This window comes from Streptomyces sp. NPDC001348, assembly GCF_053597535.1.
Genome location: NZ_JBSFIK010000020.1, coordinates 32,255 through 87,906 on the forward strand (window position 1 = coordinate 32,255; position 55,652 = coordinate 87,906).

52 protein-coding genes (1 of these 52 cut by a window edge) are annotated in these 55,652 nt (G+C 71.4%); 29 read left to right on the forward strand and 23 right to left on the reverse strand.

What is annotated here, in order from left to right; all coding sequences use genetic code 11:
* Nucleotides 1–107: 107 nt before the first annotated feature.
* Together ACWC21_RS21555 and ACWC21_RS21560 are read right to left on the reverse strand one after the other, a co-directional pair.
* On the reverse strand, nucleotides 108–2,192 hold the full coding sequence (locus ACWC21_RS21555; RefSeq protein WP_450884144.1) for a thioredoxin domain-containing protein: 2,085 nt from the start codon (nucleotides 2,190–2,192) through the stop codon (nucleotides 108–110).
* Nucleotides 2,173–2,751, reverse strand: a complete 579-nt coding sequence (locus ACWC21_RS21560; protein ID WP_450884146.1) for an ArsR/SmtB family transcription factor — start codon at nucleotides 2,749–2,751, stop codon at nucleotides 2,173–2,175. Before ACWC21_RS21560 ends, ACWC21_RS21555 begins: the two co-directional genes overlap by 20 nt.
* 109 nt (nucleotides 2,752–2,860) lie before the next feature.
* On the opposite strand from ACWC21_RS21560, the gene ACWC21_RS21565 reads away from it, so the two are divergent.
* Both ACWC21_RS21565 and ACWC21_RS21570 read left to right on the forward strand, forming a co-directional pair.
* Nucleotides 2,861–3,253, forward strand: a complete 393-nt coding sequence (locus tag ACWC21_RS21565; protein ID WP_450884148.1) for a hypothetical protein — start codon at nucleotides 2,861–2,863, stop codon at nucleotides 3,251–3,253.
* Between the two features lie 91 nt (nucleotides 3,254–3,344).
* On the forward strand, nucleotides 3,345–6,542 hold the full coding sequence (locus ACWC21_RS21570; RefSeq protein ID WP_450884150.1) for a tetratricopeptide repeat protein: 3,198 nt from the start codon (nucleotides 3,345–3,347) through the stop codon (nucleotides 6,540–6,542).
* 7 nt (nucleotides 6,543–6,549) lie between these two features.
* On the opposite strand, the gene ACWC21_RS21575 is transcribed toward ACWC21_RS21570, so the two are convergent.
* Entirely contained in the window at nucleotides 6,550–6,804 is a 255-nt protein-coding gene (locus ACWC21_RS21575; RefSeq protein WP_450884152.1) for a hypothetical protein, read from the reverse strand.
* Entirely contained in the window at nucleotides 6,797–7,678 is an 882-nt protein-coding gene (gene mca / locus ACWC21_RS21580) for a mycothiol conjugate amidase Mca (protein WP_450884154.1), read from the reverse strand. Before mca ends, ACWC21_RS21575 begins: the two co-directional genes overlap by 8 nt.
* Nucleotides 7,679–7,835: 157 nt before the next feature.
* Between mca and ACWC21_RS21585 the strand changes: the two genes are divergently transcribed.
* The gene (locus tag ACWC21_RS21585) at nucleotides 7,836–8,234 is read left to right on the forward strand and encodes a DUF4307 domain-containing protein (RefSeq protein ID WP_450884156.1); all 399 of its coding nucleotides are present in this window, start codon (nucleotides 7,836–7,838) and stop codon (nucleotides 8,232–8,234) included.
* Between the two features lie 169 nt (nucleotides 8,235–8,403).
* Entirely contained in the window at nucleotides 8,404–8,904 is a 501-nt protein-coding gene (gene greA, locus ACWC21_RS21590; protein WP_450884158.1) for a transcription elongation factor GreA, read from the forward strand.
* A 75-nt stretch (nucleotides 8,905–8,979) separates the two neighbouring features.
* On the opposite strand, the gene ACWC21_RS21595 is transcribed toward greA, so the two are convergent.
* The 3 genes from ACWC21_RS21595 to ilvA form a co-directional block, all read right to left on the reverse strand.
* A complete protein-coding gene (locus ACWC21_RS21595) occupies nucleotides 8,980–9,837 on the reverse strand; it encodes an ABC transporter permease (protein WP_450884159.1) in 858 nt (285 codons plus the stop codon).
* Nucleotides 9,834–10,835, reverse strand: coding sequence for an ATP-binding cassette domain-containing protein (locus ACWC21_RS21600; RefSeq protein ID WP_450884161.1), 1,002 nt, complete (start codon nucleotides 10,833–10,835; stop codon nucleotides 9,834–9,836). The genes ACWC21_RS21595 and ACWC21_RS21600 overlap by 4 nt, the downstream gene beginning before the upstream one ends.
* A gap of 203 nt (nucleotides 10,836–11,038) precedes the next feature.
* A complete protein-coding gene (gene ilvA, locus ACWC21_RS21605) occupies nucleotides 11,039–12,268 on the reverse strand; it encodes a threonine ammonia-lyase (protein WP_450884163.1) in 1,230 nt (409 codons plus the stop codon).
* 164 nt (nucleotides 12,269–12,432) lie between these two features.
* Between ilvA and ACWC21_RS21610 the strand changes: the two genes are divergently transcribed.
* From ACWC21_RS21610 to ACWC21_RS21620, 3 genes are all read left to right on the forward strand, one after another.
* Entirely contained in the window at nucleotides 12,433–12,939 is a 507-nt protein-coding gene (locus ACWC21_RS21610) for a MarR family winged helix-turn-helix transcriptional regulator (protein WP_450884341.1), read from the forward strand.
* A 161-nt stretch (nucleotides 12,940–13,100) separates the two neighbouring features.
* Complete coding sequence (locus tag ACWC21_RS21615; protein ID WP_450884165.1) at nucleotides 13,101–13,604, forward strand: sigma factor-like helix-turn-helix DNA-binding protein; 504 nt, start codon at nucleotides 13,101–13,103, stop codon at nucleotides 13,602–13,604.
* A gap of 34 nt (nucleotides 13,605–13,638) precedes the next feature.
* Nucleotides 13,639–13,887: a hypothetical protein gene (locus ACWC21_RS21620; protein WP_450884167.1), complete on the forward strand. Its 249-nt coding sequence runs from the start codon at nucleotides 13,639–13,641 to the stop codon at nucleotides 13,885–13,887.
* A 52-nt stretch (nucleotides 13,888–13,939) separates the two neighbouring features.
* Here ACWC21_RS21620 and ACWC21_RS21625 read toward each other — a convergent pair whose 3' ends face one another.
* Nucleotides 13,940–15,094 carry a cystathionine gamma-synthase gene (locus ACWC21_RS21625; protein WP_450884169.1) on the reverse strand — a complete coding sequence of 385 codons (1,155 nt, stop codon included), beginning with the start codon at nucleotides 15,092–15,094 and terminating at the stop codon, nucleotides 13,940–13,942.
* Between the two features lie 131 nt (nucleotides 15,095–15,225).
* Here ACWC21_RS21625 and ACWC21_RS21630 point away from each other — a divergent pair, with 131 nt between their 5' ends.
* From ACWC21_RS21630 to ACWC21_RS21665, 8 genes are all read left to right on the forward strand, one after another.
* A complete protein-coding gene (locus tag ACWC21_RS21630; RefSeq protein WP_450884171.1) occupies nucleotides 15,226–16,344 on the forward strand; it encodes a hypothetical protein in 1,119 nt (372 codons plus the stop codon).
* Nucleotides 16,345–16,447: 103 nt separating this feature from the next.
* Entirely contained in the window at nucleotides 16,448–17,125 is a 678-nt protein-coding gene (gene msrA, locus ACWC21_RS21635) for a peptide-methionine (S)-S-oxide reductase MsrA (RefSeq protein ID WP_450884173.1), read from the forward strand.
* A gap of 280 nt (nucleotides 17,126–17,405) precedes the next feature.
* Nucleotides 17,406–17,594 carry a hypothetical protein gene (locus ACWC21_RS21640; protein WP_450884175.1) on the forward strand — a complete coding sequence of 63 codons (189 nt, stop codon included), beginning with the start codon at nucleotides 17,406–17,408 and terminating at the stop codon, nucleotides 17,592–17,594.
* Nucleotides 17,595–17,668: 74 nt separating this feature from the next.
* Entirely contained in the window at nucleotides 17,669–18,295 is a 627-nt protein-coding gene (locus ACWC21_RS21645) for a cytochrome b N-terminal domain-containing protein (protein WP_450884177.1), read from the forward strand.
* Nucleotides 18,295–19,269, forward strand: a complete 975-nt coding sequence (locus ACWC21_RS21650) for a hypothetical protein (RefSeq protein WP_450884179.1) — start codon at nucleotides 18,295–18,297, stop codon at nucleotides 19,267–19,269. Before ACWC21_RS21645 ends, ACWC21_RS21650 begins: the two co-directional genes overlap by 1 nt.
* A gap of 54 nt (nucleotides 19,270–19,323) precedes the next feature.
* On the forward strand, nucleotides 19,324–20,430 hold the full coding sequence (locus ACWC21_RS21655) for a serine hydrolase domain-containing protein (RefSeq protein WP_450884180.1): 1,107 nt from the start codon (nucleotides 19,324–19,326) through the stop codon (nucleotides 20,428–20,430).
* Nucleotides 20,431–20,637: 207 nt separating this feature from the next.
* On the forward strand, nucleotides 20,638–22,173 hold the full coding sequence (locus ACWC21_RS21660; protein WP_450884182.1) for an MFS transporter: 1,536 nt from the start codon (nucleotides 20,638–20,640) through the stop codon (nucleotides 22,171–22,173).
* Between the two features lie 220 nt (nucleotides 22,174–22,393).
* Complete coding sequence (locus ACWC21_RS21665; protein WP_450884183.1) at nucleotides 22,394–23,674, forward strand: ATP-binding protein; 1,281 nt, start codon at nucleotides 22,394–22,396, stop codon at nucleotides 23,672–23,674.
* A gap of 61 nt (nucleotides 23,675–23,735) precedes the next feature.
* On the opposite strand, the gene ACWC21_RS21670 is transcribed toward ACWC21_RS21665, so the two are convergent.
* Nucleotides 23,736–25,256 (reverse strand): lysyl oxidase family protein, encoded by a 1,521-nt coding sequence (locus tag ACWC21_RS21670; RefSeq protein ID WP_450884184.1) that lies wholly within the window; start codon nucleotides 25,254–25,256, stop codon nucleotides 23,736–23,738.
* 207 nt (nucleotides 25,257–25,463) lie between these two features.
* Between ACWC21_RS21670 and ACWC21_RS21675 the strand changes: the two genes are divergently transcribed.
* On the forward strand, nucleotides 25,464–26,198 hold the full coding sequence (locus ACWC21_RS21675; protein ID WP_450884186.1) for a Type 1 glutamine amidotransferase-like domain-containing protein: 735 nt from the start codon (nucleotides 25,464–25,466) through the stop codon (nucleotides 26,196–26,198).
* Nucleotides 26,199–26,360: 162 nt separating this feature from the next.
* On the opposite strand, the gene ACWC21_RS21680 is transcribed toward ACWC21_RS21675, so the two are convergent.
* Nucleotides 26,361–27,404 (reverse strand): NAD(P)-dependent alcohol dehydrogenase, encoded by a 1,044-nt coding sequence (locus ACWC21_RS21680; RefSeq protein WP_450884188.1) that lies wholly within the window; start codon nucleotides 27,402–27,404, stop codon nucleotides 26,361–26,363.
* Nucleotides 27,405–27,521: 117 nt separating this feature from the next.
* Between ACWC21_RS21680 and ACWC21_RS21685 the strand changes: the two genes are divergently transcribed.
* Nucleotides 27,522–28,415, forward strand: a complete 894-nt coding sequence (locus tag ACWC21_RS21685) for a helix-turn-helix transcriptional regulator (protein ID WP_450884189.1) — start codon at nucleotides 27,522–27,524, stop codon at nucleotides 28,413–28,415.
* Between the two features lie 86 nt (nucleotides 28,416–28,501).
* Here ACWC21_RS21685 and ACWC21_RS21690 read toward each other — a convergent pair whose 3' ends face one another.
* From ACWC21_RS21690 to ACWC21_RS21710, 5 genes are all read right to left on the reverse strand, one after another.
* Nucleotides 28,502–31,744, reverse strand: coding sequence for a S8 family peptidase (locus ACWC21_RS21690; protein WP_450884343.1), 3,243 nt, complete (start codon nucleotides 31,742–31,744; stop codon nucleotides 28,502–28,504).
* Nucleotides 31,745–32,052: 308 nt separating this feature from the next.
* Nucleotides 32,053–32,736 (reverse strand): ABC transporter ATP-binding protein, encoded by a 684-nt coding sequence (locus tag ACWC21_RS21695; protein WP_450884191.1) that lies wholly within the window; start codon nucleotides 32,734–32,736, stop codon nucleotides 32,053–32,055.
* 38 nt (nucleotides 32,737–32,774) lie between these two features.
* Nucleotides 32,775–34,256, reverse strand: coding sequence for an ABC transporter permease (locus ACWC21_RS21700; protein ID WP_450884193.1), 1,482 nt, complete (start codon nucleotides 34,254–34,256; stop codon nucleotides 32,775–32,777).
* Nucleotides 34,257–34,423: 167 nt separating this feature from the next.
* Nucleotides 34,424–35,674 carry a L,D-transpeptidase gene (locus ACWC21_RS21705; protein ID WP_450884195.1) on the reverse strand — a complete coding sequence of 417 codons (1,251 nt, stop codon included), beginning with the start codon at nucleotides 35,672–35,674 and terminating at the stop codon, nucleotides 34,424–34,426.
* Between the two features lie 235 nt (nucleotides 35,675–35,909).
* Nucleotides 35,910–36,251, reverse strand: coding sequence for a hypothetical protein (locus ACWC21_RS21710; RefSeq protein WP_450884197.1), 342 nt, complete (start codon nucleotides 36,249–36,251; stop codon nucleotides 35,910–35,912).
* Nucleotides 36,252–36,360: 109 nt separating this feature from the next.
* Here ACWC21_RS21710 and ACWC21_RS21715 point away from each other — a divergent pair, with 109 nt between their 5' ends.
* Complete coding sequence (locus ACWC21_RS21715) at nucleotides 36,361–36,681, forward strand: hypothetical protein (RefSeq protein ID WP_450884198.1); 321 nt, start codon at nucleotides 36,361–36,363, stop codon at nucleotides 36,679–36,681.
* 41 nt (nucleotides 36,682–36,722) lie between these two features.
* Complete coding sequence (locus tag ACWC21_RS21720; protein WP_450884200.1) at nucleotides 36,723–37,526, forward strand: hypothetical protein; 804 nt, start codon at nucleotides 36,723–36,725, stop codon at nucleotides 37,524–37,526.
* Nucleotides 37,527–37,571: 45 nt separating this feature from the next.
* Here the strand turns inward: ACWC21_RS21720 and hutH are convergent, their stop codons facing one another.
* The 3 genes from hutH to ACWC21_RS21735 all read right to left on the reverse strand — a co-directional run bounded on the left by hutH (nucleotide 37,572) and on the right by ACWC21_RS21735 (nucleotide 41,224).
* Nucleotides 37,572–39,110, reverse strand: a complete 1,539-nt coding sequence (gene hutH, locus ACWC21_RS21725) for a histidine ammonia-lyase (protein ID WP_450884345.1) — start codon at nucleotides 39,108–39,110, stop codon at nucleotides 37,572–37,574.
* 88 nt (nucleotides 39,111–39,198) lie between these two features.
* The gene (locus ACWC21_RS21730; RefSeq protein WP_450884202.1) at nucleotides 39,199–40,341 is read right to left on the reverse strand and encodes a diguanylate cyclase domain-containing protein; all 1,143 of its coding nucleotides are present in this window, start codon (nucleotides 40,339–40,341) and stop codon (nucleotides 39,199–39,201) included.
* 88 nt (nucleotides 40,342–40,429) lie between these two features.
* Nucleotides 40,430–41,224 carry an enoyl-CoA hydratase/isomerase family protein gene (locus ACWC21_RS21735; RefSeq protein WP_450884204.1) on the reverse strand — a complete coding sequence of 265 codons (795 nt, stop codon included), beginning with the start codon at nucleotides 41,222–41,224 and terminating at the stop codon, nucleotides 40,430–40,432.
* Between the two features lie 187 nt (nucleotides 41,225–41,411).
* Here ACWC21_RS21735 and ACWC21_RS21740 point away from each other — a divergent pair, with 187 nt between their 5' ends.
* Nucleotides 41,412–42,008 (forward strand): hypothetical protein, encoded by a 597-nt coding sequence (locus ACWC21_RS21740; RefSeq protein ID WP_450884206.1) that lies wholly within the window; start codon nucleotides 41,412–41,414, stop codon nucleotides 42,006–42,008.
* Between the two features lie 245 nt (nucleotides 42,009–42,253).
* Here the strand turns inward: ACWC21_RS21740 and ACWC21_RS21745 are convergent, their stop codons facing one another.
* Together ACWC21_RS21745 and ACWC21_RS21750 are read right to left on the reverse strand one after the other, a co-directional pair.
* Nucleotides 42,254–43,381 (reverse strand): adenylate/guanylate cyclase domain-containing protein, encoded by a 1,128-nt coding sequence (locus ACWC21_RS21745; RefSeq protein ID WP_450884208.1) that lies wholly within the window; start codon nucleotides 43,379–43,381, stop codon nucleotides 42,254–42,256.
* Nucleotides 43,382–43,621: 240 nt separating this feature from the next.
* Nucleotides 43,622–44,479 carry a biotin--[acetyl-CoA-carboxylase] ligase gene (locus ACWC21_RS21750; RefSeq protein WP_450884210.1) on the reverse strand — a complete coding sequence of 286 codons (858 nt, stop codon included), beginning with the start codon at nucleotides 44,477–44,479 and terminating at the stop codon, nucleotides 43,622–43,624.
* 110 nt (nucleotides 44,480–44,589) lie between these two features.
* Between ACWC21_RS21750 and ACWC21_RS21755 the strand changes: the two genes are divergently transcribed.
* The 4 genes from ACWC21_RS21755 to ACWC21_RS21770 all read left to right on the forward strand — a co-directional run bounded on the left by ACWC21_RS21755 (nucleotide 44,590) and on the right by ACWC21_RS21770 (nucleotide 47,363).
* Complete coding sequence (locus ACWC21_RS21755) at nucleotides 44,590–46,200, forward strand: acyl-CoA carboxylase subunit beta (protein ID WP_450884212.1); 1,611 nt, start codon at nucleotides 44,590–44,592, stop codon at nucleotides 46,198–46,200.
* 9 nt (nucleotides 46,201–46,209) lie between these two features.
* Entirely contained in the window at nucleotides 46,210–46,419 is a 210-nt protein-coding gene (locus ACWC21_RS21760) for an acyl-CoA carboxylase epsilon subunit (RefSeq protein WP_450884214.1), read from the forward strand.
* Between the two features lie 165 nt (nucleotides 46,420–46,584).
* Nucleotides 46,585–46,713, forward strand: a complete 129-nt coding sequence (gene mmpB, locus ACWC21_RS21765; RefSeq protein ID WP_450884216.1) for a morphogenic membrane protein MmpB — start codon at nucleotides 46,585–46,587, stop codon at nucleotides 46,711–46,713.
* 32 nt (nucleotides 46,714–46,745) lie between these two features.
* Nucleotides 46,746–47,363 (forward strand): Maf family protein, encoded by a 618-nt coding sequence (locus ACWC21_RS21770; RefSeq protein ID WP_450884218.1) that lies wholly within the window; start codon nucleotides 46,746–46,748, stop codon nucleotides 47,361–47,363.
* Here the strand turns inward: ACWC21_RS21770 and ACWC21_RS21775 are convergent.
* The gene (locus ACWC21_RS21775; protein ID WP_450884220.1) at nucleotides 47,335–47,850 is read right to left on the reverse strand and encodes a hypothetical protein; all 516 of its coding nucleotides are present in this window, start codon (nucleotides 47,848–47,850) and stop codon (nucleotides 47,335–47,337) included. The two genes, ACWC21_RS21770 and ACWC21_RS21775, sit on opposite strands and share 29 nt — an antisense overlap.
* Nucleotides 47,851–48,224: 374 nt before the next feature.
* Between ACWC21_RS21775 and ACWC21_RS21780 the strand changes: the two genes are divergently transcribed.
* On the forward strand, nucleotides 48,225–49,997 hold the full coding sequence (locus ACWC21_RS21780) for an acetyl/propionyl/methylcrotonyl-CoA carboxylase subunit alpha (RefSeq protein WP_450884222.1): 1,773 nt from the start codon (nucleotides 48,225–48,227) through the stop codon (nucleotides 49,995–49,997).
* A gap of 212 nt (nucleotides 49,998–50,209) precedes the next feature.
* Complete coding sequence (locus ACWC21_RS21785) at nucleotides 50,210–50,785, forward strand: TetR/AcrR family transcriptional regulator (protein WP_450884347.1); 576 nt, start codon at nucleotides 50,210–50,212, stop codon at nucleotides 50,783–50,785.
* Between the two features lie 683 nt (nucleotides 50,786–51,468).
* On the opposite strand, the gene ACWC21_RS21790 is transcribed toward ACWC21_RS21785, so the two are convergent.
* Nucleotides 51,469–52,425 (reverse strand): DeoR/GlpR family DNA-binding transcription regulator, encoded by a 957-nt coding sequence (locus ACWC21_RS21790; protein ID WP_450884224.1) that lies wholly within the window; start codon nucleotides 52,423–52,425, stop codon nucleotides 51,469–51,471.
* A gap of 166 nt (nucleotides 52,426–52,591) precedes the next feature.
* Nucleotides 52,592–54,040, reverse strand: a complete 1,449-nt coding sequence (locus ACWC21_RS21795) for an NAD(P)H-quinone dehydrogenase (RefSeq protein ID WP_450884226.1) — start codon at nucleotides 54,038–54,040, stop codon at nucleotides 52,592–52,594.
* A 141-nt stretch (nucleotides 54,041–54,181) separates the two neighbouring features.
* Between ACWC21_RS21795 and ACWC21_RS21800 the strand changes: the two genes are divergently transcribed.
* The 3 genes from ACWC21_RS21800 to ACWC21_RS21810 all read left to right on the forward strand — a co-directional run.
* Complete coding sequence (locus ACWC21_RS21800; protein WP_450884228.1) at nucleotides 54,182–54,622, forward strand: gamma-glutamylcyclotransferase; 441 nt, start codon at nucleotides 54,182–54,184, stop codon at nucleotides 54,620–54,622.
* A 51-nt stretch (nucleotides 54,623–54,673) separates the two neighbouring features.
* Nucleotides 54,674–54,958 carry a type II toxin-antitoxin system RelE family toxin gene (locus tag ACWC21_RS21805; protein WP_450884230.1) on the forward strand — a complete coding sequence of 95 codons (285 nt, stop codon included), beginning with the start codon at nucleotides 54,674–54,676 and terminating at the stop codon, nucleotides 54,956–54,958.
* A gap of 126 nt (nucleotides 54,959–55,084) precedes the next feature.
* On the forward strand, nucleotides 55,085–55,652 hold the 5' portion of the coding sequence (locus tag ACWC21_RS21810; RefSeq protein ID WP_450884232.1) for a purine-nucleoside phosphorylase. It continues 257 nt past the right edge of the window; 568 of the gene's 825 nt are visible here — the first part of the coding sequence; the start codon lies at nucleotides 55,085–55,087; the stop codon falls past the right edge of the window.

A 55,652-nucleotide genomic window follows, 5' to 3' on the forward strand; every position in this document is an offset into this window, starting at 1 on the left:
GGGCGTCACACGTGAAGTCCCGGCAGACGTACGCGGCCGGTTCACCACCCACCAGGGGCCGGTCGGCGAGCAGCGGGAACTCGTCGCTCCCCGGGGTGGCGGGCGGCTCAGCCGCTCAGCGCGGCGCGCAACCGCTCCAGGTCGGTCGTCGGGGCGTCACACGTGAAGTCCCGGCAGACGTACGCGGCCGGTTCACCACCCACCAGGGGCCGGTCGGCGAGCAGCGGGAACTCGTCGCTCCCCGGGGTTCCGACGGCGACCACCGCACCCGGAGCGGTGCCGAGCAGTGCCGTACGGTGCAAGGACCTCGTGGCCTCCTCGTCGAGGGCGGGACCGACGACGGCGACCTCACGGGGCCCGTCCAGCAGGGCCTCCGCGACGGCCAGCCCCCACCCGACGAACCGCGGGACGCGCGGGCCGAGCGCCTTGACGACGCCCAGCGCCTTCTCCGCGGCGGCGCGGTGGCTCTCCGAACCCGTGTGGGCGGCATAGCCGAGCAGGGCGCCCGCGGCGGCGGTCCAGCCGGACGGGGTCGCGTTGTCCGTGGGGTCCTGCGGGCGGCGGATCAGCCGCTCGGCGTCGGCGGCGGTGTCGAAGAGCGCTCCGGTCTCCGGGTCGGTGAAACGGGTGAGCACCTGGTCGAGGAGCAGCCCCGCGAGCTCCAGCCACGCCCCTTCGCCGGTCACGGACGCCAGCGCCAGGAAGCCCTCGGCGACGTCGGCGTAGTCCTCCAGCACGCCCGCGTTGGCCCCCGCCCTGCCGTCGCGGCTGGTGCGGACCAGGTGGGCGTGCTCGTCCAGGTGCAGCCGTACCAGGAGATCGGCGGCGCCGACCGCGGCCTCGACCAGGTCGGGGCGGTCGAAGTAGGCGCCGGTCTCGGCGAGGGCGGCGACGGCGAGACCGTTCCACGCCGCGACCACCTTGTCGTCGCGGCCGGGGGCGGGCCGCTCGCCGCGCACCCGCAGCAGGCGCTCCCGCACGGACCCGATGCGCTCGGCGTCGAACACGCCTTCCTGCTGCGGAAGCTGGAGCACCGACTGCCCGTGCTCGAAGGTTCCCTCCTGGGTCACGCCGAAGTACCGGGCGGCGAACTCGGCGTCCTCCTGGCCGAGCGCGTCGGTCAGCTGCCGCGGTGTCCAGACGTAGTAGGCGCCCTCGACGTGCCGGCCGGTCCCGCCCTCCCGTCGCCCGCCACCGCCCTTCTGAGGACGCGCTTCGCGCGGCACCTCCTCTTCGCTGTCGGCGTCCAGCGCGGAGGCGAACCCGCCCTCCGTGGTGCGCAGTTCGCGGACCATGAAGTCGGCGGTCTCCAGGGCGACCCGGCGCGCGAGTTCCGAGCCGGTGGCCCGCCACAGGTGGGCGTACACCCGGCACAGAAGAGCATTGTCGTAGAGCATCTTCTCGAAGTGGGGCACGACCCAGTCACGGTCGACGGAGTAGCGGGCGAACCCGCCGCCGAGCTGGTCGTAGATCCCGCCGCGCGCCATGCGCTCACAGGTGTCCCGCGCCATCTGCAGCGCGCCCTCCGCGCCCGTGCGGGCGTGATGACGCAGCAGGAACTCGAGCACCATGGACGGCGGGAACTTGGGCGCCCCGCCGAACCCGCCGCGCTGCGCGTCGTACTCCCGGGTGAGGCCGAGCAGGGCCTGGGCGAGCTCCTGCTCGCCGGGCAGCTGGGCGGTCTGGTAGCCGATCTCCCGCTGCGAGAGGTCCCGCACGATCTTCCCGGCGACCTCGGTCACCTCGTCGCGCCGGTCGCTCCAGGCGTGCCGGACACCCTCCAGGACCTGCCTGAAGGACGGCATGCCGTGCCGGGGGGCGGGCGGGAAGTAGGTGCCGAAGTAGAAGGGCTCGGCCTCCGGGGTGAGGAACACCGTCATGGGCCAGCCGCCCTGCCCGGTGGCCGCCTGAACGGCCTCCATGTAGACGGCGTCGACGTCGGGGCGTTCCTCGCGGTCGACCTTGATGCTGACGAAGTTGTCGTTCATGTAGGCCGCGGTGGTCTCGTCCTCGAAGGACTCGTGAGCCATGACGTGGCACCAGTGGCAGCTGCTGTAGCCGACGCTGAGGAGGACGGGTTTCCCGGTTCTGCGGGCCTCCTCGAACGCCTCCTCCGACCAGGGCCACCAGTCGACCGGGTTCTCGGCGTGCTGCAGCAGGTACGGGGACGTCTCATGGGCCAGTCGGTTCACCGTTCCACTCTCCCACGCCGTCCGGCACGGCGTAGAAACGGAAGCTCACCGGGCGCGCCCCCTCGGGGGCTTCCTCACGGGTGTGGCCGTAGCGGGACAGGAGTTCCTGGTAGTCGCGCGTGAAGGCGAGCACCTCCTCCCTGGTCATCCAGGACCCGCTCCGCTGGACCTGGGCCCAGCCCTCCGGGCCCCGGTACTCCCGGTGGGCGCGGCGGTACAGCTCGGTGTCGACCTCGATCTTCAACATGGCCAGGTGTTCGGCCGCAGCCAGCTCCTCCGGGGCCATCGCGGCCGGGTCGGGGGTGGTGTGGCTGAAGGGGAGCGCCCGCCACCAGCGTTCGCGGCCGCCGGACTTCTCCGGGATCTCCTCGATGAGCCGCTGCTCGGCGAGTTTGCGCAGGTGATAGCTGGTGGTGCCGGAGCTCTCGCCGAGTTCGCGGGCGAGCACGGTGGAGTTGGCCTCGCCGTGCCGGCCGAGGTACTCGAGGATCCGGCGGCGCAGGGGGTTGCCGAGGGACTTGTAGAGAGCGGTGCGCTCAAGGCTGGTCATCTCGGTCATGCCGTCACGGTATCCCTGAGACGTCCCTGATTTCTGCAGAATTTTCTCTGCAGAATTTTCTCTGCGGTCTATCCTGGGCACACGTAGTGGCAGAAGGGGAGGCCCTGTGATGACGATGACCGTGACGAGGAAGTGGGCGCTGGTACTGCTGGGGGCGGCGGCCGTGCTGCTCGTGCCCTGGATGGTGGTGCTGGCCCTGACGCTCCCGGCCAGCACCCGCGTGCACAACTGGTCGTTGGCCTGGATCGGCCTCGACGTGCTGATGGCGGCGGGCTGTGCCACCACGGCCTTACTGGGACTGCGCGGCGATCCCCGGGCCCGGCTGACCGCTTCGGCGACCGCGTCCGTCGCCGTGCTGGACGCCTGGTTCGACATAACCACCTCGCGGGTCGGCGGTCCCCTCGCCGAAGCGCTGGCGTGCGCGGTGGCGGAAGGGGGGCTGGCGGTGGCGTGCGTGTTCCTGGCGCTGTCGAAGGGGCGGGGCAGGGCGCAACCCGGATGACACGGATGCGTTGATCGCCGCACTCTCGCGCTCCGGGCTTCCCCGAAGGACACTCATAGGCCAAGGAGTTGACGCCGGAGGGGGACGGGACATGCGGGACGGCCATCGGGCGGAGGCCGAGCGGCTGGTGGTGCGGGCCGTGGAGGAGGAGGTGCGGCGCTCGGGCGGGCGCGTCGACGGGCAGGTGCTGCTGTCCCGGGCGCGCGGCGCACTGGACGCGATGGCCCGGACGGCCGCCGAGGAGTACGAGGCGTACACCCGCGCCCTCGACGAGGCGGAGGCGGGGCGGCTCACCTTCGGTCAGCGGTACGCGCGCGAGGGGGCCGGGACTCCCCTGCTGGTGGCGGCGGTCGCAGCGGTCGCGGCCACCGTCGCCGACCTCTCTCTCGGCACCGGTACGGCGACCGCGTTCGGCGCGGGGGCCGCCGTCGGGGTCGTGGCCGCGGCGGCCACCGTGGTGAAGGTGGCCGGTTCCCATCTGCCCGCCGCCCACCACCGGGCGGGCGCGGCGGGCCAGCCGGGCGGTGCGGAGCAGCTGCGGCTGGAGTGGCTGACGGCGCTGGAGGTGCGGGGCATCCGTCCCTTCCTCGACCAGCAGCGGGTGCTCGCCGCCTCCACGGGCCCGAAGAAGAACGGGCCTCAGCTGCGGGGCTCGGACAAGAGCGCGGCGGCCCGCAGGCGCACGGTGCTGGAGCAGTCCTTCGGGCAGCTTCCGGACGCCGACGGCCCGTTCGCGGGACGCCGGCAGGAGGTGGCCCGGATCCGGCAGTGGGTGCAGGCGGCCCGGGCGACCACCGAGACCCGGCCGACGGTGGTCGTTCTGCACGGAGTGCCCGGTTCCGGACGGACGACTCTCGCGGTCCGCGCCACGCACGACCTGAAGGACCACTTCCGCGGGGCGGTCGTCGTCGATCTGCGTGGAGACAGCCAGGAGCCGCCGCTGCCCACTCGGGACGCACTGCTGCACCTGCTGAACCGGCTCGGCGCGCCCCGCGAACAGTTGCTGTTCCGCGAGCGGTCCTCGCCCGACCAGCAGGTCAAGCGGCTGAGCGAGTTGTACCACCAGCATCTGACCGGCCTGCCGGTGACGATCGTGCTGGACGACGCCTCGGACGCCGAGCAGGTCCGCGCCCTCGTCCCGGACCGCTCCGACAGTCTGGTCCTGGTCACCGCCCGCGAGCCTCTCGACCTGCCGCCGGACCTGTCGGCCTGGGTGCATCAGCTCCCGGTGGAGCCCCTGGACGCGGCCGGTGCGGAAGAGCTGCTGGGCGCGGTGGCGCAGGATGCCTCGGGGCCGTACGACGCCCAGGCCGGCGACCGGATCCGGGAGCTGTGCGGCGGCCTGCCGCTGGCGCTGCGCATCGCGGGCTCCTGCCTGGGCGGACGTTCACCACGTGGGCTGGCCACGGACCTGGCCGCGTACGGCCCGGTGGAGCCGGTGGAGCGGGTGCTCTGGCTGCGCTACACCGACCAGTCGGAGCCGGCCCGGCGGCTGTTGAGGCGGCTGGCACTGGCCGGCCGGGCCTCTCTGGGTGCCGCCGCGGCGGCCGCCCTGCTCGCGGCGGACGAACCGGAAGCCACCCGGCATCTCGTCGCGCTCGCGCGCGCCGGGCTGATCGACCACGTCCGCGGCAACCGCTACCGGCTGCACGACCTCGTGCGCGCCTTCGCCCAGGCCCGTCTGCTGGACGAGGAGGACCCGGCCGAGCGCACGGCGGCGCAGCAACGCCTGATCGTGAACTACGCGGAACTGGCCGACTCGGTGCTCCGCCTGGTCGACGGCAACATGTCGACCCGCTCGGACCGTTTCGGTCCGCACGGTTTCACCTCCCTCGACGAGGCGCTGCGCTGGCTGGACGACGAGTCGAGCTTCATCACGGCGGCGCTGCGCCATGCGGAGGGCGTGGACCAGTCGGCGGTGCTGAATCTGCTCGGCGCGCTGTGCGACTACTGCCTGCTGCGCGGCGACCTCTACCGCCTCGGCGAGATCAGTGAGCTGGCGCAGGAAGTGGACCAGGGTCTGCTGGTCCGTTCGGTGCAGTGGCGCACCGGTATCGCGGCCCGGCAGCTGGGCGAGCTGGACAAGGCGCGCACCACCCTGACCTCCGTGGTCGACCTCTATCTGGAGGCCCAGCACGACGCGGGTGCCGCCCGTGCCCTGTGCTCGCTGGGCATCACCCTGCACCATCAGGGCAACCTCACGGAGGCGGCGGCCAAGCTGCAGGAGGCGCTGGACCTCCAGGCGGCGCCCGAGCTGGCCACGGACCGTGCGTGGACGATGCACGCGCTGGCCGCGGTCCAGCGCGACCGGGCCCGGCTGGGCGAGGCCCTGGATCTGCTGACGCGTTCCCTGGTCCTGCACCGTGAGGGCGGCTCGGTGCACGGCGAGGCCTGGGCCCACTTCCAGCTCGGCCAGCTGGCGCTGCGCATGGGCGACGTACCGCGGGCGGAGACCGAGCTCCAGGCCGCCCTCGACCGCTACGGCCGCACCCGCGACGCCCGTGGTGAGGCCTGGGCCCTGACCCAGCTGGCCCGGGCCCGTCTGGTCGACGGCGACGCGTCGCCCGCGGTGGAGGGCCTGCGCCGGGCGGCCGTCCGGCACCGGGAGAACGAGGACGTGCGCGGGGAGGCCTGGACGGTGTACTACCTCGGCCAGGCCCTGGAGGAGGCGGGCAACCTGGACCAGGCGGTCCGCGAGCTGGAGCGCTCCCGCACGATGTTCTCGCGGATGCGTGACGTCTACGGACTGGCCTGCGCCCGCCACCATTCGGCACGCGTCACCCGTGACCAGCGCGCCGCCCAGACCGGCTCGCTGCTGAACTCCGGCTTCGCCCGGCAGCTGCTGGTCGACGCCCGCGCCGACTTCCAGCGCATCGGCGTCGCTCACGGCGAGGCGTGGACCTGCCTGGAGCTGGCGGTCGTCGACGCGGGCAACGCCCGCACCCAGCAGGCCCTCGCCCTGTGCGACGAGGCGCTCGGCCTGTTCACCGGTTACGGCGATCAGCGCGGTGCCGACTGGGCCCGCTTCCTGCGCTGCACCCTGCTGCCGTACGCGGCCCCCGGCGGGGTGGAGGTCGGCACGGCGGTAGCCCAGGAGGAACTGTCCCAGCTCGCCCGGGCCGGCCACCCGGCCAGGGACGAGAAGCTGGGCGAGTACGCCGGCGCGTACCAGCTGCTCCTGGAACGAGGCGTCAGCCTGGAGGCGGGCTGGCAGGCGTGGCGGCTGGGGATGGTGCCCGACCGGCATGCCCGGGAGGTGATGGGCGTCCCGGTGCCGGCCAGGCGGTGAACCGCGGTCAGCCCTGGTGCCGCTCGGCGTCGGCCGGGGCGGCCCCGGTCTCGGCCTTGGTCTCGGCCTTGGTGTCCGGGGCTTCCTTGAAGTCGACCTTCTGCATGTGCTTGTTCATGGACTTCATCAGACCCCACACGGCCACGGCCATCACCGCGAACACGATGAAGCCGAGGACGCCGGGGGTGACCTTGTTCTCGTCGACCTCCTTGGCGAGGGGGACGAGGTGCGTCAGTGCCAGGCTTGCGCTCATATCAGGCATTGTCGCGGATGCCCGCAAAGAGGTCGTCCTCGGGGAGGGAGGTATCGACGAGGGACTTCGCCAGTTCGTACTCCTCCGTCGGCCAGACCTCCTTCTGGACGTCCATCGGCACGCGGAACCAGCCGCCGTCGGGGTCGATCTGGGTGGCGTGCGCGATCAGCGCCTTGTCGCGGATCTCGAAGAAGTCGGCGCACGGGATGTGGGTGGTGAGCACGCGCTCCTTGCGCTCGATCTCCTTCCAGCGCTTGAGCCACTCGCCGTACGGCGACTCCAGGCCCCGGTCGAGCATCGCCTTGTGCAGGGCCTCGGTGCGCGGGCGGTTGAAGCCCTGGTTGTAGTACAGCTTCAGCGGCTGGTAGGCCGGGCCGAACTCGGCCTCCGGGTACTTCTCGGTGTCCGCCGCGCCCTCGAACGCCACCATCGAGATCTTGTGGGTCATGATGTGGTCGGGGTGCGGGTAGCCGCCGTTCTCGTCGTAGGTGGTGATCACCTGGGGACGGAAGGCGCGGATCTGCTTGACCAGCTCACCGGCCGCCTTGTCGACGTCCTCGAGGGCGAAGCAGCCCTCGGGCAGCGGGGGCAGCGGGTCGCCCTCGGGCAGTCCGGAGTCGACGAATCCGAGCCACTCCTGCCTGACGCCCAGGATCTCGCGGGCCTCGTCCATCTCCTTCTTGCGGACCTCGTGGATGTGCTCCTCGATGTACTTGTCGCCCTGGAGCTTCGGGTTGAGGATGGAGCCCCGCTCCCCGCCGGTGCAGGTCACCACCAGCACGTCCACCCCCTCCGACACGTACTTCGCCATGGTGGCCGCGCCCTTGCTCGACTCGTCGTCGGGGTGCGCGTGGACGGCCATCAGTCGCAGCTGGTCAGTCAAGACTCAATCCTCGTAAGTCGGCGCCCCCGTGTCTTCGGGGGCAGTTCAACAGGTGTCGTCCCGCAGGGGCGTCGTTGAGGGGCGGTGGTCGGGCGGCGGGCGGGAGGCTTCTATAGTGACCGAAATGGCGGGCGAATAATTCCGCGGAGGGACGATCATGAGCACGGCGAGCACGCAGCTGCCCGAGGGGCGATACGGTCGTTCCTCGGACGAGCGCGCCGACCACAAGCTCAGGGTCGCCGCGGTGGTCCTCGGCACGGCTCTGCTGGTGCTGGTCGGCTACCTCGCCTACCACTACGTCTTCCAGAACAAGATCAGCGCTCAGGTGGTCGCCTTCCAGGCCTCGGACGACGCGGTGAAGGTGCATCTGGAGGTGCACAAGGACTCCGGTGCCTCCGGTTACTGCACCCTGCGTTCCCAGGGCGCCGACGGCGGCGAGGTGGGCCGGGCGGACTTCCGCTTCACCGGTTCCACCACCCGGATCGACAAGGTCGTCACGCTGCGCACGACGGCCAAGGGCGAGACGGCCGAGCTGCTCGGGTGCCACGCCGACTGACGTCGTCCCGAATACGTAGGCGTCCACCTGCGCTGATGTGATTCTCGGGGCTTATGTCCTCCCCCTTCGGCGCTCGAATTGTTAGGCTCGTGGTTTCGCCCATCCATGGAGGAACATTCTTCTGGGTAGGGCGATGCTTTGTATTCCCAGTACCGACGAGGAGCACCCTGTGACCCAGACCAGCGAGAACGTCACCTGGCTGACCCAGGAGGCGTACAACAAGCTCAAGGATGAGCTTGAGTACCTTACTGGTCCTGCGCGCACGGAGATCGCGGCCAAGATCGCTGCCGCGCGCGAGGAGGGCGACCTGCGCGAGAACGGCGGGTACCACGCGGCCAAGGAGGAGCAGGGCAAGCAGGAGCTCCGTGTGCGCCAGCTGACCCAGCTTCTCGAGAACGCCAAGGTCGGTGAGGCTCCCGCCTCGGCCGACGGTGCCGTCGCGCCGGGCATGGTCGTCACGATCGCCTTCGACGGTGACGAGGACGACACCATGACGTTCCTGCTCGCCTCGCGCGAGTATGCGAGCGCCGACATCGAGACCTACTCGCCGCAGTCCCCTCTGGGCGCCGGCGTGATCGGTCACAAGGTGGGCGAGGACGCGGACTACGAGCTGCCCAACGGCAAGAAGGCCTCGGTCCGGATCATGAAGGCCGAGCCGTACTCGGGCTGAGCGGCCCGCGCCCGGCCCGGCCTGGTCGGCAGTCTTCCGACCGCCCCCGGCGTCCCTGTGACGCCGGGGGCGTTGTCATGCCGTCGCCGAGCGGTACTTGCGCACCGCCAGGGTCCGGAATATGACGACGATCAGGACCGAGTAGATCAGCGAGGCCCATACGGGATGCTGCATGGGCCAGGCGTCCGACGCGGACTGGCCGGGATTGGCGAACAGGACGCGGGCGGCCTGCACCGTGGCGCTGAACGGGTTCCACTCCGCGATGTGGCGCAGCCACGGGGTCATGTGGCTGGTGTCGACGAACGCGTTGGAGATGAAGGTGACGGGGAAGAGCCAGATCAGCCCGCCGGAGGTGGCCGCCTCGGGCGTGCGCACGGACAGGCCGATCAGGGCGCCGATCCAGGTGAACGCGTATCCGAGCAGCAGCAGGAGGCCGAAGGCGGCCAGGACCTTGAGGGCGTTGGTGCCCCCCACCGTTCCTACGCGCCAGCCGACCAGCAGGGCGACCACGGCGAGGACGAGCAGGGTCAGCGCCGTCTGGACCAGGTCGGCGAGGGTGCGCCCGGTGAGCACCGCGCCGCGCGCCATGGGCAGGGAGCGGAAGCGGTCGATGAGGCCCTTGTGCATGTCGTCGGCGATGCCGGCACCGGAGCTGGCGGTGGCGAACGTGACGGTCTGCGCGAAGATGCCCGCCATGAGGAAGTTCTTGTAGGTGGTCGGGCTGACGCTGCCGCCGATCTGCATGGAGCCACCGAACACGTAGGTGAACAGCACCACGAACATGATCGGCTGGATGAGCCCGAAAATGACCATTTCGGGAATCCTGGACATACGGATGAGGTTCCGCTGGGCGACGATCAGTGAGTCCCGGATGGACTGACTGACGGGGTTGCGGGGTGCCGCGACCGGCACGGCGTCGGTGACGGCGCTCATTTCACGCTCTCCTTGGTCTTCGCGTCGGTCGTCGGGGTGCCGCCCTCCTCGTCCTTCACCTCGGCCACGTGACCTGTCAGGGACAGGAAGACGTCGTCGAGGGTGGGGCGGCGCAGCCCGATGTCGTCGATCTCGATACCGCGGGTGTCCAGCTCGCGGATGACCTCGGCGAGCAGCTTGGCCCCGCCGGTGACGGGCACGGTGAGTTTCCGTGTGTGCTCCTCGACCGTGGTGCTCCCCTTGCCGAAGCCGCCCAGCACCTCCGCGGCGGTCGCCATGTGTTCCCGCTCGTGCACCACGACCTCCACCCGCTCGCCGCCGGTGCGGGCCTTGAGCTGGTCGGAGGTGCCCTTGGCGATCACCCGGCCCTGGTCTACGACCGCGATGTCATGGGCGAGGTGGTCGGCCTCCTCCAGGTACTGGGTGGTGAGCAGCAGGGTCGTCCCTCCGGAGACCAGCTGCTTGATGACCTCCCAGAGCTGCTGCCGGTTGCGCGGGTCGAGGCCGGTCGTCGGCTCGTCCATGAACATCACCGGCGGCGAGACCACGAGGGCGGCCGCGAGGTCGAGCCGGCGGCGCATGCCCCCGGAGTAGGTCTTGGTCGGCCGGTCGGCGGCGTCCGCGAGATGGAACTGCTCCAGCAGCTCCGCCGCACGGGCCTTCGCCTCCTTGGCCCTCATCTGATAGAGACGGCCGACCATCTGCAGGTTCTCGCGGCCGGTCAGGTATTCGTCGACGGCCGCGAACTGGCCGGAGAGGCCTATGGAGCGGCGTACGGCATCGGGATGCCTGAGCACGTCGATGCCCGCGACGACCGCCCGGCCGCTGTCGGGGCGCAGCAGGGTCGTCAGACAGCGGACGGTCGTCGTCTTGCCCGCGCCGTTCGGCCCGAGCAGTCCGAGGACCGTGCCCTCGGGGACGTCGAGGTCGACGCCGTCCAATGCCTTTACGTCACCGAAGGTCTTCACCAGGCCTTCGGCATAGATGGCGCCTGGCATGTGAGTCTCCACGTCGTCGGGGGTGCTTCGCAAAGGTTAGGTATGTACGCCGGTTTCCGCCTGCCATTTCCGCATTGCCGCGAGAGGGCAGGGGGAGGTGACCGCGAGAACACACCGTATCGCGATGTATCGCGTCGTTCAATGGATTTACTCGAACGAGTGATCCCCGAGTTCGCCGCGCCGGCCCGGAGGCGGCGACCGCCTCAGCTGATGACCGTGTAACCCGCCTCGCGCAGCGCCTGCCGGACCTCGACGCAGTGCGCCGGCCCTTTCGTCTCGAGGTGCAGCTCCACCTCCGCCTCCGCGAGCCCGAGACGCGGGTCGGTCCGGACGTGGCTCACGTCGAGGACGTTGGCGTCGACCACCGACAACGCGCCCAGGAGCGTGGCGAGGGCACCGGGACGGTCGGTCAGGCGCAGCCGAACGGCCAGGTAGCGCCCCTGGGCGGCCATGCCGTGCCTCAGGACGCCCTGGAGCAGCACCGGGTCGACGTTGCCGCCGGAGAGCACCGCGACGACCGGCCCCGGGAAGGCGCCGGGGTCGCTCAGCAGCGCGGCGACCGGGCTGGCCCCCGCCGGCTCGACGACCAGCTTGGCCCGCTCCAGGCACAGCAGCAGCGCCGCGGACAGCTCGTCCTCGCTGACCGTGCGGACCTCGTCGACGAGGTCGCCGACGATGCCGAACGGCACGTCGCCGGGCCGCCCGACCTTGATGCCGTCGGCCATCGTCGACGCGTTCCCGATCGCCACGGGACGCCCGGCCGCGAGTGAGGGCGGGTACGCGGCCGCCCCCTCGGCCTGCACGCCGACGATCCGTACGTCCGGCCTGACCCCCTTCACCGCCACCGCGATGCCGGCCGCGAGCCCGCCGCCGCCGATGCCCACGACGATCGTGCGCACCTCCGGGCACTGCTCCAGGATCTCCAGGCCCACCGTGCCCTGCCCCGCGATGATGTCCGGGTGGTCGAACGGGTGGATGAACACCGCGCCGGTCTCGGCCGCGTACTCCTGGGCCGCGGCCAGGGTCTCGTCGACCACCTGGCCGTGCAGACGGACCTCGGCCCCGTAGTCACGGGTCGCGCTGATCTTGGGCAGGGGTGCGCCGTTCGGCATGAACACGGTGGCGTGCACCCCGAGCAGCGCCGAGGCCAGGGCCACACCCTGCGCGTGGTTGCCGGCACTCGCGGCGACCACGCCCGCGGCCCGCTCCTCGGGCAGCAGCCCGGCGATCCGGACGTACGCGCCGCGCAGCTTGAACGAGCCCGTCCGCTGGAGGTTCTCGCACTTCAGGTGCACCGGCGCCGTGACCAGCTGGGACAGATGCCGGCTGCCCTCCATCGCGGTCACCCGCGCCACCCCCGACAGCATCTTCTGGGCGCCGCGCACGTCGTCGAGGGTCACGGGCAGGGAGGAGTCAGCCGTGCTGTAGCTCATGACTCCAGTCTCGCAGTTCACAGTCGTGTCCGACTGGTGTGACCAAGCTCCGAGACCGGTTTGCGCAGCGCCGGTACGGGCCGCCCCCGGGCCGCGTACCCTGTCCCCCAACCCAGCACCCCCTTTCATGAAGTGAGCCCCCGGCCATGCCCACAACACCTGAAATGTCGATGGACATGACGACCGTCGGTGACACCGGTCTTCTCGACACGCTGCAGCACGAGGTCGCGGTGTTCGCCCGCCGTGCCGAACAGACCCGGCTCGGCGGCGTCGGGCAGGTGCGCAACTCCATGGACCGCGCCGCGTACCTGCTGCTCAACCGCCTCGACAAGGAAGGCCCGATGGGCGTCAAGGCGCTCGCCGCCAGCATGGGCATCGACTCCTCGACGGTCACCCGGCAGGTTGCTCCACTCGTGGACACCGGACTCGTCAAGCGCACCTCGCACCCCGAGGACGGGCGCGCGGTGGTGCTCCAGCTGTCCCCGCGCGGGCTGTCCCGGCTGGAGGAAGTGCGCTCGTCCAGGCGTCAGTTGATGGCCGAGCTGACACACGACTGGGCGCCGGAGGAGCGTGCGACGTTCTGCACGCTCCTCACGCGCTTCAACAGTGCGCTCTCCGCACGCATGGCGGTCCAGGGCATGCCGGCGCCGGAGACGCCGACCGCCTCCTGAGACCGCCCCCGCCCGGCCGGGCGGCAGGCCCGCACACGCGCGTGCCGCACGGCTCTTGACCGCGGGCCGCCTCTGGCCTCATATGAGACCGGGTCCTCGTCGCACACGGCGTTCGCGTTCGTCGTGGGCCGACGGGGTCCCCTTCAGGCGGGGGAGGCGCGGTGCGAGAACGGAAGGCGTCCGGCCCCGCCCGGCGCACCCGGGAGTTCGAGGCGTTCGTCACGGGTGCGGGCGGGCGGCTGCTGCACGCCGCCACGCTGCTCACCGGGGAGGCGCCGGACGACAACCCGCGCGCCCGGCGCCTGCTGACGCTGGCGCTCGCACACACGTACGCCTGCTGGGACCGGCTGCGCGGAGAGGACCCCTACGACTGCGCCCGCCAGTACCTGGCCACGCGCTTCGCCCACAACGCCTGGCACGAGTACGGCGGCTTCGCCCGCCCCCGCCCGCACCCCCGCAGCGCCCTGGCCGCCCTCACACCGCGGGAACGGCTGATCCTCGTCCTGCGGCTGTACGAGGGCGTCGCCGAGGAACAGGTGGCGGCACTGCTCGGGCTGCCCGCGGAGCGGGTGCACGCCATCTGCGACCGGGCGACGGCCACCGTCCTGCACCCGCTCCCCAGGCCGTCACCGGCGGTGGCGGGGGCGAAGGCGGCCCCGTCATGACCGGCGTACGCCGACGGCACGACGGGAGGCCGTCGTGAACCGGTCGGAGCGCGAGGCGACCGTGCGGCGGATGATGGAACGGACGCCGCCGCAAGTGCCCGCGGAGCTGTGCACGGACGCCGTACGGCGCGGCGGCCGTCTGCTGCGCCGCAGGACCGTGGCCCGCCGCCTGCTGTGGCTGCTGCTGTGCGCCGTGTGCGTGGCCTTCACCGTCTGGGCGCTGACGGCCCGCCCCTGGGCGGAGCCGCCGTCCCGGACGACTCCACCGCTGACGGGCTGGTGACCCGCGGTCGGACCTCTTGGAATCCCGCGGTCGGACTTCTTGGAGAAAGGCCCTAGCCCAGCGCCTGCCTGAGGTCCTCCAGGAGGTCCTCGACGTTCTCGATGCCGACGGAGAGGCGTACCAGGTCGGCGGGGACCTCCAGGGCCGAGCCCGCCACGGACGCGTGGGTCATGCGACCGGGGTGCTCGATCAGCGACTCGACGCCGCCCAGCGACTCACCGAGGGTGAACACCTTCGCCCGGTTGCACACCTCGACGGCCGCCTCCTCGCCGCCCGCGACCCGGAAGGAGACCATGCCGCCGAACGCCCTCATCTGCTTGGCGGCGACCTCGTGACCGGGGTGTTCGGGCAGGCCCGGGTACAGGACGCTCGTCACGCGCGCGTGCCGGGTGAGCATGTCGGCGATCTTCGTGGCGTTCTCGCTGTGCCGGTCCATACGCACCGACAGCGTCTTCGTACCGCGCAGCACCAGCCAGGAGTCGAAGGGCCCGGCGACCGCGCCCATCGCGTTCTGGTGGTACGCCAGTTCCTCGCCCAGCTCCTGGTCCGCCACGATCAGCGCGCCGCCGACCACGTCCGAGTGGCCGCCCATGTACTTGGTGAGGGAGTGCACGACGACATCGGCGCCGAGCGACAGCGGCTGCTGCAGGTACGGCGTGGCGAAGGTGTTGTCCACCACCAGCTTCGCGCCGGCGTCGTGGGCGACCTGGGCGACCGCGGCGATGTCGGTGACACCGAGCAGCGGGTTGGAGGGGGTCTCGACCCAGACGGCCTTGGTCCTGGGGGTGATGGCCGCCCGTACCGCGGACGGGTCGCTGGTGTCGGCGACGGACCACTCGACCCCCCACCGGGCCACCACCTTGGCGAACAGGCGGAACGTACCGCCGTACGCGTCGTTGGGAATGACGACGTGGTCGCCGGGGCTGAGCAGCGTACGCAGCAGGGTGTCCTCGGCAGCCAGCCCGGACGCGAACGCCAGGCCCCGGCGACCGCCCTCCAGGGCGGCCAGGTTCTCCTCCAGGGCGGTCCTGGTCGGGTTGGCGCTGCGGCTGTACTCGTAGCCGCCGCGCAGGCCGCCGACGCCGTCCTGCTTGTAGGTGGAGACCTGGTAGATCGGCGGGACGACGGCGCCGGTGAGGGGATCGGCGGTGTTGCCCGCATGGATCGCGAGGGTCTCGAAGTGCTGACTGATGTGCCTGTCGCTCATGGGGACCGAGCGTAATGCGCCCGCGGGGCTGATGACGGACGCCCGGGGCCCGGGCGTCGGAGCGGGCGGGTTTTCCACAGGCGCCCTCAACCGGTTGGCCATTTGTCGGCGGCGTCTGGTTCGCTTGACGCATGGCGATTCTCTGGGTCCTGATGGCGCTGCTCATGATGAGCTTCGTGCTGCTGCCGACGCTGCGGCGCCGGCGCGGGATGATCGAGCAGGTGACCCCGGACCACCCGGACGCCGCCGACCCGGCGGACTACGGCTTCGTGCGCCAGGAGGACCTGGACGTCCGGATGCCCGGCGCCGACCAGGACCTGCTGGACGTGCTGGACCTGGTGCAGCGCACCCAGGACTACCGCGCGGCGGCCCAGCTGCTGGCCGGCACCGAGACCGAGGGCGAGCTGCGCTGGCAGCGCGTACAGGCCTTCGCGGGCGCGGCGGCGCTGGAGCTGCGGCAGCGGCCCGGCGGGGTGCACGAGACGCCGGGCGGACAGTGGCTGCGGGTGTGGCGGGCCGAACAGCCCAAGGACGCGGGTGGCGCGGCCGTGCACGCGGAGTTCCTGGTGCAGCAGGCCTGGCGTACGTCGACGCCGGGCACGGACGACTTCCGGATCATCATGGAGGAGGCCAGTGAGGCCTGCGCCCAGGCGGCCCTGCTGGCACCCGGAGACCCGGTCCCGCACATCGTCGAGCTGTCGGTGGCACGCGGACTCGGCTGGTCCCAGCCGGAGTTCGAGAAGCTCTGGCTGAGGATCCTGGACCGCGCCCCCGCCCACATGGGCGCCCATCTGGCGGCCCTGCACTACTGGTGCGAGAAGTGGCACGGCTCCCGGGAGCTGGCGTACTCCTTCGCGGAGGCCGCCGCGGCCCGCGCCCCGCAGGGGTCCCTGCTGGCCGCGATGCCCCTGTTCGCGGTGTTCGAACACCTCCCCGAGGTGAACCTCGTGAGCAGCTTCTACCAGAGCGAGGTCGTCACCAGGGCGATCCACGGCGCGCTCCACGCGGTCCACGCGGCCCGCCCCGACGACCCGGTCCAGGCACACGTCCGCCACCTGCTGTTCTTCTTCCTGGTGCGCGCCGAGCGCTGGGCGGAGGCCATGGACCAGCTGATACACGTCGACGGCCATGTCGGCGCCCTCCCCTGGATCCTGTCCGCGGACCCTGCCGCCGAGTTCGCCCTGCACCGCGCCCTGGCGGTAGCGGGCTACGAGGCCAACGGCGGCAGCCCGGCGACGCTGCTCAGCTGACTCGCGGGCATCGGCCCGACCGGAATGCGAGGGGGCCTCCGCACGTTGTAAGGGGTGTCATCGCGAGCCGGTGGCTCCAGCCCCAGACCGACAGGGAGACCCCATGCTCTTCGGCCGTACGCCCCAGCTGCCCACGCCCGAGCAGGCGCTCAAGGGCCGGCCCGCGCCCGCGTTCGAGGTCCCCGGCCGCCACACCGTCCTGGGCAACCCGCTCGAGGGCCCCTACCCCGACGGCCTGGAGGTCGCCGACTTTGGTCTCGGCTGCTTCTGGGGCGCCGAGCGCAAGTTCTGGCAGCTTCCGGCGGGGGTGTGGACGACCCTGGTCGGCTACCAGGGCGGTTACACCGAGAACCCCACGTACGAGGAGGTCTGCTCGGGGCTGACCGGCCACACGGAGGCCGTCCGCGTGGTCTACGACCCGAAGCTGATCTCGTACGACCGCCTCCTGAAGACCTTCTGGGAGTCCCACAACCCCACCCAGGGCTTCCGCCAGGGCAACGACGTGGGCACCCAGTACCGCTCCGCCATCTACACCCACACCCCCGAGCAGGCCGCCGCCGCGGAGGCCTCCCGGGCCGCCTACCAGAAGGTCCTGACCTCCTCCGGCCACGGCACGATCACCACGGAGATCCTCCCGGCCGAGGGCCGCCCCTTCTACGCCGCCGAGGCCTACCACCAGCAGTACCTCGACAAGAACCCCGCGGGGTACTGCGGACTGGGCGGGACGGGGGTCTCCTGCCCGATCGGCGTGGGGCCGGCGGCGGAGGTCACGGAAAGGTAGACCGCCTCCAGCAGGGACGCAGCCAGGCCGGGTGACACGGCTCAGGCATGGCAAGCCGCTTCTCGCATCGGGCGGATTCGGACGAGGCCCACGCGGCCGTCGGTCCTCCGGCCCGGCGCCCGTAGCGCGGCCGAAGCCCGGACAACCCGCCGGGCCCCGCACCGAGGCGCGGCTCGGTTGGGCCTTTCAGCCCAATGTCCGGGGCGGCCGGGATGCCTCGAGCCCCGCGAGGCGCTTCGCTGGTCATCACAGCGGTACGGCGAAGATGGGCAGACAGATCATGACAACCACGGGATTCCTGCTGTCGCGCGGGCGTTCGCTTGCCGCGCCTGTCGATCTGAACGGGCCCGGACACTATGTGCACTGGGGCTTCGTCCAGTTGTCGGTCGCGAACCTCGTGGTCATCGGCTTGATGGTGGCCGTCTTCGTGGCCGCCCTGCTGCTGCCCTTCCCCGGGGGCCGCAGATGAGCGGCCCGGGTGGGAGCGGGCCGGTCGCCGGACCGTACACCGACGTGCCTCCTGGGGGAGGCTGGACCGGGACGGTGCGTCGGAGGGCCGTCGAAGCGCTGCCCCCGGACAAGCTGCTGCCGAACGGCCAGCCGGTGTACATGGCCTCGTGGATCTACGTCTTCGGGGTGCTCACCGTGGCCTCGCTGCTCGTGGTGCTCGCCAGCGGCGGTGTGCTCGCGCTGAAGGGACCCATGTGGTGGCATGTCTCGGCGACCGGGAAGTACGTGAACAGCCTGCACCTGTGGAGCGTCGAGCTGCTCATGTTCTTCATGGTCGTCCACCTGTGGGGCAAGTTCTTCATGGCGGCCTGGCGTGGGCGGCGGGCGCTGACCTGGGTCACCGGGGCGGTGTGCTTCCTGACCGCGATCGGCACCGCCTTCACCGGCTACCTGGTTCAGCAGAACTTCGACTCGCAGTGGATCGCCGGGCAGGCCAAGGACGGGCTCAACGCGGTCGGGATCGGCGCCTTCTTCAACGTGCTGGACTTCGGGCAGATGCTGATGTGGCACATCGTGCTGCTTCCCTTCGTCCTCGGTCTGCTGGCCGCCTGGCACGTCCTGCTGGTGCGGTGGCGCGGAATCGTCCCGCCCATCGACGCGACCGATCCCGCGGGCGCCGGCACCGCCTCGTCGGCACCCTCCCCGGTGGGAAGGCCGTGATGAGTCGCGGCCGACGCGGGTCCGGGGTGCCGGACCCGGCCGCCTTCCCCACCCGTCCGTACGACCTGCTGAAGGAGTTCACGATCGCCCTGGTCGCGGTCGCGCTCCTCACCCTCGCGCTGGCCGCCGTCTTCTCCTCACCCGATGCCAAGCCGGTCACCCTGGCGTCCTGGGCGCGGGCGGACGGTGCGGACTTCACCGCGACCGCCGCGGCCGAACTCGGCGGTACCAGCGGAACGGCCGGGTACGGGCCGCCGTACAACCACACTCCGGACGCCGCCCAGAAGATCGGCCCGATCGGGCTGCAGGACGCCGCCGGGGTCCGCATTCCGGTGGACACCGCCACCGACTTCGTCATCCGTCCGCTGAGCGATGCCCCCGGCCCGCCGGCCGTCAGGACGGCCCTCGCCGCCTGGACCGCCGCGCCGGCCTCCCGGCGGCAGGCTTGGGCCAAGGCCTACTCCGACGCACTGGCCAAGTCTCCCGGCGGCGATCCCGCCAAGGTCGCCGCGGGCGACTACGGACCGGTCCCCGTCCTCACCGCGCGCCTTCTCGATCTGGCCGGATCCGGTGCCCTCGACGGGGATCTGCAGGCGCAGGGCAGGTTCTACCAGACCGACTACACCCTCCCTCTGCTCTTCCTCTCCGACGGCTCCTACCTGGAAACCCTGGCCCGTGCCGAGCATCTGGGCGGCGACCAGTGGGGGATGATGAACGAGATCGGAAACTACCCGGGCCAGCCCTGGCTGGGGCTCTACACGGTGTGGTACCAGATCGAACCCTTCAAGTCGTCCGGCAATGCCGACGCCCTGATCTGGGGCCTGATGGTGCTGCTCAGCCTGGGCCTGGTGCTGGTCCCCTTCCTCCCCGGCGTACGGTCCATCCCGCGCTGGACGCGAGTGCACCGGTTGATCTGGCGCTCGTACTACCGTGATCAGGAGGCTGCGGCGCGGGCCCGGCGGGCGGAGGGCTGAGAGGCCGGGAAATTCGATTGCCGTCGACGGACCGCGTGCGCACTAATACCGCGTATGGCCGACATTCAGGGCTCATACGATGATCTGTTCACCGCGGTGCCGAGTGCGCTGGCCGGGCTGCTGGACGACGGAGACACGGGCGGCTCGGTCGCGGTCTTCGTGGACGGCGAGCCGGTGGTGGACGTCTGGGGCGGCTACGCCGACGCGGACCGCACGATCCCGTGGCAGCGGGACACGATCACCAACGTCTTCTCCGTCACCAAGACGATGACGGCACTGTGCGCGCTGGTCCTGGCCGACCGTGGTCAGCTCGATCCGGCCGCACCGGTCGGCCGGTACTGGCCCGAGTTCGCCACGGCGGGCAAGGAGAACGTGCTGGTGCGGCACCTGCTGGCGCACACCGCCGGCCTGCCCGACTGGGACGGGCCCGTCGAGGAGCTCTACGACTGGCCGTCGGCGACGGCACGTCTGGCCGCCAAGGCTCCGCAGTGGGAACCGGGAAGCGCGGCCGGATACCACTCGCTCACCCAGGGCTTCCTCGTCGGTGAGGTGGTACGCCGGATCAGCGGCCGAAGCCCGGGCGAGTTCTTCGCGGCGGAGGTGGCCGGGCCACTGGCTGCCGACTTCCACATCGGACTGCCCGCCGAGCACGACCACCGGGTGGCGCTCAGCGTCCCGCCGCCGTCCCGGGACGAGGACTACGCGGCGAGCGCGCCCGGTGGCGGCGCGTCCCCCGCGCCCGCCACCGCGGTGCGGGTGCGTGACGGCAACAGCGTGGCCTGGCGCCGGGCGCAGATCCCCGCCGCGAGCGGCTTCGGCAACGCCCGTTCGGTCGCTCTCGTGCAGTCGGTGATGGCCTGCGGAGGGACGGTGCGCGGGGTACGGCTGCTGTCGCGGGCGGGTGCCGAGCGTGCGAGGGAGGAGCAGTTCAGCGGCGAGGACCGCCGCCTGGGCATGTCGGTCCGTTACGGGCTGGGCTACGGGCTGTTCGGCAGCAGCCTCGGCTGGGGCGGTTGGGGCGGCTCCCTCGTCATGATCGATCCGGCCGCCCGTATGACGGTGGCGTACGTGACCGATCAGATGCGCGAACCAGCGCAGGACAACCGGGGACTGGAGCTGGTGATGGCCGCCTACGACGGGCTCAAGGGTCTGCGCGGCTGAGCCGGGACGCCGGATCGGCCGGGCCCGTACCATCCGGGAACCGATGGCCCGGCCGGATCCGCCGACCGCACCGGCCCGCGTTCAGTGCTCATGCTGATCCGAACGCCGGAACCCCGGGGCGCGTCGGCCCCGAGATGCGTGGCGGCGAACGGTGGCCGGGTTAGCGTCGACCGGCATACCGACGTGGGGGGGTGGGGAGGTACCGGGGTGTCCACGGCCGAGTCGGGCACCGGCACGCTGCGGCTGCCGATCGTCCTCGGGCTCTCCCTCGCCTTCACGGTCACGGTCGTCGACCCTCTGGTACTGAGCCTGAACCTGCCGCAGGTGAGCCGGGCCCTTCAGGTGCCACCGCAGGTCGTCGGGTTGCTGGGCGGCGCGGCGACGCTGGTGATGGCCGCCGCCGTCCTCGCCGCGGGCAGTCTCGGCGACTCCCTCGGGCTCAAGCGGCTGCTGATGATCGGACTGGCCGTGGTCACGGTCGTCGACCTGCTCTCCGTGTTCTCGCCCGGCTACGGATTCCTGCTGGCGATGCGCTTCCTGGCCGGGCTGGGGATGACCGCGCTGCTGGGAGTGCCGCTCGCGCTGCTGAAGGTGTCGGTGCCGCCGGAGAGACGGCCGACGGCCATCGGCGTCCTGATGGCCGTCAACATGATCCTGTGCGGGGTGATCCCCGCGTTCACGGGCTGGGCGGTGGCCGTCGTCGGCTGGCGGTTCCTGTTCCTGATCGCCCCCCTGCTGTCCCTGGTCTCGCTCTGGCTGACGGCCAGGTACGTCCCCGAGTCCCCGGTCCGGCAGGGCCGCCGCCTCGACGTGCTGGGCATCGCCCTGCTCGGCGGGGCCCTGCTGACCCTGGTCGTGGGCCTGGCCGCCGCGCAGAACGGCGTTTCCCGGTTCGAGACCTGGGTGCCCCTGTCGGTCAGCGCGCTCGTCGCCGTGCTCTTCGTGCTGCACGCACGCCGCGCTCCCGAACCCGCGCTGGACCTGACGCTGTTCCGCAGCGCACCGTTCGGTGTGGCCCTGGCGGCGACCCTCACGCTGAACTTCCTCATCGCCGGGTTCAGCATCGTCCTGGGGCAGTTCGGCAGCGTCGTGCTGTCGCTGTCCCCCGAGGCCATCGGCCTGCTGTACCTGCCCGGCACCCTGGTGATCGCCGGTGCCGTGATCCTGGCCGGGCGCCTGGTCGGGAAGTACACCCCGCGGCCGGTGATGGTGACCGGGCTGCTGGTGATGGCGGCGAGCGGGCTGCTGATGGCGGGCACCGCCGGTCCCACGATGGCGGTGTGGCTGCTGGTGGTGGCCACCTGGTCGTGCAACCTGGGGTCGCTGGTCACCTCGACCTCGGTGTCCGAGACGGTCCTCTCCCAGGCACCGCCCGGCCGCTCCGGCACGGTGGCCTCCGTGCAGATGGCCTTCGCGATGACCGGCGCCGCGTTGGGTCCCACCGTCTACATCCTGTTCTTCGACTTCTTCTTCCGGCGGCGGTGGCTGGCGGACGCGCGGGCACGCTCTCTGTCGGTCCGGCAGGCCGAACAGGCCGTGGACGCCCTGCGCAGTGGGATGACCCAGAACCCGGGCGGAGCCGGATACGACCCCAACCTGCTCCGGCAGGCCTCGGGGCTGGACCTCGGGCTGGACTTCGCCGACGGGCTCCGGCTGACCATGCTGCTCGTCAGCGTCCTGCCGCTCGTCGTGGCGGTCCTGGCCTTCGTGCTGATGCCCCGCCGCGAGGGATCCGGGGCCTGAGGGCACGCGCGAGCTGATCGCCGGCGACGCACGCCGTCCGGACGCCCCCCTCACGTCCGCCTTCGGGTGGCGCACGGCGTCCGTCGTGGCCGTGCCCGTCACCCTCGCCGACCGGCCCGTTCGAGTCGGGTGCCGGGCGGGCCCGGCCACCGCGGTACGGCTCGTCTCCCGGCGTCGGGCGGGAGAGAATGGGGCTCCCGGGACGGGCGAGGTGGTGGAGATGCCCGCATGGCGTCTGCGTGACTATCACGACGACGATCTCGACCAGGCGATCCAGATCTGGGACCAGAGCCGCCGCCACGCCGACGAGGACCCCGTGTTCCCGGTGTCCGAGGTGATGGCCGCGGCGAAGGCCGGGCAGCCGGCGGTGGTCGCGGCGGTCGGTGCGGAACTGGTCGGCATGGCCGTGGCCGAGGCGCACGGCAAGCGGGGGTGGATCCTGCAGGTCGCGCTCGCCTCCCGCTGGCGCCGGCGCGGGATCGGCAGTGCTCTCCTCGCCGAGCTGGAGCGGCGTCTGCGGACGCTGGGTGTGCGGCACATCAGCGCGCTGCTGCCGACGGGCGCGGCCGGGACGAAGGCGCTGGAGAACTCGGGCTACCGGTTCCGCGAGGAGCTGACCTACTACGAGAAGTTCGAGCCGCCCGGTGCGGCCGAGGCCGGGGTTCTCGCCGCGCTCGGCGGCCGCATGCTGCCCGACGGGCTCTGGGACGCGATGGCCGGTATGGAGCGGGAGAAGCAGGTCGTCGAGCGCCGTGTCGTGCTGCCGTTGACGGAGCCGGCGCTGGCCGACCGCTACGGCGTCGTCCCGCCCAAGGCGGTCATCCTGTTCGGTCCGCCCGGCACCGGGAAGACGAGTTTCGCCAAGGCGGTGGCCTCACGGCTCGCCTGGCCGTTCGTGGAGCTCTTCCCGTCCCGGCTGGCGGCCGACACCAGCGAGGGGCTGGCCGCGGCGCTGCGGGAGGTCTTCGCGGAGCTGGCGGAGCTGGACTCGGTGCTGCTCTTCATCGACGAGGTCGAGGAGATCGCCGGCGTGCGGTCCGGCCAGGCCGTCGATCCCGGGCACGGCGTGACCAACGAGCTGCTCAAGCTCATCCCTGTCTTCCGCGAGCAGGACGCCCGGCTGCTGGTCTGTGCCACCAACTCGGTCCGCTCGCTCGACGCGGCGTTCCTGCGGCCGGGCCGGTTCGACTACGTCATCCCCATCGGGCCGCCGGACCCCACCGCCCGCGGGGCGATCTGGGCCCGCTACCTCAGGGCCGCCGCCGGCTCCGTGGAGCTCGGCCGGCTGGTCGAGGCCAGCGAGCTGTTCACCCCGGCCGACATCGAGTTCGCGGCCCGCAAGGGCGCGCAGGCGGCGTTCGAGCAGGAGGTCGCGCACCGGCGGGGCCGGCCGGCCACCACCGAGGACTACCTGACGGCCATCGCCGACACCCGGCCGACGCTCACCACACGGGCGATCGAGGAGTTCACCGAGGACATCGAGAAGTACAGCCGGCTCTGATCGCCGCGCGGTCCCGGAAGGGCTGTGCGGACGGGGGCGGGCCCCCGTCCGCACGGGGTGGTCAGGGGGCGTCGACGCGGCCGTACTTCGGCACGGTCACCGTGCGGTGCCCCGGCGTTCCGCCGAGGACGACCTTGCGGTACGTGACGTTGTTGGCCTTGCTCTCCTCCTTGAGCCGGTTGTCCGGGTTGGCGACGACCTGGATGTAGTACGTGCCGTTCGGCAGGCTCGAGATGTCGAAGGACTGGCCGGGCCGGTACTGCTCGTAGGTGTCGCCGTTGCCGACGTCCAGGGCCTCGCGGACGGACACCGAGTTCTGCTCACCGCAGGCGGTGGCCAGGTCCGTGTTGGACGGGTGCCAGTCGGCGTTCTTCACCGTGTAGTCGATGGCGTCCGTGTCGGCCAGGCAGAAGGCCTCCTTGCCGCTGCGGACGATCTCCTTCTTGTCCGCGCCGAGCAGCCGGTAGCTGGCGAAGTCACTGAAGTGCCAGTGCTGGTGGCCCTCGCGGGGGTCCCACTCCATCGTGCCGGTGCGGGTGTAGCCGACCTGCTTGCCCTTGGCGTCGTAGAAGTACTGGTAGGCGTCCATCTTGTCCTTGCCCGGGCTGCGGAACCCGTCCACCACCAGGGGCGAGGACCCGCCGTTCCAGACGGTGGCGCCGAAGGCGAGGTAGTCCTTGCCCGTGGCGGCACCCTCCCCGCCTTCCCCGCCGTCGGTGACGGCGATGCCCCATGCGGGAAGGGCACGCAGGTCCGGCTTGGGCGCGTCGGCGGGGACGGCGCCGTTGCCGGCCGGGCGCCTGGACGCCGGCTTCAGGCCCTTCGCAGCGCCCTTGTGGGCGTGCTCACCGCGGGCGAGGCCTTCCCCGCCGCCGTCGGTGCCCTTGCGGACCGTCACCTTGATCGTCTGAGTCTTGTCGGGCATGCCGAACAGGTCACGGTACTTCTTCGCCACCGACACCTTGGCGGTGTAGTCACCGACCGGCAGGTTCACCTCGTTGCCCGAGTCGTAGCCCCCGGAGGCGCCCGCCGCCCAGCCCTTCTCCACGCCCCACACGCCGCCGAGCGTGAACGGGTTGCCGGAGCAGCCTTCGGGGTACTTCGAGGTGGCCGGGGCGTCCGGCCGGATCCGGCCCGCCCGGTCGTTGGGACAGAAGGACTGGGTGGTGTCGAGCACCTTGGCGCCCGACCTGTCGCTGATGCTGATCTTGAGGAAGTCCGGCAGGCCCGAGAAGTCCTTGACCAGGCCGGCGGGCAGGGACTTGGTCACCGTCCGGCCGCCGGAGTGGATGATCTGCGACGCGACGACCGGATCGTTGTAGGACTTGCGTGTCACCCGCAGCTCGAGCGGTCCCCCGTCGACCGTCACATAGGTGCCGAGGTCCAGGTAGACGCCCTCCTCTCCCTCATAGCGGTCGAGGGTCACCGAGGAGGAGGCGGCGATCAGTCCGAGTTTCGGCGTGCCCGCCGTGGGCGCCGCTCCCGCGCCGGGCGCGGCGAGTGTTCCGGCGGCGCCGGCGGTCAGGGCGGCGACGGCGATGATCGTCGAGCGGCGTAAGGCCTTGCGCTGGTGTGCGGTCATGAGTTCCTCGCTGTGCGTTGGTCGGGACGTGCTGTGCGCGTCTTGCAAGCGCCGAAGGAGGTTCTTGTGCGCCACCTGTGAAAAGTGCCAAAAACGGCTTAAGGTTGCCCGGCGCCCGGAAGTCGTCCCGAATGTCGGCCAGTTGGCGATTTGTGGCCGCCGTCCGCCCCTCGCGGATGCGCGGCCCGGCACAGAGGAGGAACCACGGTGAGCAGTCGTACGTTTCTGACCGGAGGCGGGTGGGACGCCCCTGCCGAGGTCTACGGGCCGTTCCTGCGGGCGGCGGGGGCCGCACCGCGCATCGGATGCGTGATCGTCGACGAGGGGGACGGCAAGGAGCAGTTCGCCCGGTACGAGGGGGCGTTGACGAAGGCCGGGGACTGTGCGGCCGTACCGCTGCTGGTGCCGGTCGGCGGGCGGTTCGAGCCGGGGCTCCTCGCGGACGTCGACGGGGTGCTGGTGTGCGGCGGGCTGACGCCCGCGTATCAGGAGGCGTTCGCGGGGTGCCTGGACGGCCTTCGCCGGATGCTGTCCGAGCGGGGTCTTCCCTACGCCGGGTTCTCCGCGGGGGCCGCGGTCGCCGCGCGCCGCGCCGTGGTGGGCGGGTGGCTGCTGGACGGGGTGCCGGTCTGTCCGCCGGACAGCGCGGAGGACCTGGCGGAGGTCGATGTGCGGGCCGGGCTCGGGCTCGTGCCCTTCGGGGTGGACGTGCACGCCGCGCAGTGGGGGACGTTGCCGCGGCTGGTCGCCGCCGTCGGGCGTGGCGACATGCCGTACGGTGTCGCGCTCGACGAGAACACCCTGGTGGAGGTGGCCGGTGACGGGCACGCCCGGGTCTCGGGGCTCGGACGCGCCCATGTCGTACGGCCGACCGGTGACGGGGACGTCCTCCTGCGGTCCTACGCGGCCGGCGGGACCTTTCCCGTCACCCCCGTCGACTGACCGGTCCGGGGACCCGCGCACACGCCGAGCGGGCCGGTCCGCGGGGCCTGCACGGCCCGGACGCCGTGGTGCCGGCCGGGCAGCGGCTGCGACCGCCGGGGCCTGCCCCGCTCAGGAGCCGGGCCCCGGCTGCCGGTTGTCCGCGCGGGCCGGGGGCCGCGATCAGATCGTCGACGTGTCGATCACGAACCGGTAGCGCACGTCGCTCGCCAGCACCCGCTCGTACGCCTCGTTGATCTGGTCCGCGCGGATCAGCTCGATCTCGGCGCCCAGGCCGTGCTCGGCACAGAAGTCCAGCATCTCCTGGGTCTCCGGGATACCGCCGATGCCGGAGCTGCTGACGCTGCGGCGGTTGCCGAAGAGCGACTGGAGCACGATCTGGACCGGCTCCTCGGGCAGGCCCACGTTGACCATCGCGCCGTCCGTGCGCAGCAGGGACAGGTAGGCGGCGAAGTCGAGCGGGGCCGAGACCGTGTTGAGGATCAGGTCGAAGGTGCCCTTGAGCTGCTCGAAGGTCTCGGGATCGCTGGTGGCGTAGTAGTGGTCGGCGCCCAGCTTGAGGCCGTCGTCCTTCTTGCGCAGCGACTGCGAGAGGACGGTGACCTCCGCGCCCAGCGCGTGCGCGAGCTTGACGCCCATGTGTCCGAGGCCGCCGAGCCCGACGACGGCGACCTTCTTGCCGGGGCCCGCGTTCCAGTGCCGCAGCGGCGAGTACGTGGTGATACCGGCGCACAGCAGGGGCGCGGCCACGTCGAGGGAGAGGCCGTCGGGTATGCGGACGACGTAGTTCTCGTCCACGACGATCTTCTCCGAGTAGCCGCCGTAGGTGGTCTCACCGTCCTTGCCGACGGAGTTGTACGTCCAGACGACGCCGCCGGTGGAGCAGTACTGCTGCAGGCCGGCCTTGCAGTTGTCGCACTCACGGCAGGAGTCGACCATGCAGCCGACGCCCACCCGGTCGCCGACGGCGTACTTGGTGACGCCGGGGCCGACCTCGGAGACGACACCGGCGATCTCGTGGCCGGGCACCATCGGGAAGGTGGCCTTGCCCCAGCCCTCGCGGGCCTGGTGGATGTCGGAGTGGCAGATGCCGGCGAACTTGATGTCGATCAGTACGTCGTACTCGCCGACCTCCCGCCGCTCGATGGTGGTCCGCTCCAGCGGGGCCTTGGCGGCGGGGGTGGCGTATGCAGCAACAGTGGTCATGGGTCCAGCCTGCCCCAAGCCCCCGGATTCACCCAGATCACGCTTCTGCGTACGACTGCCGTGCCTACCACTGGCGGGGTCAGGCTCGTGGACGTACGACCATGAATACTGGCCCGTATGGACGCACAGCCCCAGCCCTCCGGACCGTCCCTCGACCGGCGCGCCGAACTGAGTGAGTTCCTGCGCACCCGGCGGGCCCGGCTGAAGCCGCAGGACGTGGGGCTGCCCGACCTCGGGCGGCACCGGCGGGTGCCGGGTCTGCGCCGTGAGGAGTTGGCGCAGCTGGCCGGGGTGTCCGTGGCGTACTACACACGGCTGGAGCAGGGCAACGGGCAGAACGTGTCGGCGGAGGTACTCGACTCCATCGCCCGGGCGCTCAGGCTGACGGACGCCGAGCAGGCCCACCTCACCCGCCTCGCCAAGGGCAAGCAGCACAAGAGGAAGCCGTCGGCCAGGCCGCAGCAGGTGCGGACGTCGATCGGGCAGCTGCTGAACACGATGGACGCGGTGCCCGCGTACGTCGTCGGGCGGCGCTCGGAGATCCTCGCGTGGAACCGGATGGCGGCGGCGGTCTTCGGCGACTGGGCCGAGCTGCCGGCGGCGGAGCGGAACTGGGCGCGGCTGGTGTTCCTGAAGCCCGAGTCCCGGGACCTGTTCGAGGACTGGGAGCAGAAGGCGATCGACATCGTCTGCGTCCTGCGGATGGACGCCGGCTGCTACCCGGACGACCCCCGGCTGTCCGCCCTGGTGGGCGAGCTCTCCGTGAAGAGCGAGGACTTCCGGCGGCTGTGGGCGACCCACGACGTCAAGGAGAAGAGCCACGGCGTCAAGCGGCTGCGGCATCCGCTGGTGGGCGCGCTGTCCCTGAACTTCGAGTCCTTCAGGATGACGGACGACTCCGACCAGTCCCTGATCGTCTACCACGCCGAGCCGGGCTCCCCGTCGGCCGAGGCCCTGCGCCTGCTGGCCAGCTGGGGGGCGGACGCGACCCGCGCGGGGGCAGCGGGCTGATCGGGCTGTGCCCGGCCGCGCACACGACGTGGGGTGTGCCGGAGATCTCCGGCACACCCCACGCACTGCTTACGACTGCTTACCGACTACTTGCCGTAGTACGCGTTGTAGATCGAGATCGTCGACTTGTTGCCCTTCTTGTCGGCGATCTTGGCGTGGAAGGAGATGGCCTTCCCCTTCGCGGGGTTCTTCACGGTGATCTTGCCGTGGTCGACCGTGACCTTCTTCCAGGTCTGGCCGTAGTCGTACGACACCCACACCGCGAGGGACTGCAGGTTGCGGCCCGCGGCGGCGCCCTCGACGGTGACCGGGAAGGTGACCGTCCTGCCTGCCTCGACGCGGCTGTCGAGGCCGGTCTTGGCGTTGAAGCGGGCGGTGGAGGCGGGGAGCTGGGCGAAGCTGTCGGCCGGCTTCTTGGAGTGGAAGGTCCAGCTCGCGTCGATCCGGGTGGAGGCGGCCGCGACCTTGACGGTCCGCGTCACCGAGGTGGTCAGCTTGTACTCGGCGTCACCGGCGGGCACCTTGAAGGTCTCGCCGAACAGCGGGTCGTTGTTGGAGCCCACCTTGGTGCCGTTGCGGTACAGGGTGGTGGTCGCCGCGGTCAGGTCCGAGTAACCGTAGTGCTTGCTGCTGTCGGCGAACAGCGGCAGGGACCCGTAGATCTCGTTGTCCTGCCGGAACACGCCGTACTGGGAGTTGAGGTGCGGGCCGAAGACCGCGGTGTTGAAGGTCTTGTTGTAGGTCTGGCCCGCCTTGAAGGTCTGCGGTTCGCCCAGCGAGTAGAAGGCGTCCGAGATCGGGAGGCCCTGGGCGTCGTGGCCCGAGTACTGCTCGACGTCGAAGCTCCACTGGGCGCCGTCGACGGTCGAGACGTACATCGTGCGCGTGCCGGGCAGCTTCTGCTCCACCGCGTTGCCGAAGACGAAGTCCTCGCCCAGGATGCCCCAGGGGGAGATCCCGCCGGTCTTGCCGGAGGCGGCGGCGCCGACCGCGTTCTTCACCGTGGCCAGTTCACCGGTCTTGAAGTGCCGGACCTTGTCGCCCTGGATCTTCTTGACCTTGGCGCTGGTGGCCACGTCGTACTCGGTGTCCGCACCCTTCGTCCACTGGCCGCTCCAGGTCTGGATCAGACCGTTCGGGACCTCCGGGCCGAGGTGCGCCATGCGGATCTTGTCGAAGCTGCCGAAGCCGCGGCCGAACCCGACCTTCGCCGGGTCGTACATGTAGTCGATCAACGCCGACTCCGGCTTGGCCTGGGCGTCCGGCACCGTGATGTCGGCCGTCTTGGCGGTCCGGGCGTCCAGGTTCACCGTGGTGTCCTTGGTGACGCTCAGCTTCGGCTGGACCAGCCAGTCGAGGCCGCCCTCGAACGTGGTGAAGTCCTTGGCGATCTCGGAGTCCAGGAGGTACGTGCCCTTCGGCAGACGCATGGACACGGTGCCGGAGGCCTCGGGCTGAACCGTGAAGGCCTGGTCCTTGGCGATACCGGTGTAGCCGTACAGCTCGGTGTCGTAGACCCCCGTCGGCTTCCCGTCACGGCCGGTGTGCTTGAAGGTGACCGTGTACGACTCCACCTCGCGCTGCACCGCGGCGGCGGTACGCACCGTCTGCCCGCCGCCGGTCGCCGTCACGTACGCCGAGTACGCGCCGTCGAGAGTGCCGCCCAGCTTGGTGTTGACGGTGAGGCCGACGGAGGCCTTGCCGCCCGCGGGGACCGTCACCTTGGTGGCGCCGAGCTTGAAGAAGCCCGCCGGAGCCGCCTGGCCCTTGGGATTGGTGGCGGTGGCCGTCAGGTCGAGCGTGACGTCCTTGGTGCCGAGGTTGCGGTACGTGACCTGCTTGGTGACCGGCGTGTCGTCGGTGTGCGGCCACTGCTGCGTGCCGAAGCTCACCGACACCGGGTCGGCGACCACGGTCTGCTTGATGGCCTTGTCGACCGCGATACGGCCCGAACCCTGCTGGAACGGCGTGTACTTGCCGCCCTTCGCGGAGCCGGTGAGCGCGGCCTTCAGCTCGGCGAAGCCCCAGTCGGGGTGCTCCTGCTTCAGGATCGCGGCGGCGCCCGCGACGTGCGGGGTGGCCATCGAGGTGCCGGAGATGCTCAGGTAGCCGGGGGCCGGGTGCGGGACCTCCGGGTCGGTGTCGATGACACTGCCCGGCGCCGCGGCGGCGGTGATGTCCACGCCGGGCGCGGTGACGTCCGGCTTGATGGCGCCGTCACCAGTGCGCGGGCCGGTGGAGGAGAAGTCCGCCAGCTTGTCGTTCTTGTCGACGGCACCGACGGTGAGCGCGTCGTCGGCGCTGCCCGGCGAACCGATCGACTGGGGGCCGTCGTTGCCCGCGGCGATCGCGAACAGGATGCCCTTCTCGGTGGAGAGCTTGTTGACCTCGGCCTCGAGCGGGTCGACCTCGGGTGTGTCGTAGCCGCCCAGGCTGAGGTTGACGACGCTCGCGCCCTGCTGGGCCGCCCACTCCATGCCGGCGAGGATGCCGGAGTCGTCACCGTAGCCGGAGTCGTCCAGCACCTTGCCGTTGAGGATCTTGGCGTCGGGTGCGATGCCCTTGTACTTGCCGTTCGACTTAGCGCCGGTGCCGGCCGCGATGGACGCGACGTGCGTGCCGTGACCGAAGTGGTCCTTGGCGTCGGCTGCCGCCGAGAAGTTCTTGGAGTCGATCACCTGGCTCTTCAGGTCCGGGTGAGTGGTGTCCACTCCGGTGTCCAGGACGGCGATCTTGACGCCCTTGCCGGTGTAGCCGGCCGCCCACGCGGTCGGGGCGCCGATCTGCGGGCCCGACTTGTCGTCGCTGGCCTTGCGGACACCGTCGAGCCAGACGTGCGCGATGCCGGAGGCGGTCCTGTCGCCGTTGGTGAGCGCGTCCCACAGCTCGGGCGTTTCCTTGGCCGGGGTCTGCACCGCGTCCGCGTTCAGCGTCCTGAGGCTGTGGCGGAGGGTGCCCGCGTCGCGGACGTCGGACTTGGCGGCCGTGGCGGCGCCCTGGTAACCGACGATGACCTTCAGGCCGTGCTGCTGGGACTTGCGGGTGGCGGCCTTGTTGAGTTCGGTGACGTCGAACAGCCGCTGGTCCAGCTTGCCGGAGGCGACCAGGTGGGCCGCGTCGCCGGGAATGACGAGGGTGTGCCCGTCGGCCTTGCGGATCTCGAACGGAATGTGCTCGCGTCCCTTGGCCCGCTCCAGGCCGAGGACCCGGCCCTTGGCGTCGACGGCGACCCGGTCGCCGGTGATCAGGGTGATGCGGTGCTTGGACGTGAACGTTGAGGCGGCGGCCGACGACCGCTGCTCGGGCTTCGCCGACGCCGGGCTGGTCATACCCGCGGCGAGGGCGACGGCGGCGGCGGTGGCCACGGTGGCCGCAGCCGCTCTTTTCACTTGTCTGCGCAAAACTCCCCCTGGAAACGGAGTACCGGGCGAATTCCCCGTTCACCCGGCCGGGGGCAGTCTCGTACACATGAACGTCAACCCCCCGGATCACGCAGTATGCCGGGGGGCGATCAGAGGGCTCAATAGGCAAGAGACGGGTGAGAAAGCGCTACCGCGAACTGTTACGCCCCAGGGGGAACACCGTTACACAATCGCGAAGTCCACTACCGGCGAGCGGTGTTATACGCGCGGTGCGCTCAACTGGCCGCGTTCTCCTTGACGGTGATCCTCCCCTTGCGGATGGTCGCCACTCGCGGGGCCTTCCTCGCGATCGAGGAGTCGTGCGTGACCACGATGAAGGCCAACCCGTGCTCTTTCCACAGGCGTTCGAGAACGTCCATGATCTCATCACGCATCCCCTCGTCGAGGTTGCCGGTGGGCTCGTCGGCGAGCAACACCTTCGGCTGCTTCACCAGCGCCCGGGCGATGGCGACGCGCTGCTGCTGTCCGCCGGACATCTCCGACGGCAGGTGTCCGAGCCGCTCGCCGAGCCCGACCGACTCCAGTGCCTCCGCGGCCCGTTCGCGCCGCTCCCTGACCTTCACACCGAGCGGTACGAGGGCCGTCTCGACGTTCTCCTGGGCGGTGAGGGTGGGGATGAGGTTGAAGGACTGGAAGACGAAGCCGATGTTCTCGCTGCGGACCCTGGTCAGCCGGGCCTCGGAGAGCTTGGCCAGGTCGGTGCCGTCGAGGACGACTTCGCCGGAGGTGGGGCGGTCCAGGCCGCCGAGCATCTGCAGCAGCGTCGACTTGCCGCCGCCGGTGGGCCCCTGGATGACCAGGCGGTCGCCGTCGCCGATGGTCAGGTCGATGCCGTCGAGGGCGTGGACGACGTCCTTGCCCCGGGTGTAGTGCTTGGTGACGCCTCTGAGTTCGTACATGGTGGGTGCAACTCCTGCGGGAAGTAGGGGGGTCGGGGCTACTCGACGCGGCGCAGCGCGTCCGCGGGCCGCAGCCGCGACGCCCGCCAGCCACCGAACGCACCCGCGGTCAGACCGCCGGCCACCGCGAGCCCGACGGCGAGCACGATGGTCGTCACGCTGACCGGCGCGGTGAGCGCGACCTCGAGGGTCCTGGCGGCCTGCCGCCCGGGACCGCCACCGAAGCCGCCCCCGCCGCCCGGACCGCCACCGAAGCCGCCCCCGCCGCCCGGACCGCCGCCGGTGCCGCCGAGCTGCGCCTGCAGCGAAGGGCTGATCGCGGTGACGGCGTACGCGCCCGCGAGGCCCAGCGCGATACCGAGGGCACCGCCGACCAGGCCGTTGACCATGGCCTCCCCGATCACCTGCCGGGTCACCCGGCCCGACTTCCAGCCCAGCGCCTTGAGCGTGCCGAACTCACGCACCCGCCGGGACACCGCCGAGGAGGTGAGCAGACCGGCGACCAGGAACGCGGCCACCAGCACCGCGATGGACAGCCACTTGCCGACGTTGGTGGCCAGGCTGGAGGCGGTGGACAGCGACCCCGAGACGGTCTTGGCGAGGTCCGCGGAGGTGGTGACGGTCGTACCGGAGACGTTCTTCTGGATGGCGCCCTTGACGGAGTCGATCTTCTGGGAGTCGGTCGCCTTGACGTAGATCGTGGTGACCTTGTTCTTCTCGCCCGCGAGGGTCTGCGCCTGCTCGAGCGGGATGTACAGGTTGGCCGCCGAGTCCCCGCTGCTGGCGGTGGCGATGCCGATCACCTTGAACTTGACGCTCTTGATGGTGACGGTGGAGCCGACTTCGTACTTCTTCTCCTTGGCGTAAGCCGAGTCGGCGACGGCCACCCTGGCGTTCGTCTCGGTCGTCCTGAAGCTACGGCCGCTGGTGATCTTCGAGGAGGTCAGCGGGCCGAGCGCGGTCTTGGTGACGTCGGTGCCGTAGACGCTGTACTGGTTGATGTCGAAGTCGGCGCCACCACCCCGCACCTCGCCCTGCGGCCGGCCGTAGCCCTGGCCGGGGCCGCCCTGCCGGCTGCCGCCGGAGTTCTGGTTCTGCTGGAACTGACCGCGGGTGAACTGGCCACTGACCTTCACCACGCGCAGGTTGAGCCCGCCGACGGCGGAGGCGACGTCCTTCTGACCGCCGACCTCGGTGACCGTGGACGACGCCAGGGTGGTGAAGCCCTGCACCATGACCCGGTCGCTGCTCTGCGACGTGGAGTCGTCGTTGTTCTGTGCGTCGAACCGGAAACGCGGCCGTTGCGCGTTGCCGGTGGACGCCGACGCCGCCTTGGTCACCGTCATGTCCGTGCCCAGGCCGTACAGCGACTGGAGGACCTTGTCCTGTGCCTCCCCCATGCCGTTCGACACGGAGTTGACCACGATGACAAGCGCGATGCCCAAGGCGAGTCCGGAGGCGACGACTAGGGCCGCCTTTCTGCGGCGGCGCAGTTCGCGCCTCAGGTAGGTGAAGAACATGGCCGCAAGGTAGGGACGGACCGTGATGGCTCGATAAGGCCGGCATAAGAGGAGCATGAGAAGGCTGTGGCCTGGCCCGGAGAGGCCCCGGAAAACACCGGGAAGGGCCGGAGAACACCGATGCCGCCCCTGGGGGCGGCATCGGAAGGATGTGGGTCGGGTGAGCGTCAGACGGCGGAGCCGGCCTTCCACTGCGCCCAGTCCATGTTCCAGCCGTTGAGGCCGTTGTCGGGGGCGACGGTCTTGTCGCCGGTGTTCTGCACGACGACCACGTCACCGAGGATCGAGTGGTTGTACATCCACGCGGCCGGTGTGTTCGGGTCGTTCGCGCCCTTGGTGTCCGACAGGCCCACGCAGCCGTGGCTGGTGTTGACGCTGCCGAAGATGGACTTCGCGCCCCAGTAGTTGCCGTGCAGGAAGGTGCCGGAGCTGGTGAGACGGATGGCGTGCGGCACGTCCTTGATGTCGTACTCGCCCTTGCCGTCGTCGTCCGTGAAGCCCACGGTCGCGCCGTTCATACGGGTCTGCTTGAACTTCTCCGACATCACCATGACGCCCTCGTACGTCTTGTTCTCGGGCGAACCGGCGGAGATCGGGATGGTCTTGACGGTCTTGCCGTCCTGAGTGACCTTCATCTGCTTGGTCTTGGCGTCGACGTAGGAGACCTGGTTGCGGCCGATGTGGAAGGTGACCGTCTTCTGCTGGACGCCGGTGACACCGGAGGCGCCCTCGACACCGTCGAGCGCGAGCTTCAGCGTGACGGTGGAGTTCTCCTTCCAGTAGTCCTGCGGGCGGCAGTCCATGCGGTTGGCGCCGAACCAGTGGCAGGCGACCTCCTGGCCGCTGCTGGAGGAGACCGTGATGCCCTTCTGGACGGCGGCCTTGTTGGTGATCGCCTTGTCGAAGTTGATCGACACGGGCATGCCGACGCCGACCGTGGAGCCGTCCTCCGGCGTGAAGTTGGCTATGAAGCTGTTGGCCGGGGAGACCGTGGTGAACGAGGCGTTCTCGTGGGCGACGCGGCCCTCGGAGTCCTTCGCGGCCGCGGCGACCTTGTAGGTGGTGGAGCGCTCCAGTTGGACGCTGGGCTTCCAGCTCTTCTTGTCGGCAGCCAGTTGGCCCGAGACGGCCTTGCCGTCGGCGGTCGTCATGGTCACCTCGGTGAGCGTGCCCTTGGCGACCTGGACGGCGGCGGACTTGTTGATGGACGCGTTGTCCGAGCCGTCCTTGGGCGTGATCGTGATCTGGGCCTCGGAGGACTTCTTGGCCGCCGCCTCGTCGGCCTGGGCCTGCGAACTGTCGCCGCTGCCGCTGCCGGAGGACTTGTCGTCGCCACCGGAACACGCCGAGAGCACCAGTACACCGCCGAGCAGTGCGGACGCGGCCATCAGGCCCTTGCGCCGCTTACTGTCCGTCATCACACGCTTCTCCATGATTGCCGAATCCCCAAAAACCCCGAGTCCCCCGCCTGCGAATCTTCAACGCTACGACCGGTGCGCTCCGTTCCGCATTCCTGGCGGGTGTGGGCCACACCACGTCCGCGGGGCGGGTGGTGCGGGAGTCGGTCGTGCGCCCCCTGAGACGACGAAACCCCGGCCGGCGGTTGCCGTCCGAGGTCACGTGCTCCCCCGATGCCCAGCCGATTCCGCTGCTTCAGGCCTCGTCGCCTTCGTCTTCTTCCTCGACATCATCCTCGTCGAGGTCCCAGTCCGGCGAATCGGGGTCGTAATCGATCCGCTCGGTGGACCAGGAAGCCTGCTGGAGCTCCACCCCGGGCACCTCACTGACCAGGTCGAACGGATCGACCAGATAGGCCAGGGCCTCCGCGGTGTCTTCCGTCACAGCGCCCTCGGTCTGCGCCCGCTCCCCGTCCGGCAGCTCCGGCTCCTGCGCGAGCCGGCGCAGCGCGGTCCTGGTGACCGCCTCGTCGTCCTCCACCTCGAGGACCAGTTCCACCCGAAGCCGTACAAAACGTGATGTCTCTTCAGCGCTCATCCCCGGAGACTACGGCGGAAACCTCCCGTGACTTTCCCGTGACCCGCGATTTTCACTAACATCGCCCCACACGGCCAATTCGCCAGCGTCACAAGGGGATCGATATTCCGTGTCATCCGTTCGCCGCCCGCTGCTGACCGCCACCGCCGCGGGCACCCTCCTGGGCGCCCTGTGGTTCGTCCCGTCCGCGAACGCGTCGCAGGACACCCCGGCGAGAGCGGAGACCTCGGCGACGCAGGTCACGCAGGCGAAGGCGGTGACCGAGGCGGAGGCGGAGACGGAGACCACGTCGGCCGCGGCGGACGACGCCCGGCTCGCCGACACCGGAAGCCCCGACACCACGCCGTACGTCATCGGCGGCACCTTCTGCCTCGCCGTGGGCGCCGGTTTCGTGGTGTATTCGGTGCGCCGGGAACGCCTCGACTTTTAATGGACTTGACGTTTCTTTGACCCGTCTCTCATAGTCCGCTCATGAAGAGATCATCGGGCGTGCGACTGTGCGCCGCCGCCACTGTGAGCGCGCTGTCGTTCGCCCTTGTCACGGGCTGTTCCGACGGGGGATCCGGCGATTCGGGGAACGGCGGGGGCGGCAAGGGCGGGAAGCCGGCCGCGAAGGCGCTGAGCGCCGCCGAGTTGCAGAAGCTGATCATCGCCAGGGGCGAGGTGCCCGGATTCAAGGTCGGGGCCGTCCGGGGCGGCATCCCCGCCGACAGCGCGGTCACGACGGACGACGCGAAGTGCGACCCGCTGCTCGATGTCCTGACCGGCGTCGCACCGGGCGATCCCGCGACGAACACCAGCCGCATGGCCACGGAGGACAAGAAGGACCCCACGGACGACGCGACGTCCCTCGACGACCTGGCCGACGGCAAGTTCGAGGACGCCCTCAAGGCCTCCATGGACTCGGACGTCACCGTGGTCACCCTGTCCTCGTACGACGGGGACGGCGCCGAGCAGGCCCTGCGGTCGGTCTCCGACGCGGTGAAGGCGTGCGCGGGCGGCTTCAAGGGCGACCAGGACGGCGAGAAGGGGAAGTTCACCAAGGTCGCCGAGGAGAAAACCCCGCCCACGGGTGACCAGTCGCTGGCCTTCACCGCGACCAACAACACGCCGGACGGGACCGTTCCGCTCCACGGCGAGGTCGTGCGGCACGGCAACACCGTCGCGACGTACAGCACCATCAACATCGGCGCCGCGATGACCAAGAAGCCCTACACGGTGTCGGCCGCCGTGATCAAGGCCCAGACGGCCAAGCTGAAGTCGCACGGCGGGTGAAAGGGGCCCTGCCCGAGGGCGGGGCCCCTTGGCCCGTGTCCGGCCCTACCGCAGCGGTCCGGTCACCGTCTCCACGGCGGCCACCAGCCCGCCGCTGCGCACGAACGTCTCGGCGGCGGCCAGGTCGGGGGCCAGGAACCGGTCCGGTCCCGGACCCCGCACGCCCGCGCCCCGTACCGCGTCGACGACCGCCTGCGAGGCGGGTGCCGGGGCGAGCCCCTCGCGCAGCTCTATGGCACGCGTCGCGGCGTACAGCTCGACGGCGATGATCCGGGCCAGGTTGCCGACGGCGGTGCGCAGCTTGCGCGCGGCCGACCAGCCCATCGACACGTGGTCCTCCTGCATGGCGGAGGACGGGATGGAGTCGGCGGACGCCGGCACGGCCAGCCGCTTCATCTCGCTCACCAGCGCGGCCTGCGTGTACTGGGCGATCATCAGTCCGGAGTCCACGCCGGCGTCGTCCGCGAGGAACGGCGGCAGGCCGTGGCTGCGGTTCTTGTCGAGCAGCCGGTCGGTGCGGCGCTCGGCGATGGAGCCGAGGTCGGCGGCGGCGATGGCGAGGAAGTCCAGGACGTAGGCGACGGGGGCGCCGTGGAAGTTGCCGTTGGACTCCACCCGTCCGTCCGGCAACACCACCGGGTTGTCCACGGCCGAGGCGAGCTCGCGCTCGGCGACCAGCCGGGCGTGCGCCAGGGTGTCGCGTCCGGCGCCGGCGACCTGCGGCGCGCAGCGCACGGAGTAGGCGTCCTGGACGCGGGGTGCGTCGTCCTGGTGGTGGCCGGTGAGCTGGGAGCCCTTGAGCACGGCCGCCATGTTGGCGGCGGAGGCGCCCTGACCCGGGTGCGGGCGGATCGCGTGCAGTTCCGGCGCGAGCACCTTGTCCGTGCCGAGCAGCGCCTCCAGGCTGAGGGCGGCGGTGACGTCGGCGGACTTGTAGAGCAGGTCGAGGTCGGCGAGGGCCATGACCAGCATGCCGAGCATGCCGTCGGTGCCGTTGAGGAGGGCCAGGCCTTCCTTCTCGCGCAGCTCGACCGGCGCGATGCCGTGCTCGGCGAGCAGTTCACCGGCGGGGCGGACCGTCCCGTCGGGGCCCTCGGCGTCGCCCTCGCCCATCAGGGTGAGGGCGCAGTGGGACAGCGGGGCGAGGTCGCCGGAGCAGCCGAGCGAGCCGTACTCGTGCACGACCGGGGTGATTCCGGCGTTGAGGACGTCGGCCATGGTCTGGGCGATCTCGGGCCGGACACCGGTGTGTCCCGAGCAGACGGTCTTGAGACGCAGGAACATCAGGGCCCGGACGACCTCCCGCTCGACCCTCGGTCCCATGCCGGCGGCGTGCGAGCGGACGATGTTGCGCTGCAGCTGGGTGCGCAGGTCCTGGCTGATGTGCCGGGTCGCCAGGGCACCGAAGCCGGTGCTCACCCCGTAGACCGGCTCCGGCTTGGCCGCCAGGGCGTCCACGACCCCCCGGGCCGCCGCGAGGGCCGTCACCGCCTCCTGCGACAGCTCGACACGGGCGCCGCCGCGCGCCACGGCGAGAACGTCGGACGCGGTGACACCCGTCGTCCCCACCACCACAGTGTGCATATCCATATTCAGGAGCGTACGCATTGAATGTGAGGATGTCACTAGTGGGGTGCGGGTGCGACCCTTACCTCATCGGACACATCGGCGGTCACGGGCGGCGACCGCGGAACCGGCGGCGCTCGGCCCGCTCGGGCGAAGGCTCGTCGGCGAGGCGGACCACCGGATCGTCGGGGCCCTGCCGCCCGGCGACCACCGGCCGGCGCGCACCCAGCGCCTTCGCACGGTACTGCGCCGCGTCGGCCAGCCGGAACAGCCGGCGGGCGGAACGCACCTCACCGATCGGGTCCGCGGTGGACGCGACCCCGCAGGCCACGCCCTCACCCAGGTCCAGCTCCGCGGCGCGGCGGCACAGTTCGTCCGCCGCCCCGACCACGGCGTCGGCCGGCGGCCCCACCGCGAGCAGACAGAACTCGTCCCCGCCCAGGCGGGCGGCGAGGGCACCGGGCAGCGTCGCCCCGCACAGCGAGAGCACGGAACCGAAGCGTTCCAGCAGCCGGTCCCCCACGGCATGGCCCTGGGTGTCGTTGACCCGTTTGAGCCCGTTGAGGTCGCACACGGCCAGACTGACCACGACGCCCTCCCGCCGGTGCCGCTCGACGGCCTCCTCCAGGCGTACGTCGACGGCGCGGCGGTTGGCCAGCCCGGTCAGCGGGTCGGTGAACGCCAGCCGGCGGGCCTCCTGGAGCCGCTCGGTCTGCGCGAGCCCCGCGGCCACCACCGCCGCCAGCACGGTCGCGAAGTCCGCGTCGCCCCGGCCGAAGACGGGGACGCCGGCCGCGCGGGCGACGTACAGCTCACCCCAGGCCCTGCCGTACAGCAGGACCGGTGCGACCACGCAGCAGCCGCGCCCACGGCGGCGCAGGGCGGCGACGCGCTGATGGAAGTAGCCGGGGCGCCCGGCGGCGGGGCCCTCCGAGGTCTCCACCCAGGCGTTGGGTCCCCGGCCGCCCGCCCACCGCTCGTGCAGGAACTCGGTGATCTCCGGGAACTGGTGCACGGGATAGGCCTCCCGGTCCGGGAACTCCTCCTCGTCCGGGGTCCGCTCCCCCACGTTCACCAGGACCCGCAGCTGCCCCCGGTCCCGCTCCCACACGGACAGCGCGGCGAAGCTCCCGTCCAGCGCCCGGCACGCGCCGAGCGCGGCGGCCCGCCAGGACTCGCGGGGCGTGCGCGCCGCGGCCATGCCCTGTGCCAGTGCGACCACGGCGGCGAGCCGCTTGTCCTCACCCATCACCCCAGGTTAGGTACGTTTCCCAGGAAGGTCCGGAAAAATGTGGCAATACGGTGCCAAACGGGTCTGCGGTGCGAACGCGGCCCGTTCACTCCCCGGGCCACTGGGGCTTCCGCTTCTCGTTGAACGCGGCCACCCCCTCCGCCCGGTCCCCCGAGAACGCCACCGCCCGCCAGGCGGCGTCCTCGACCTCCAGCCCGGCTCGCAGGCCCAGCCCCTGCCCCAGCCGCAGCGCCCGCTTCGCCGCCCGCAGACCGACCGGCGAGTTCCCGGCGATCCGGGCGGCCAGCGACAGGGCCTCGTCCCGGTCCCGCCCGGCCTCCACCAGCTGGTCCACCAGTCCCAGCTCGAGCGCCTCGGCCGCCTTCACCCGCCGCGCGGTGAAGATCAGCTCCGCCGCCCGCGCCGCCCCCACGCGCCGCGGCAGCAGCTGCGTACCGCCGCCGCCCGGGATCACCCCCACGGACACCTCGGGCAGCCCCAGCACGGCCGTACCGTCGGCCACGATCAGATCGCAGGACAGCGCCAGCTCGAAGCCGCCGCCCAGCGCGAACCCGTGCACCGCGGCGATGGTCGGCATCGGCAGTTCCAGCACCCCCGTGTAGGCGCCCCGGGCCACCGGCCGCTGGCGTACCAGATCGGCGTCGCTGAAGGAGTTGCGCTCCTTCAGATCGGCCCCGACGCAGAACGCCCGCTCGTGCGAGGACGTCACCACGACCACGCGCGCGTCCCGGTCGGCGGCGAGCGAGGCACACGCGCCCGCGACGGACCGGGCCATGTCGGTCGAGACGGCGTTCATGGCCTTGGGCCGGTCCAGCACGAGCTCCGCGACGTGCCCGTGCCGCCGCACCAGCACGAACTCCCCGAACCGCTCCTCGCTCATGACACCCTCCGGTTAACGCGGGTTAACTCCCTGACGTCCTGATCATCGCAGCCCGGCCCGGCCGGGGAAAGAGGCGGCCCGCTCCCCCGTTCGAGTGACATCCCTCCCGAGTCCGGCGCAACCGCCCATCGGAGCGCATAGCGTGCGCTGCTCGGGGTATCGGGGCACGCGGCGGGGAGGGAGCGCGATGACAGACACGGACATACACACGAATACGGTCCCGGCCCGGAACTCCGCACCGGTGTTCCGGCGCGGCCGCCACCGCAAGCCCCGCCCGCGCAGGGCCCTGATCGCCGCCGGAGGCCTGGCCCTGGCCGCCGGCGCCCTGAGTCTCGTACGGATGGCACCGGACCCGAGCATCGGCGTTCCGCACACCGCGGAGGCCGAACCCCGGACCGACACCGGCACCGGCACCGAGGACCGGTCCGGCACCGCCGGCGCCGTACCGACGGACCTGCCCTCGGCGACCTCCACGACGGGCGGGACGAGCGTGCGCCCCACCCCGGCCGCCGCCTCCTCGCCCATGGCGCTCCCGGGCTCCGCCGACGCCGTACCGACGGCACTCCCGGCGAGGGTCCCGACGACCATCCCCACGAAGGCCGATGCCCCTCCGCCCCCGGCGGCCACGCCGAGGCCGTCCGCGACGCACACCGCCACCACCCCGCACCACTCCCCCGCACCGGCACCGAGCCGGAGCACGGTCGGTCCGACGCCGACCCGGAGCCAGCCGGGGGGCGTGTGCCTGCCCGTCCTGGGGCTGTGCGTGGACCGGGCCGTGAGATAGGCCCTGTCGTTTGGATCATCCCGGCGTCGCACGCACATCTGCGGCGTTGTCGTCGGTTGCCAACTCCCCCACTCTCGACTTCGCTCGAGCGGGGGGACCCCCATCGCGTTGGCGCCCTCCTCCGCCTTGCAGCTGCACGCTCCCCCACGCTCGAACAGCCTCGCGCGGGGGCACCCCCATCGCCCCCGCTCGGGTCGGCCAGAAGGCGCCGATACCTCCAGCCGGCCTGATCCGAACGACAGAGCCTAGGAATCGCCGTCCCGCCGGGTGAGCAGCCACGGTTCGACGACGCCGAGGCCGCGTACCGGGCGCTGCCACATCGGCTGGAGCGCGAAGCGGTACGTCGGCGGTTCCTCGCCCTCCTTCTCCGCGGCGGCCGCGGCCTCGGCCGCCTCCGCCTCCGACGCGGGCGCCTCACCGGTGCGGATGATCTCCTCCGCGAAGGCGCTGTCGACGAGCACGGAGTCGCGGGGCGCTATCGACGTCAGCCGGGAGGCGAGGTTCACCGTCGTCCCGAAGACGTCGCCCATACGCGTGGTCACCGTGCCGAACGCCATGCCGACACGCAGTTCGGGCATCGTCTCGTCGTTCGCCATCGTCTCCACCAGGCGCAGCGCGATGTCGGCGGCCGTGCCGGCGTCGTCGGCGGCGTACAGCACCTCGTCACCGAGGGTCTTGATGAGCCGGCCGCCGCGTGCGGCCACCAGGTCGGCGGCGGTCGTCTCGAAGGCCTCGACCAGTTCGCCGAGCTCCTCCTCCTCCATCCGGCGGGTCAGCCGGGTGAAGCCGACGAGATCGGCGAAGCCGACGGCCAGCCTGCGGTCGACCATCTCCTCGTCGTCCGCGGCCTGCACGACCCGGCCGGCCGATGCGGCGAGCTGGCGGCGCCAGACGTAGACGAGGAACTCCTCCAGCTCGGGCAGGAGCAGTTCGACGATCGGGTACGTCACCTCGGTGCGGGTCATGCCCGGTTCGGGCGGCTCGGTCAGCCCCTCCAGGAAGGAATCGATCTGCCATTCGGCCAACCGGGCGGTGGTCTGCCCGGTGGAACGCGCCACCTGCACGGCCATCGCCTCGCTCAGCAGCCCCGCCTCGACCAGACCGGCCAGGCGCCGCAGGGCCAGTACGTCGGCCTCCGTCAGCGCCTTGGCCTGCCCGATGTCGGCGAAGCCCATGGCCCGCCAGAAGCGGGAGGCCAGTTCCATGGAGACGCCGGCGCTGCGGGCCGCCTGGAAAGGGGTGTAGCGCCGCTCGGCGCCCAGGATGAGGTGCTCGAGGCGCAGGGCGAGCGGGTTGTCCTCGCCGGAGTCGGCGGCGTCGGGGTCCACCCGGCCGTCCGCCTCCGCGCCGGAGCCCGTGTCGTCGACGGTCACGCCTGCTGCCCTTCCGATCTGCCACGGTCAGTTATCGACCGGCCTTCACTCTACGGCAGGTGTGCGCCAGCTCACTCCGTTGGGTTTGGCGGGGGTTCAGTGACCGGTGGCGGTGAGGTGATGGCCTGCTGACCTTGCCGTCGGCTGGGGGCCGCCGCCCCCAGGCCCCCGCTTTCGGCCTGGACGGCCTCGTGCTCAATCGCCGGACGGGCCGGAACACGCTCACCCGGCGCTCAAGCCTCAGGCCGGCCTGAGGTGCACGATGTCCCCCGCCCCCACCGGCTCCCGTACCCCTTCCTCCGTCGCCAGCACCAGCCGTCCGTCCCCGTCGATCGCCACCGCCTCGCCGACGACCGACCGGTCCCCCGGCAGCTCGGCCCGTACGTGCCGCCCGAGGGTGGCGCAGCCCGCCGCGTAGGCCTCCTGCAGCCCGCTCGCCGTCGGATCGCCCCCGGCCCGCCGCCACCGCCCGTACCAGTCCTCCAGCGACCGCAGCACCGCCCGCAGCAGCGGGTCGCGGTCCGTGGTGACGGCCCCGGCGAGCGCCAGCGAACCGGCCTGGGGGACCGGCAGTTCCTCGGCGCGCAGGGAGACGTTGACGCCGACGCCCATGACGACCCCGTCGGGCCCGGCCCGCTCGGCGAGGATTCCGCCGGCCTTGCGTTCCTCGCCGCCCACGGTGATCAGCAGGTCGTTGGGCCACTTGAGGGCCGTGTCGACGCCCGCCGCCCGCGACAGGCCGGTGGCCACGGCGACCCCGGTCAGCAGGGGCAGCCAGCCCCAGCGGGCCACGGGTACCTCGGCGGGGCGCAGCAGGACGGAGAAGAACAGGCCGGAGCGGGCGGGGGCCGTCCACTGGCGCTCCAGGCGGCCGCGGCCGGAGGTCTGCTCCTCGGCGACGAGCACGGCGCCCTCGGCGGCCTCACCCTGGTCCGCCCGGGCCACCAGGTCGCTGTTGGTGGATCCGGTGCGCTGCACCACGTCCAGCGTGGTCCACAGACCACCCTCCCGCACCAGCGCCCGCCGCAGTGCCGCGGCGTTCAGGGGCGGGCGGTCCAGATCGGACCAACGGCTGTCTGCTGCATCTCGAGGCGTCATGCAAGCCACCCTAGGTGTGGCATACACCGCACTGCCGACGGGCGGGCCCACCACTACGCTTCGGATGAGTAATCGTCCCCACTTTTGAGCAGGCAGGGAGCCGCATCCCGATGTCCGAGCCGGAAGAGCGTCAAGAGATCCAAGGGATCGACATCCACACGACCGCGGGCAAGCTCGCGGATCTCCAGCGCCGTATCGAGGAAGCGACACACGCCGGCTCCGCACGCGCCGTCGAGAAGCAGCATGCGAAGGGCAAGCTGACGGCCCGTGAGCGGATCGAACTGCTGCTCGACGAGGGCTCCTTCGTCGAGCTGGACGAGTTCGCCCGGCACCGGTCCACCAACTTCGGGCTGGACAAGAACCGGCCCTACGGGGACGGGGTGGTGACGGGGTACGGGACCGTCGACGGGCGGCCCGTCGCCGTGTTCTCCCAGGACTTCACCGTCTTCGGCGGGGCGCTGGGCGAGGTGTACGGGCAGAAGATCGTCAAGGTGATGGACTTCGCGCTGAAGACCGGGTGCCCGGTCATCGGCATCAACGACTCCGGTGGCGCGCGGATCCAGGAGGGTGTGGCCTCGCTGGGCGCGTACGGGGAGATCTTCCGGCGCAACACCCATGCCAGCGGTGTCATCCCGCAGATCTCACTGGTCGTCGGCCCCTGCGCGGGCGGTGCCGTGTACTCGCCCGCGATCACCGACTTCACCGTCATGGTCGACCAGACCTCGCACATGTTCATCACCGGCCCGGACGTCATCAAGACCGTCACCGGTGAGGACGTCGGCTTCGAGGAGCTGGGCGGCGCCCGGACCCACAACACGGCCTCCGGGGTAGCCCACCACATGGCGGGCGACGAGAAGGACGCCATCGAGTACGTCAAGCAGCTGCTGTCGTACCTGCCGTCCAACAACCTCAGCGAGGCCCCGGTGTTCCCGGAGGAGGCGGACCTCACCGTCACCGACGAGGACCGCGAGCTGGACACGCTGGTGCCGGACAGCGCCAACCAGCCGTACGACATGCACACGGTGATCGAGCACATCCTCGACGACGCCGAGTTCTTCGAGACGCAGCCGCTGTACGCGCCGAACATCCTCACCGGCTTCGGACGGGTCGAGGGCCACCCGGTGGGCATCGTCGCCAACCAGCCGCTGCAGTTCGCGGGCTGCCTCGACATCACCGCGAGCGAGAAGGCGGCCCGGTTCGTGCGGACCTGCGACGCCTTCAACGTCCCGGTCGTCACCTTCGTCGACGTGCCGGGCTTCCTGCCGGGCGTCGACCAGGAGCACGACGGCATCATCCGGCGCGGCGCCAAGCTGATCTACGCGTACGCCGAGGCCACCGTCCCGCTGATCACGGTGATCACCCGCAAGGCCTTCGGCGGGGCGTACGACGTCATGGGCTCCAAGCACCTGGGCGCGGACCTCAACCTGGCCTGGCCCACCGCGCAGATCGCCGTGATGGGCGCGCAGGGCGCGGTCAACATCCTGCACCGCCGCACCATCGCCGAGGCGGAGGCCGCCGGGGAGGCGGACGCCACCCGGGCGCGGCTCATCCAGGAGTACGAGGACGCCCTGCTCAACCCGTACGTCGCGGCCGAGCGCGGCTACATCGACGCGGTGATCATGCCGTCCGACACGCGCGGTCACGTGGTGCGGGGCCTGCGTCAGCTGCGCACCAAGCGGGAATCCCTCCCTCCGAAGAAGCACGGCAACATTCCGCTGTAAGGAGCCGTTGTGACGATCAGAGTCGTACGGGGCAACCCGACCCCCGAGGAGCTGGCCGCCGCCCTGGCGGTGGTCCGCGCCCGCGCCGCGGCGGTGGCGGACACGCCGTCCGGCGCGGACGCTCCGCGGGACTCCTGGGCGAACCCGGCCCGTATCGCCGCCCACCGCCTGCCCCAGCCGGGCCCGACGGCGTGGGCCCGCACCTACTGGCCCGGCTAGACCCGACCGGCACAGCCCGGGCTGCCACGGGGCCCGGGCTGTGCCGGAGCCCGGGCCGTGCCGGTCGCCCGTGGGGCGGCCGGCGTATGCACAGCTCAGCGCGGTGCGACAAGTTGAGTACGCGTACTCAGGCGCCGCCCCGGGGCCTCGCCGGACCATGGAGGGATGCTGTGGTCCGACCCTGAGAACGAGCCGCCGAAAGAACTGCGCGACATGCAGGAGATGCTGCGGCGGCTCGGCCTCCTCATGGCGCTGGCCATGGTTCTGGCGATGGTCGTGATCGGGCTGAGGTGAGGACGCCGCACCGGCCTCGCTAACCTGACCGCATGACTGCCAAGCCGCGCAGGCGACTCGTGCTCGCCTCCCAGTCCCCCGCCCGGCTCGGTCTGCTCCGGCAGGCCGGGATCGAGCCCGAGGTGATCGTGAGCGGGGTCGACGAGGACGCCGTCACCGCACCCACCCCCGCCGAGCTGGCGCTGGCCCTGGCCGAGGCGAAGGCCTCCGTGGTGGCCGCCCGGCCGGAGGTGCAGGGCGCCCTGGTGATCGGCTGCGACTCGGTGCTGGAGCTGGACGGGCAGGCGCTGGGCAAGCCGGCGGACGCCGAGGAGGCCACCGCCCGCTGGAAGGCGATGCGCGGACGGGCCGGGATCCTCCAGACGGGGCACTGCGTGTGGGACACGGAGGGCAAGCGGTACGTGTCCGCGACCGCCTCCACCGTGGTCCGTTTCGGGGAACCCACCGACGAGGAGATCGCCGCCTACGTCGCCTCGGGCGAGCCCCTCCACGTCGCCGGCGCGTTCACCCTCGACGGCCGCTCGGCACCGTTCGTCGAGGGCATCGACGGCGACCACGGCAACGTGATCGGGATCAGCCTGCCCCTGGTCCGGCGGCTGCTCGGGGAACTGGGCGTCGGGATCACGGAGTTGTGGGCGCCGGCGGAGTGACCGGGACGGGCGGCACGTCGTCCTGCGGCTCGGGGTCCGGGGCCGGGGCGCCGGGGCCGCCGCCGGGCGTGCCCCCGGCCGCCGCGGCGGGGCCCTCCTGACGGTCGTACGTCATCAGGAGCAGCACGATCAGCGCGAGCACCACCACCATGAAGGTGAACGCCTTCCAGCCCACCAGCCCCACGGCGAACGCGCCCAGCAGCCCGTGCACCACCGCCACGCTGATGAGCAGGACGCGGCCCGAACCGGCCGGTGCGCGGTCGCGGACGGCCACCAGCAGGGCGACCAGGGCGCACAGCGCGAAGTAGAGACCGAAGAGCACTCCGCCGATCTTCGAGGAGAGTGCCATCTTGTCCGCGTCGAGGCCGGCCAGGGACATGTTCTGGTGGTCGACGACCACTCCGAGGAACCAGTTCAGTGCCGCGACACCGAACGCCTCGGCGAAGAGTATGACCGCCACGATCCACGCCACCGGTCTGCGCACCACCGGCTCCACCCACTTTCGACCGCGGCCCGACCGGAGCCGCGTTGCCTGCAGTACGTCCGAGAACATCCTGAACGCTACTAACGGGTAAACCACGGGACAAGGGTCCGGTCGGAAGCAAAGGGTCGTTGGGCCATTCGTAGGGACTCGACAAAGAAACCGAGTGGGGCGCGGCACGCTCTCACAGAGACCTTGACCACATGACGGGACTAGGGTTGCCCGGTGGAGTCCTGCGCACCTGGGTGCGACATGGGCTTTCGCGGGTCGAGCGAGCCTCGAATCACGCTCCGTGTGGGCAAGCTCACCATTGGGGACGGGTCGAAGTGCCGTGTCGGCAGTCCCTAAACTCGGCTTGTTTCAAGGAGGGAGCCTCAATCGTGCGCAAGGTGCTCATCGCCAACCGTGGCGAAATCGCTGTCCGCGTGGCCCGGGCATGCCGGGACGCGGGTATCGCGAGCGTTGCCGTCTACGCCGACCCGGACCGGGACGCTCTGCATGTCCGCGCCGCGGATGAGGCGTTCGCCCTGGGCGGTGACACTCCGGCCACCAGCTACCTCGACATCGGCAAGGTCCTCGGTGCCGCCCGTGAGTCCGGCGCCGACGCCATCCATCCGGGCTACGGCTTCCTGTCGGAGAACGCGGAGTTCGCCCAGGCCGTGCTGGACGCGGGTCTGATCTGGATCGGTCCGCCGCCGCAGGCCATCCGCGATCTGGGTGACAAGGTGGCGGCCCGTCACATCGCCCAGCGTGCGGGCGCCCCGCTGGTGGCGGGCACGCCGGACCCGGTCTCGGGTGCGGAGGAGGTCGTCGCGTTCGCCAAGGAACACGGCCTGCCGATCGCGATCAAGGCGGCGTTCGGTGGCGGCGGCCGGGGTCTGAAGGTCGCCCGGACGCTGGAGGAGGTCCCCGAGCTGTACGACTCGGCGGTCCGTGAGGCCGTGGCCGCGTTCGGCCGGGGCGAGTGCTTCGTCGAGCGTTACCTCGACCGGCCGCGGCACGTGGAGACGCAGTGCCTGGCCGACCAGCACGGCAACGTGGTCGTGGTGTCGACCCGTGACTGCTCCCTCCAGCGGCGGCACCAGAAGCTGGTGGAGGAGGCTCCGGCGCCGTTCCTGTCCGAGGAGCAGGTCGCGGAGCTCTACCGGGCGTCGAAGGCGATCCTGAAGGAGGCCGGGTACGTCGGCGCCGGCACCTGTGAGTTCCTGGTGGGTCAGGACGGCACGATCTCCTTCCTGGAGGTCAACACCCGTCTGCAGGTCGAGCACCCGGTGACCGAGGAGGTCGCCGGCATCGACCTGGTGCGGGAGATGTTCCGCGTCGCCGACGGCGAGGAGCTCGGCTACGACGACCCGGTGCTGCGCGGTCACTCGTTCGAGTTCCGTATCAACGGTGAGGACCCGGGCCGCAACTTCCTGCCCGCCCCCGGCACCGTCACCCGTTTCGACGCACCGTCGGGTCCGGGCGTCCGCCTGGACGCGGGTGTGGAGGCGGGCAGTGTGATCGGCCCGGCGTGGGACTCGCTGCTGGCCAAGCTGATCGTCACCGGCCGCACCCGCAAGGAGGCGCTGGAGCGGGCCGCGCGTGCGCTGGACGAGTTCCAGGTCGAGGGCATGGCCACGGCCATCCCGTTCCACCGCACGGTGGTCAGGGACGCGGCGTTCGCGCCCGAGCTGACCGGCTCCACGGACCCGTTCAAGGTCCACACCCGGTGGATCGAGACCGAGTTCGTCAACGAGATCAAGCCCTTCACCGCTCCGGCCGATGGCGAGTCGGACGAGGAGCCGGGCCGTGAGACGGTCGTCGTCGAGGTCGGCGGCAAGCGGCTCGAGGTCTCCCTGCCCTCCTCGCTGGGCATGTCGCTGGCCCGCACCGGGCTGGCCGCCGGCGCCAAGCCCAAGCGGCGCGCGGCGAAGAAGTCCGGCCCGGTGGCTTCCGGCGACACCCTCGCCTCCCCGATGCAGGGCACGATCGTGAAGGTCGCGGTCGAGGAGGGCCAGGAGGTCAAGGAGGGCGACCTGGTCGTCGTCCTGGAGGCCATGAAGATGGAGCAGCCGCTGAACGCGCACAAGGCCGGCACCATCAAGGGTCTCAGCGCGGAGATCGGCGCGTCCATCAGCTCCGGCGCGGCCATCTGCGAGATCAAGGACTGATCTTCCGGTACAGCGGTACGGGACTCCGGGCGCCCGGCGGACGAAGCACTCGTCCGCCGGGCGCCCTGTCGCGGGGCCGGTCCTTCCCGGCCCGGTGGCATCCTGGAGGCGAGTCGGGCGGCGAGAGGGCGGGTGGAGGCCAGGTGGGTGCGACCGCGGAGGGGCCTGCCCGGCCCGGGGACACGGCGGTGCCGCCCGTCGTCCCGCGGGCGATGCGCGCCGACGCCCGCCGGAACCACGACCGGCTGCTCGCCGAGGCCCGCGCCGCGTTCGCCGCGCACGGCACCGACGCCTCCCTGGAGGACGTGGCGCGGCGCGCGGGTGTCGGCATCGGCACGCTCTACCGGCACTTCCCGAACCGGCAGGCGCTGATGAGCGCGGTCTTCGAGGACGCGGTGGGCGAACTCCTCGTCCGCGCCCGTGAACTCCTCGACTCCCCCGAGCCCTGCTCGGCCCTGGTCACCTGGCTGCGCGAGATGGTCACGCACGCCGGTGAGTACCGGGGTCTGGCACGGGCGCTGATGTCGGTGCCGGCCGAGCCGTCCTCCGCACTGGCCCGCTGCAGCACCCCGATCCGCGAGGCGGGCGGCGCGCTGCTGGCCCGGGCTCAGGAGGCGGGCGCGGTAAGGCCGGACGTCCCGATCGGGGACCTCCTCCAGCTGACCCACGCGATCGCCCTGGCGGCCGACGAGTCCCCGGGCGACCCCGCCCTGGCGGACCGCCTGCTCCGGCTGACGCTCCGGGGGCTGAGGGCTCCCGAGGAGAGCACACGACCCACCAGGGCGTGACCGGGCGATCCGGACCCCCTGGGCGCACCAACGCCCAGCCCGGAACGGGAAGCCGGCAGCCGGCGCGGCAGCCGGCACGCTGCACCCCCGAGGGCTCAGGGGCGGAGCCCCGCCGGGGGCAGGGACAACGCCCCGCCGGGGGCAGGGGCAACGCCCCGCCGGGGGCAGGGACAACGCCCCGTCGGGTGCAGGAACACAACCCATGCCGGAGTGCACGAACACAACCCATGCCGGGGTGCAGGGGCGCAGCCCCGCCGGGGTGCAGGGACAACGCCCCGCCGGGTGCAGGGGCAAGGCCCGTCGGGTGCAGGAACACAACCCATGCCGGGGTGCAGGGGCGCAGCCCCGCCGGGGTGCAGGGACAACGCCCCGTCGGGGGCAGGGGCAAGGCCCGTCGGGTGCAGGGGCGCAGCCCATGCCGGGGTGCACGAACACAGCCCATGCCAGGGTGCAGGGGCGCAGCCCCGCCGGGGTCTGGGGCGGAGCCCCAGGGTGGGGTGACTGCTCAGTCGACCGTCACGGGTGGGTGGGTGGGAAACGGGCGGTCAAGGGCGGGACGAAGCCCCAGACAGGGCCCTGGGCGAACCCCCACGGCACTGGAGTCGCGGCAGCCCCGGCGGCGGCGCCGCACAGCACCCCTCACATCAAGACGCCCCACCGCGCCCCCAGCGGCAGCGCACGGCTCAGCGGCGCCGCATGTCCGCCACGCGGGGGCGGTCCGCGGTCGTGGGCTGTTCGGCGCCCAGGACGGAGGCCGAGCGCAGGCCCGTACCGGGCACCTGACCGCGACGGGGCCCCGGGAGGGGCACGTCCCGGCGCTGCTGGCGCGCCGGGACGTGGTCACCCCCCGGGTTTCCGGTCGCCCCGGCCACGGCGATCTGCACCCCCTGGTCGGCGAGGGCCTGGAGCTCGGTGGCGGCGCGGTCGTCATGGGCGGGCGGGTCGTCGGTGACCAGACGGGTGATGAGGTCCGTGGGGACGGTCTGGAACATCGTGTCCGTGCCCAGCTTGGTGTGGTCGGCGAGGACCACGACCTCCGCGGCCGCCTGCACCAGGGCACGGTCGACGGACGCCGACAGCATGTTGGACGTGGACAGCCCGCGCTCCGCGGTGAGACCGCTTCCGGAGAGGAAGGCCTTGGAGACCCTGAGCCCCTGCAGGGACTGCTCCGCGCCGGAGCCCACGAGGGCGTAGTTGGAGCCGCGCAGGGTCCCGCCGGTCATCACGACCTCCACGCGGTTGGCGTGGGCGAGCGCCTGGGCGACGAGCAGGGAGTTGGTGACCACGGTCAGACCGGGCACCCGGGCGAGTCTGCGGGCCAGCTCCTGCGTGGTGGTCCCCGCCCCCACCACGATGGCCTCGCCTTCTTCGACGAGTCCCGCCGCGAGGTCGGCGATGGCCGTCTTCTCGGCGGTCGCGAGATGGGATTTCTGCGGAAAGCCGGACTCCCGCGTGAACCCGCCCGGCAGTACCGCACCGCCGTGCCGGCGGTCGAGGAGTCCTTCTGCCTCCAGTGCCCGCACGTCCCGTCGTACGGTCACTTCGGAGGTCTGGACGACACGGGCGAGTTCACGGAGCGACACGGCCCCGTTCGCTCGCACCATTTCGAGGATCAATTGGCGACGTTCTGCAGCGAACACGAAACTGACAGTAACGCGGGTGACCGTCTGCTTTCAGCGGTTTGCGCCGAATAGCAGAAGTTGTTCGCACGGCAGGGCGGGAAGTGGTATAGGACCTATCCATCCCGCCTATGCCGCGCGCATGGTCCGGCGACTCCCCGTGACCAGCGGGGACTCGCGTCCGCCGTCAGATCTCGGCACCCGTCTTGCGCGTGTGCAACTGCCGTGCCACTTCGGCGATCGAGCCCGAAAGCGACGGGTACACGGTGAAGGCGTTCGCGATCTGCTCGACCGTCAGATTGTTGTCGACGGCGATCGAGATGGGGTGGATGAGTTCCGAGGCGCGCGGCGCCACGACCACACCGCCGACGACGATCCCGGTGCCCGGCCGGCAGAAGATCTTGACGAAGCCGTCCCGGATGCCCTGCATCTTCGCGCGCGGGTTGCGCAGCAACGGGAGCTTGACGACCCGCGCGTCGATCTTGCCCGCGTCGACGTCGGCCTGGGAGTGGCCGACGGTGGCGATCTCGGGGTCGGTGAAGACGTTCGAGGAGACCGTCTTGAGGTTGAGCGGGGTCACCGCGTCGCCGAGGAAGTGGTACATGGCGATACGTCCCTGCATCGCGGCGACGGAGGCGAGGGCGAAGATGCCGGTGACGTCGCCTGCCGCGTACACACCGGGCGCGCTGGTCCGGGACACCCGGTCGGTCCAGATGTGCCCGGAGTCGCGCAGCCGTACGCCCGCCTCCTCCAGGCCGAGGCCCGCGCTGTTCGGGACGGCGCCGACGGCCATCAGGCAGTGCGAGCCGGAGATGACGCGGCCGTCCGCGAGGGTGACCTCCACCCGGTCGCCGACCCGTTTGGCGGACTGGGCGCGGGAGCGGGCCATGACGTTCATGCCGCGGCGGCGGAAGACGTCCTCGAGGACGGCGGCGGCGTCCGGGTCCTCGCCGGGGAGCACCCGGTCGCGGGAGGAGACGAGGGTGACCTTGGAACCGAGGGCCTGGTAGGCACCGGCGAACTCGGCGCCCGTGACACCGGAGCCGACCACGATGAGCTCCTCGGGAAGCTCGTCGAGGTCGTAGACCTGGGTCCAGTTCAGGATGCGCTCGCCGTCGGGCTGGGCGTCGGGCAGCTCGCGCGGGTGACCGCCGGTGGCTATGAGGACGGCGTCGGCGGTGAGCGTCTCCTCGGTGCCGTCGGCGGCACGGACGACGACCTTGCGGGAGCCGTCGAGGGCCTGCATGCCCTCCAGCCGGCCGCGGCCGCGCATGACCCGGGCGCCGGCGCGCGTGACGGAGGCGGTGATGTCGTGCGACTGGGCGAGGGCGAGCCGCTTCACCCGGCGGTTGACCTTCCCGAGGTCCACCCCGACGACCCGGGCCGCCTGCTCCAGCGGCGGGGTGTCGTCCGCGACGATGATGCCCAGCTCCTCGTACGACGAGTCGAAGGTGGTCATCACCTCCGCCGTCGCGATGAGCGTCTTCGACGGCACGCAGTCGGTCAGCACCGACGCTCCGCCCAGACCGTCGCAGTCGACGACGGTCACCTCCGCGCCGAGCTGCGCGGCCACCAGCGCCGCTTCGTATCCGCCGGGTCCGCCACCGATGATCACGATCCGAGTCACGTACTCCATTGTCCCGCACGCCTCGAAGTGCTTCCGTCCGGGGGCGCCGGGTCCCGCTGCGCGGGTTGCCTCCGGTGTCGCCCGCGGTGCTGCCCGCGGGCGACACCGGGGTGGCGAGGCCGGGACTTCCGACTGCCGTACCCTCGATCCATGTCGTCGCTCTACGCCGCCTACGCCGGCAATCTCGACGCACGGCTGATGTCCCGCCGCGCCCCGCACTCGCCGCTGCGCGCCACCGGCTGGCTGAACGGGTGGCGGCTGACCTTCGGCGGTGAGCAGCTGGGCTGGGAGGGTGCGCTGGCCACGCTCGTCGAGGACCCCATCTCGCAGGTGTTCGTGGCGCTGTACGACATCGCGCCGATGGACGAGGAGTCCATGGACCGCTGGGAGGGCGTCGGCCTCGGCATCTACCGGCGGATGCGCGTCCGGGTGCACACGCTGGACGGGTCGGAACCGGCATGGGTGTACGTGCTGAACGGATACGAGGGCGGGCTGCCGTCGGCCCGGTACCTCGGGGAGATCGCCGACGCGGCGGAGTCGGCGGGGGCACCGCACGACTATGTGATGGAGCTGCGGAAACGGCCCTGCTGAGGCGGTTCGCCACTAAAATCGGGTCGAGCGAAGCAGGAACGGGAGGGCTCCATGGCCCCCATCGCGCAGTACGACGTGTACTACACCGAGCAGGCCGCCGCGGCCCGCGACCGGCTCGACGGCCAGCAGCGCGACGCCTTCGAGAAGGGCATCGCGCTCCTGTCCCGTGACCCTTTCCTCCCGGTGTCCCGCCCCATAAGCTCCACCGGCGACGACCGCACGATCCGGCTCACGCAGAACATCCTGGTGGAATACACCGTCAGCCGGGGACGTCTGCTGATCTTCATCGTCGAGGTCTTCAACGACAAGGACGTCCTCGTCCCGGGCGAGGGCTGACCAGGGCGAGGGCCGACCCGGTACGGGCGCCCGTCGCCGGCTCGCCGGAAACGACAAGACAACGATCGCGTTCCCGTGAGCTCCAACATCTACGCGCGTAGGCTCGAAGCGGCTACCCTCGTCCGCGTGAACGCATCTCTTCTTCCGGACGACATCCAGGGCGACCCGTACAAGGCCGCCGACACGGCCGCCGCCCGCCTGCGCGAGCTCACGGGGGCCGAGACCCACGACGTCGCCCTCGTGATGGGCTCCGGCTGGGCACCCGCCGTCGACGCCCTGGGGGCTCCCGACGCGGAGTTCCAGGTCACCGAGCTGCCCGGCTTCCCGGCACCGGCCGTCGAGGGCCACGGGGGCAAGGTCCGCTCGTACGTCATCGGTGACAAGCGCGCGCTGGTCTTCCTGGGGCGTACGCACTACTACGAGGGCCGCGGGGTCGCCGCCGTGGCGCACGGGGTGCGTACCGCGGTGGCCGCGGGCTGCAAGACCGTGGTGCTCACCAACGGATGCGGGGGTCTGCGCCAGGGCATGCGGCCCGGACAGCCGGTGCTGATCAGCGACCACATCAACCTGACGGCGACCTCGCCGATCGTCGGGGCGAACTTCGTGGACCTGACCGATCTGTACTCGCCGCGGCTGCGGGCGCTGTGCAAGGAGATCGACCCGTCGCTGGAGGAGGGCGTCTACGCCCAGTTCC

What these genes read in the sequence shown, in the direction of transcription:
- ACWC21_RS21750 (WP_450884210.1), bottom strand. Translation starts at nt 44,479, where the DNA reads ATGACGCCTCGAGATGCAGCAGACAGCCGTTGGTCCGATCTGGACCGC.
- ACWC21_RS21650 (WP_450884179.1), top strand. Translation starts at nt 18,295, where the DNA reads ATGAGTCGCGGCCGACGCGGGTCCGGGGTGCCGGACCCGGCCGCCTTC.
- ACWC21_RS21735 (WP_450884204.1), bottom strand. Translation starts at nt 41,224, where the DNA reads ATGAGCGAGGAGCGGTTCGGGGAGTTCGTGCTGGTGCGGCGGCACGGG.
- ACWC21_RS21785 (WP_450884347.1), top strand. Translation starts at nt 50,210, where the DNA reads ATGCGCGCCGACGCCCGCCGGAACCACGACCGGCTGCTCGCCGAGGCC.
- ACWC21_RS21755 (WP_450884212.1), top strand. Translation starts at nt 44,590, where the DNA reads ATGTCCGAGCCGGAAGAGCGTCAAGAGATCCAAGGGATCGACATCCAC.
- ACWC21_RS21575 (WP_450884152.1), bottom strand. Translation starts at nt 6,804, where the DNA reads ATGCCTGATATGAGCGCAAGCCTGGCACTGACGCACCTCGTCCCCCTC.
- ACWC21_RS21665 (WP_450884183.1), top strand. Translation starts at nt 22,394, where the DNA reads ATGCCCGCATGGCGTCTGCGTGACTATCACGACGACGATCTCGACCAG.
- ACWC21_RS21800 (WP_450884228.1), top strand. Translation starts at nt 54,182, where the DNA reads ATGTCGTCGCTCTACGCCGCCTACGCCGGCAATCTCGACGCACGGCTG.
- ACWC21_RS21685 (WP_450884189.1), top strand. Translation starts at nt 27,522, where the DNA reads ATGGACGCACAGCCCCAGCCCTCCGGACCGTCCCTCGACCGGCGCGCC.
- ACWC21_RS21600 (WP_450884161.1), bottom strand. Translation starts at nt 10,835, where the DNA reads ATGCCAGGCGCCATCTATGCCGAAGGCCTGGTGAAGACCTTCGGTGAC.
- ACWC21_RS21595 (WP_450884159.1), bottom strand. Translation starts at nt 9,837, where the DNA reads ATGAGCGCCGTCACCGACGCCGTGCCGGTCGCGGCACCCCGCAACCCC.
- ACWC21_RS21695 (WP_450884191.1), bottom strand. Translation starts at nt 32,736, where the DNA reads ATGTACGAACTCAGAGGCGTCACCAAGCACTACACCCGGGGCAAGGAC.
- ACWC21_RS21710 (WP_450884197.1), bottom strand. Translation starts at nt 36,251, where the DNA reads ATGAGCGCTGAAGAGACATCACGTTTTGTACGGCTTCGGGTGGAACTG.
- ACWC21_RS21585 (WP_450884156.1), top strand. Translation starts at nt 7,836, where the DNA reads ATGAGCACGGCGAGCACGCAGCTGCCCGAGGGGCGATACGGTCGTTCC.
- hutH (WP_450884345.1), bottom strand. Translation starts at nt 39,110, where the DNA reads ATGCACACTGTGGTGGTGGGGACGACGGGTGTCACCGCGTCCGACGTT.
- ACWC21_RS21690 (WP_450884343.1), bottom strand. Translation starts at nt 31,744, where the DNA reads ATGACCAGCCCGGCGTCGGCGAAGCCCGAGCAGCGGTCGTCGGCCGCC.
- ACWC21_RS21570 (WP_450884150.1), top strand. Translation starts at nt 3,345, where the DNA reads ATGCGGGACGGCCATCGGGCGGAGGCCGAGCGGCTGGTGGTGCGGGCC.
- ACWC21_RS21565 (WP_450884148.1), top strand. Translation starts at nt 2,861, where the DNA reads ATGACGATGACCGTGACGAGGAAGTGGGCGCTGGTACTGCTGGGGGCG.
- msrA (WP_450884173.1), top strand. Translation starts at nt 16,448, where the DNA reads ATGCTCTTCGGCCGTACGCCCCAGCTGCCCACGCCCGAGCAGGCGCTC.
- ACWC21_RS21705 (WP_450884195.1), bottom strand. Translation starts at nt 35,674, where the DNA reads ATGACGGACAGTAAGCGGCGCAAGGGCCTGATGGCCGCGTCCGCACTG.
- ACWC21_RS21560 (WP_450884146.1), bottom strand. Translation starts at nt 2,751, where the DNA reads ATGACCGAGATGACCAGCCTTGAGCGCACCGCTCTCTACAAGTCCCTC.
- ACWC21_RS21610 (WP_450884341.1), top strand. Translation starts at nt 12,433, where the DNA reads ATGTCGATGGACATGACGACCGTCGGTGACACCGGTCTTCTCGACACG.
- ACWC21_RS21630 (WP_450884171.1), top strand. Translation starts at nt 15,226, where the DNA reads ATGGCGATTCTCTGGGTCCTGATGGCGCTGCTCATGATGAGCTTCGTG.
- ACWC21_RS21740 (WP_450884206.1), top strand. Translation starts at nt 41,412, where the DNA reads ATGACAGACACGGACATACACACGAATACGGTCCCGGCCCGGAACTCC.
- ACWC21_RS21805 (WP_450884230.1), top strand. Translation starts at nt 54,674, where the DNA reads ATGGCCCCCATCGCGCAGTACGACGTGTACTACACCGAGCAGGCCGCC.
- ilvA (WP_450884163.1), bottom strand. Translation starts at nt 12,268, where the DNA reads ATGAGCTACAGCACGGCTGACTCCTCCCTGCCCGTGACCCTCGACGAC.
- mmpB (WP_450884216.1), top strand. Translation starts at nt 46,585, where the DNA reads ATGCTGTGGTCCGACCCTGAGAACGAGCCGCCGAAAGAACTGCGCGAC.
- ACWC21_RS21795 (WP_450884226.1), bottom strand. Translation starts at nt 54,040, where the DNA reads ATGGAGTACGTGACTCGGATCGTGATCATCGGTGGCGGACCCGGCGGA.
- ACWC21_RS21640 (WP_450884175.1), top strand. Translation starts at nt 17,406, where the DNA reads ATGACAACCACGGGATTCCTGCTGTCGCGCGGGCGTTCGCTTGCCGCG.
- ACWC21_RS21700 (WP_450884193.1), bottom strand. Translation starts at nt 34,256, where the DNA reads ATGTTCTTCACCTACCTGAGGCGCGAACTGCGCCGCCGCAGAAAGGCG.
- ACWC21_RS21670 (WP_450884184.1), bottom strand. Translation starts at nt 25,256, where the DNA reads ATGACCGCACACCAGCGCAAGGCCTTACGCCGCTCGACGATCATCGCC.
- ACWC21_RS21720 (WP_450884200.1), top strand. Translation starts at nt 36,723, where the DNA reads ATGAAGAGATCATCGGGCGTGCGACTGTGCGCCGCCGCCACTGTGAGC.
- ACWC21_RS21680 (WP_450884188.1), bottom strand. Translation starts at nt 27,404, where the DNA reads ATGACCACTGTTGCTGCATACGCCACCCCCGCCGCCAAGGCCCCGCTG.
- ACWC21_RS21655 (WP_450884180.1), top strand. Translation starts at nt 19,324, where the DNA reads ATGGCCGACATTCAGGGCTCATACGATGATCTGTTCACCGCGGTGCCG.
- ACWC21_RS21625 (WP_450884169.1), bottom strand. Translation starts at nt 15,094, where the DNA reads ATGAGCGACAGGCACATCAGTCAGCACTTCGAGACCCTCGCGATCCAT.
- ACWC21_RS21770 (WP_450884218.1), top strand. Translation starts at nt 46,746, where the DNA reads ATGACTGCCAAGCCGCGCAGGCGACTCGTGCTCGCCTCCCAGTCCCCC.
- ACWC21_RS21730 (WP_450884202.1), bottom strand. Translation starts at nt 40,341, where the DNA reads ATGGGTGAGGACAAGCGGCTCGCCGCCGTGGTCGCACTGGCACAGGGC.